Below are 56,504 nucleotides of genomic sequence, written 5' to 3'. Positions count from 1 at the left end.
ATTTGCCCCACCGCATGGCTGGCTCCTATAACGGGCCAGCCATGCGGTCTTTTTTCAAGGGCAGATGAAGGCGGCGCCGGACGGAGCCGCCCCCTGATCAGTCGTGGAAGGCGTCGGTGACGCGTCGTTGCCCAAGCAGGAAGGCATCGGCCACATGGATCAGCGGCGACAGGTCGAAATCTGACTGGCCGCTGCCCACAAGCTCGATGAAGCGCCGGTAGAGATTGCGATATTCCCTGTCGGGCTCGGCCATGCGCTGCACGCCGTCTATGGCGAGCCGGCTGCCGCCATGCGAAAGCACGAGCTCGCCGCGATCAGTTTCGACGCGAATGTCCCAGGTCTGCGGGCCGGTCTGGCGCCAGTCGAACTCCGCCTCGACGGGCGCGCCCGACATTGTGCGGAAGGCGAGCGAGGCGGCGATCGGCGCGTGGCGGTTTTCCGGAAAGTCCAGCGTCGAGGCAGTGAGATGCATCGGCTCCGGCAGGATGTGCGTCACGATCGACAGGGCGTTGATGCCGGGGTCGAAGACACCGAGGCCGCCCGGCTCCCAGATCCATTGCTGGCCGGGGTGCCAGTGGCGCACGTCCTCCTTCCAGTCGATGCGGACGGAACGGATGGTCTTGTCCGCCAGGAATGCCCGTGCTGCCTCGACGCCCGCCGCCTCGCGCGAATGCCATGTGGCGAAGATCGTCAGACCCTTTTCCCGCGCCATCCGGCCGAGCGCCTCGACTTCCGCCACCGACATGCCGGGCGGCTTTTCCAGCATCAGATGCTTGCCGGATTTGAGCGCGGCAAACGCCTGCTCGAAGCGCCCCTGCGGTGGCGTGCAGAGCGAGATGGCGTCGACCGCCGTATCGCTGGCGAGAAGCGCGTCGACGTCGTGGAAATAAGGCAGGTCCGGCAGTCCGGCATTGCGGCTCGCGATGGCTGCGAGTTGAATGCCTTCCGTTGCCGCAATGGCGGGCAGATGCTGGTCGCGCGCGATCTTCCCAAGGCCGACAAGGCCCAGTCTGATGGTCATGAATGTCTCTTCCCTGGCGGATGTCCCCTCAAGAAAGATACTATTTTTCGGGAAAGGACATCGTCAACAGCTCGTCGCGAAAACACGATGTTTTTCAATGCAGGCGAGCCGCCGCTGAGGTCCTGCTCGGTGCAAACCTTCCGATCTTCAGCGCGGTTAGCCGCTAGACGTCGTAATAGAGCACGAACTCGTAAGGGTGCGGTCGTATGCGGATGTCTTCGATATCGTGCGCGCGTTTGTAGCCGATATAGGTCTCAAGGACGTCGGTGGTGAACACGTCGTGCGAAAGCAGGAACTTGTCGTCCGCCTGCAGCGCGTCGAGCGCCGCATCGAGCGAGCCCGGCGTCGATGGGATACGGGCGCGTTCCACCGGCGGCAGATCGTAGAGGTTCTTGTCGATCGGCTCGCCTGGATCGAGGCGGCTGCGAATGCCGTCTATGCCGGCCATCAGCATCGCCGCAAAGGCCAGATACGGATTGCAGGAAGGATCCGGGCAACGGAACTCCACGCGCCTGGCCTTGGGGTCAGGCGTGTACATCGGGATCCGGCACGCGGCCGAACGGTTGCGCCGCGAATAGCCCAGATTGACCGGTGCCTCGAAGCCGGGCACGAGCCGCCGGTACGAATTGACGGTCGGGGCACAGATGGCGAGCAGGCCCGGCGCATGCTTGAGCAGCCCACCGATGTAATAGCGCATCAGGTCGCTGGAGCCGGCATAGCCGTCGCCGGCAAAGATCGGACGACCGTTCTGCCAGATGCTCTGGTGCACGTGCATGCCCGAGCCATTGTCACCAAACAGCGGCTTGGGCATGAAGGTCGCGGTCAGGCCACGGCTGCGCGCAACGTTCTTCACCACGTATTTGTAGATCATCACATTGTCGGCCATGCGCGTCAGGCTCGCAAACCGCATGTCGATCTCGCCCTGGCCACCGGTCGCGACCTCATGGTGATGCGCTTCGACCGGAATGCCGATTTCTTCCAGTAGCTTCACCATTTCGGTGCGGGCGTCCTGCAGCGTGTCGGCCGGCGGCACAGGGAAATACCCTTCTTTCGGGCGCAGCTTGTGCCCGAGGCCAAATCCCTCGCGGCCGCTCCAGTTCGCCTCGGTCGCGTCGATCTCATAGTAGGCGTAGTTGGTGCCCTGGTCGTAATGGACCTCGTTGAAGACGAAGAATTCGAGTTCGGGGCCGAAATAGGAAATGTCGCCGATTCCGGTTGCCGTCAGATGCGTCTCCGCCTTCTGGGCGATGTAGCGGGCGTCGCGGCTGTATGGCAGGGCATTCGTCGGATCCAGGATGTTGCAGATCATAACGAGCGTCGGCGCCTCGGTGAACGGGTCCAGGAACGCTGTGGTCGGATCCGGCACGACGAGCATGTCGCTTTCCTGGATTTCCTGGAAACCGCGGATGGAGGAGCCGTCGAAGCCGACGCCGTCGGCAAAGCTGTCTGGCGTGATCGTCTGCGGCGGCACGGAAAAATGCTGCCACAAGCCAGGCAGGTCCACGAACCGCAGATCGACCATTTCGATCTGCTTGTCCTTGATGATCTTCAGAACGTCACCCGGATTGGCGCAGTTGTAAGGCATGGCACTTCCTTTCCCTATCTGGAGCGGGCGCTGAACCGTCCATGGGGTGCTTCCTCGGTAAGTCGTGCGAACTGGGCCTGCCTCATGTGGACAAGCGTGGCGTGGTCGCCGCCCTCGAAATAGACTTCCGGCCGCTGAAGGATATTGTCCTCGACGATGACGTCCAGCCCGTAGCATTCGCCGATGGCGGGCACCGCGCCATGCGTGCAATCCGGAATCAGCTGATCGAGCTCATGCTCGGTTGCGAGGGTGAACCTCTCTCCGAATGCCGTCTTGAGGCCGGCTAGACGAAGGCGACTGGAGGCTGGCAGGACGGCGAGGAGATAGCCGTCGCGGCCGCGCAGCACGACGGCCTTGGCGAGTGAGCCGGCCGGAATGTGGCACGCGCGGGCGGTTGCGATCGAGGAACTGGTCGGCTTGTGCTCGACCAGATCATACTCGGCGCCCTTGCGTTCGAGATGCGCCTGCAGCGTCGGAGCAATGGTCATGGCCTCACCCTCCCAGGTGAGCACCGCGCATCGGGTCGCTCAGACCTCACAATGCATAGTTGTTATGATACATCGCGCGCGTTCGCCTTGCCACCGTTCAGTACCGGACACCCTGGGCGCGCGGATGGCGAGCTGATCAAGGACACCGGGCAAGGAGATAGGCGGGGAACCGGCGGCTCACAGCTGCCCGCAAAGCGAGAAGTTCGCACCGAGCGAATCGCGAGTGATGAGCGGCGAACGATTAGAGACGGACGATTCGGATTCGCTCCAGCCTCTTGGGTAGCCCTAAAGAAGTCCTCCGCCTTGCCGGGCAGGAATCTCGCACGGCCAAGGCTATCGGATTCCTTGCCGTAGGCGGGTTCGCGTTTTGCAACGGCGCTTCCGGCATAGGCCGAAGCCAGTGCCGCTAATCCGTCGGAATGTCATTGGGAAAGCTGGTACGCCCAAGGGGAATCGAACCCCTGTTACCGCCGTGAAAGGGCGGTGTCCTAACCGCTAGACGATGGGCGCGCGGTGCTGATGGGCGCCTTATAGACAAGCAAGCGCTGGTCTGCAACCCGTCTGATTTGTAAGTCGCTTTAGAACCCGGGCAGGAGTCTTGAGCGGCGCAAAGCTATTGAATTCCTTGGCGTAGGCGGGTTCGCCCCTTGCAAGGGAGATTCCGGAATGGTCGAAGCCAGTGCCGCTAAATCATTGAAATGTCGTGGAGAAAGATGGTACGCCCAAGGGGAATCGAACCCCTGTTACCGCCGTGAAAGGGCGGTGTCCTAACCGCTAGACGATGGGCGCGCGGTGTTGATGGGCGGCTTATAGCCAGACAAAAGGTGGTCGGCAACCCGTCTTTGAAATCTTTTCCAACTTTTTTCACAGGCTACCTGGGACGGCGGCAGCGCCAGTTCCAGTGGCGCTCGGACCCCACGTCCACATGCACGGAATCGGTGTGGCAATAGATGCCCGAGACGCCGCCGCGGCCGGGCATGGAGCGGACGTAATTGGCCGGTTCCCACTTGCTGACGCCTTCGATCTGGATGTCGACGGCGGCGCAATACATGTGCAGAGAGTTTTTAGCGGCCCTTTTCGCAGGCTATTTGCGACGGCGGCAGCGCCAGTTCCAGTCGCGCTCTGGACCCACGTCCACATGCACGGAATCGGTGTGGCAATAGGTACCGACGCCGCCGCGGCCGGGCATGGTGCGGACGTAGTTGGCCAGTTCCCACTTGCCGACGCCTTCGATCTGGATGTCGGCGGCGGCGCAATACATGTGCAGAGAGTTCTTTGCACCCCTGGCGCGGCGGTTGTGGGTCGGGCTGCGATATCCGGAGGTCACGACGATCTTGCCGCCATAATGCTGCTCGATCGACTTGAGCATGCGAACCAGAGACGGCTTCAGACAGGCGACATCGACGTTTTCGGTCTGGCGCAGCAGGCCGTTGGGGGCCAGGCGTGCCATGCCGGCGGCCGAAGCAACCTGAACCGGGCCACCGTCCTCTTCCTCGTGAAGGTCGACGTCGCTGTCGTCATCGATTCCCGATTTGCGCCGAATCTCGAAAAGAGCCGTCTGGCGCACGCCGGGCAGCCCAATGTCGCTGCCGGTCGATGCAAGCGAAGCAGGCTTTGCCGGTGATTCGGCCGAGGCAAGCTGGATGAGGGGCTTTGCCGGGGCCTCCGACTCCAGGGGCGTCGGTGCGGCCGTGGTTTCGATCAGCGGCTTTGCGGCCGGCTGGCTGGGAGCAGCGCTGGCAACGAGCGGCTTGGCAATCGCGGTGGTGGGCGCGCCTCGACCCGAGGCGGCCGACGGTGACGCGGAAGAAGCGCCGAATAGAGAGGCGAGGAAGCCCTTTTTCTTCGGCGCCTCCGGCTCGCTCTTCTGCGGCTCTCCGGCGGTGACATAGACCGGATTGTTCATCTCGGCGGTTGCGGCCACCTGTACCGGCTGTGCCGCAGGCTGCGCGTCCACGGCTTGTGTCTCCGGCTTGGTGGCAGGCATTGGAGCCTGCGCAAGCGTTGCCGGTTGCTCGGCTGCTTGTTGGGCAGCCGCGGCCATGCGTGCGGCTGCCGCTTCGGCCTCCACGGCCTGCTGCAGGGAGATCGTGCCGGTTCCGCTCAGCGCCGGTCTTGCCGTGGGCAGATAGGCGACGGCGACGGGCAAAGCCTGGTCGCTGTCGTCCATCACGGTTGCCGGGGCCGTGCCGGCGGCATCCGCAGTCTGGAGAGTTTCGGCAGTAGCAGGCGTCGCTACGCCCGCTTCAGTCGCCTGATGTGCGGCGGCGGTCGATGGTGCGTTGAAGCCGGGCGCGCTGAAATCGAGATTGGGGTCGTTTGTGGAGGTGCAGGAACCCAGGAGAAGCGAGCAGAGCACAGCCAAAACGGCACGGCCTTCCCGTTTCGCAAAGCGAGTGCCTGCTGGAGTCAAACCCGTCCCCTTCTGTCGTTCGGCGCCGCTACGCCTGGCTACGGCAGTAATTCTGAAAATCGAACGCGTGCTTCCGCAGCCGGTATCAGACCTGACGAATCTGCAACCCTTTATTAGTCAAAAGTCGAGCTAGGGTTGAATTAAGGCAAGAACATGTTTGCCGCGCCACCATTTCGCCCTGTTTTGCGGCAGGGTCAATTCACCACACATTACAATGTGTTACACGCGCACTTTGACAAAGGTGCCGGGCGCATCGCCCAGGACGGGCGTGTGCTCACCGGGCTTGCGGGCAGGCACGCGCCGGTCGTCCTTTGCAGCGATCCAGCTCTGCCAGTGCGGCCACCAGGAACCCGGATTTTCCTTGGCCTTGGCGATCCATTCGCCGAAATCTCCGACCGGCTTGCCGCTCGTCCAATACTGATACTTGTTTTGCGCCGGCGGGTTCACGACACCAGCGATGTGGCCCGATCCGGCCATCACATAATCGACCGGGCCGCCGAAATACTTGCAGCCGAGGAAGACCGAAAGGGCCGGCGCGATGTGGTCCTCACGGGCGGCGAGGTTGTAGACGGGGATAGTTATGTCCTGCAGCGAAATGGTGTGGCCGGCCAGTTCCATGCGTCCCTGCGAGAGATTGTTCTCCAGATAGCAGTTGCGCAGATAGTAGGAATGGTTGGCCGCGCTCATGCGCGTCGAGTCGGCGTTCCAGTAGAGCAGGTCGAAGGGCAGGGGATCCTTGCCGCGCATGTAGTTGTTCACGACATAGGGCCAGATGAGATCGCCCGAACGCAGCATGTTGAAGGCGGTGGCCATCTTATTGCCTTCCAGATAGCCCCTGCCGCGCATCGACTGCTCCAGCGCCGCGATCTGGTCTTCATCGACGAAAACCTTGAGGTCGCCGGCATAGGTGAAATCGACCTGCGTGGTGAAGAAGGTGACGGACTTGATCCGCTCGTCGCCCTCCTGGGCCAGCAGGGCCAGCGCCGCCGCCAGCAGCGTGCCGCCGACGCAATAGCCGATGGCGTTGATCTCGCTTTCGCCGGTCGCTGCCTGGACGGTGTCGAGGCCGTATTGCAGCCCCTCGCGGATATAGGCCTCCCAGTTCTTCAACCGGTGCCGCTCGTCGGGGTTGATCCACGAGATGACGAACACGGTGTGTCCCTGCTCGACCGCCCAGCGGATGAAGGATTTTTGGGGGTTGAGGTCGAGGATGTAGAACTTGTTGATCCACGGCGGGCAGATCAACAGCGGCCGCTTGAGCACGGTTTCGGTCGTCGGCTCGTACTGGATGATCTCGGCGACGTCGCTTCGCCCCACCACCTTGCCGGGGGTCATGGCCATGTTGCGGCCGACCTCGAATTGCGAATAGTCGGCCTGCCGCAGTTTCAGGTCGCCATGCCCGGCCTGGATATCCTCGGCCAGCATCTTCATGCCGCGCACGAGGTTTTCGCCGTTGGTGGCGACCGTCTCCCGGAACAGTTCGGGGTTGGTGAGGATGAAATTGGACGGCGAGATCGCGTTGGAGATCTGCTTGACGTAGAAACCGGCCTTGTGACGGGTGTGCTCGTCCAGCCCTTCGGCATGCTCGACCAGATCGTTCGCCCAGCGCGAGGTGACCAGATAGGCCTGCTTCAGGAAGTCGAAGAAGGCGTTGTTGCCCCACTCGGGATCCTGGAAGCGCTTGTCGCCCTTGTCTGGCGCCACGTCACTGGCCGCCGGCTGATCGCCCGCGCCGATGCGTTGGATCGCATTTGCCCAGACATTCATATATCCTGAGAAAAGTCGCGTTTGCGCCTCCAGCGCCCGGGAGGGGTCGGAGAGCCAATATTCGGTGAGCTTGGAGAACGTCTTGACCATGTCGGTCATCGGTTCCGACACGCTGTCGCGGAGGTCGCCCTTTTCGCGGGGCTCGGCCCAGGCGGAGGCCGCCTTGCCGGCCTGCTCGACCATTCGAGCCAGGTTGAGCGCGAAGCGTTCGGGGTCCTTGACGAGATACTGCTCGACGGAAGAGGTCTGTTCTGGACCTGTCTTGCCCGAATCGGCTGTCTTCGACATGGTTCGCGCTTGTCCTCCCAAGGCGTTTTGTAGCCATAATATAATGAGACGTCGGATTGGGGTCCAACATCAATGTTCACGTGTAGTAGAGCTGCAGAGGAATTAATATGACGGAGCTTGCTCGCGGACGCATTTTTTCCGCTTTCCGGCCGCTGTTGCTGGGTGTTGCCCTGCTGGCGATCCAGTGTCAGCTATCGGGCTGCACCAGCACGAGCCAATCCGCGCCATTGGTGACCGCGCAGCCATCCAGCATGTCTTCCGGCCAGGCGGTGAACACCGGGACATATCCCAACCTGAACATCGCGCCCCAGGTTGCTGCCCCTCAGCTCAGCGACGACGAGAAGAACGCCAAGCTCGCCGGGCTGAAGGCGGCTCAGAACGCGCAGGCCGCCAAGGGCGGAAGCGGTGAGACACCGAACGACGAAACCTTGCTGAAGAAGCTTGCCGCCACCCACGGCCAAAAGACCCTGTCCGAGATCGAGGGCAAATGACGCCCTCGACCGACCTTCTCAATGGGTATATATCGCGCCAAATAGATTGAGCGCCAATCGCTGGAACTGACATGGAAGAGTTTCACAAGGTCCGTCGGCTTCCGCCTTACGTCTTCGAACAGGTCAACCGGCTGAAGGCCAGCGCTCGCGCCAGGGGCGCCGACATCATCGACCTTGGCATGGGCAATCCCGATCTGCCGACGCCCACCGCGATTGTCGACAAGCTGTGCGAAGTGGTGCGCGATCCGCGCACGCATCGCTACTCGTCCTCGCGCGGCATTCCGGGCCTGCGTCGTGCACAGGCCAGTTACTATGCGCGCCGCTTCGGCGTGAAGCTCGACCCGGACACTCAGGTCGTCGCCACGCTCGGCTCGAAGGAAGGCTTCGCCAACATGGCGCAGGCCATCACCGCTCCCGGCGACGTGGTGCTGTGTCCGAACCCGACCTATCCGATCCATGCCTTCGGCTTCATCATGTCGGGCGGCGTCATCCGCTCGCTGCCGGCCGAGCCGGACGAGAATTTCATTCCCGCGCTGGAGCGCGGCATGCGCCACTCGATCCCCAAGCCCCTGGCGCTGATCCTCAACTATCCGTCCAACCCGACGGCGCTGGTTGCCTCGCTCGATTTCTACAAGGACGTGGTCGCGTTTGCGAAGAAGCACGAGATCATCATCCTGTCCGATCTCGCCTATGCGGAGATCTATTTCGATGGCGCACCGCCGCCTTCGGTGCTGGAAGTGCCGGGCGCGATGGATGTGACGGTGGAGTTCACCTCCATGTCCAAAACTTTTTCCATGCCGGGCTGGCGCATGGGCTTTGCCGTCGGCAACGAGCGCCTGATCGCTGCGCTGACCCGCGTGAAATCCTATCTCGACTACGGCGCCTTCACGCCGATCCAGGTAGCAGCGACTGCAGCGCTCAATGGCGACGGTTCGGACATTGCCGAGGTGCGCGATGTCTATCACAAGCGCCGCGACGTGATGGTCGACACTTTTTCACGCGCCGGCTGGAACGTACCGGCTCCGGCCGCGACCATGTTTGCCTGGGCGCCGATCCCCGAGCCATTCAGGAAGCTCGGCTCTCTGGAATTTTCGAAACTCCTGATCGAGAAGGCTGATGTTGCGGTCGCTCCGGGCATCGGCTTTGGCGAATATGGCGACGACTATGTGCGCATCGCGCTGGTCGAGAACGAGCATCGGATCCGGCAGGCGGCGCGCAACATAAAGCGCTTCCTGACCACCGAGGCCGGTGCTACGGACAATGTTGTGCCGCTTACGGTGCGACGCTGAACGAAAACTACGAAAACATATCAAATATCTGAGGGGATGCTGCGGGACATGGCCGAAGCTTTGCGTATTGGAATTGCCGGGCTCGGCACGGTCGGCGCCTCGGTGGCGCGTGTTCTGTCGGCGAAGGCCGCCGAACTCACTCGCCAGTGCGGGCGGCCAATCACCGTCTCGGCCGTCTCGGCGCGCGACCGCAATCGCGACCGCGGCGTCGATCTCGGCGCGGCCCAGTGGTTCGACGACCCGGTGGCGCTGGCGAAATCGGCCGACATCGACGTGTTCGTCGAACTTATCGGCGGCGATGACGGTCCGGCGCTGGCCTGCGTGAAGGCGGCGCTCGAGGCCGGCCATCATGTCGTGACCGCCAACAAGGCGCTGCTGGCCAAACATGGCGTGGCGCTGGCGGAGATCGCCGAGCGGAAGGGCGTGCTGCTCAACTATGAGGCGGCGGTTGCAGGCGGCATTCCGATCATCAAGACCATGCGCGAAGCCATGGCGGGCAACACCGTCTCGCGCGTGCTCGGCATCCTCAACGGCACCTGCAACTACATCCTGACCCGCATGGAGGCCGAGGGCCTGTCCTTCGACGCCTGCCTGAAGGATGCGCAGCGCCTAGGCTATGCCGAAGCCGATCCGACATTCGACATCGAGGGCCAGGACACGGCCCACAAGCTGGCGATCCTGACCAGCCTTGCCTTTGGCTGCAAGATTTCGGCCGACAGCATCTATCTGGAAGGCATCAGCAATATCAGCCAGGCCGACATCCGCGCCGCGGGCGAGCTCGGCTACCGCATCAAGCTGCTTGGCGTGGCCGTGCAGACTGAAACCGGCATCGAGCAGCGCGTGCATCCGACCATGGTGCCGACCTCCTCGGTGATCGCACAGGTCCATGGCGTCACCAATGCCGTGGCGGTCGAGACCGACATTCTGGGCGAGCTGCTGCTCTCCGGCCCCGGCGCCGGCGGCAACGCCACGGCCTCGGCCGTGGTGGGCGATATCGCCGACATCGCCAAGAGCCGCCCCGGCTTCCAGCATGGCCCGGTCTTCGGTCGCCCAGCCAAGGAGCTAAAACCCTATAAGAAGGCGCAGATGCGCAGCCATGCAGGCGGCTATTTCATCCGCCTCACGGTGCACGACCGCGTCGGCGTCTTCGCCGGCGTCGCCAAGCGCATGGCCGACAACGACATCTCGCTGGAATCGATCGTGCAGCACGGCTCGAGTGCGGAGGGCGACGGCAGCAAGACCGTCATCCTCGTCACGCATGAGACGACCGAGGCCGCGGTCCGCAAGGCTGTGGAAGGTGTCACCAAGGACGGCCATCTTATGGACAAGCCGCAGGTCATCCGCATCGAGCGGGCTGACTGATCCAGTCTGTCGGGTTGATTTTTTGCCGAATCCGAAGCGGCGCGAACCTGACCGGTTCGCGCCGCTTTTCGTTTGAGAACGCTGCTGAAAATCGCGCCGCCAACAAATTCTGACCCTGTCGATCTGCGCTTCCCACACCTTAATCGATTGAGGTTTCACCCGGTCGCAACAAGTGCGTGTGGCAGGTCTTGCTGTTGTCATTTCACTTTGACAGAAGGATCGCAGGAGCCGTCAGCGGGACGGCACAACGAGACTTAGGGGACTAATCAGCTATGGCGAAAAGAGACGCAGCCGGCCTCGACCGCATCCTCACCATGGAACTCGTGCGTGTGACCGAGCGCGCCGCCGTCGCCGCCGCAAGGCTGCGCGGGCGCGGTGACGAGAAGGCGGCCGACCAGGTGGCTGTCGACGCCATGCGCGCCGAACTGAACCGCCTCGCCATCAAGGGCACCGTGGTGATCGGCGAGGGCGAGCGCGACGAGGCGCCGATGCTCTATATCGGCGAGGAAGTCGGCGACGGTGAGGGCCCCGAGGTCGACATCGCGCTCGACCCGCTGGAAGGTACCACCATCTGCGCCAAGAACCTGCCCAACGCGCTGGCCGTCATCGCCATTGCCGAGAAGGGCAGCCTGCTGTTTGCGCCGGACGTCTACATGGACAAGATCGCGGTGGGGCCGGGCTATGCCGATGGCGTCATCAACATCGACGCCTCGCCGGAAGACAATATTCGCAGCCTCGCCAAGGCCAAGGGCGTGCCGGTGACGGAAATCACCGCCTGCATTCTCGACCGCCCGCGCCACGCCAAGCTGATCGATGCCGTGCGCGGCACGGGTGCTGCCATCCGCCTCATCGGCGACGGCGACGTTGCCGGCGTCATCCACACGACCAACCCGGAAGAGACCGGCATCGATATCTATATGGGCACCGGCGGTGCGCCGGAAGGCGTTCTGGCTGCTGCTGCGCTGCGCTGCACCGGCGGTCAGATCCAGGGTCGCCTCATTCTCGATACGCCCGAGAAGGTCGCGCGCGCGGCCAAGATGGGTATCTCCGACCCCAACAAGATCTACCGCACCGAGGAAATGGCGCGCGGGGACGTGCTGTTTGCCGCCACCGGCGTCACCGACGGCAACATGCTGGCCGGCGTGAAGTTCGACCGCAACTTCATCACCACCGACACGATCGTGCTGCGTTCGTCGTCGCGCACGGTGCGCTCGATCAAGGCCCGCCACCAGGATCTGGAGAAGTTCCAGTAGTTTCCGGCGGTCTATCCACGGCTTCGATGGCCCGGCCTGTTTGGCTTTGCCGCGCGATCCCTTATCCTGAAACCAAGGATGAGGGATTGACGGGCGCATGACGACCGAAAAGCGTTATTTTCTGGGCGTCAGGCGCTCGGCTACCGGGCTTGCCTGGGAGCATAGGCTCAACGACCGCCAGGAGATGGCGGCACTCGCCATCGCCCAGGGCCATGGCGTGCCGGACATCGTGGCGCGCGTGCTGGCCGGGCGTGGTGTCGGGGCGGATGACGCCGAACGTTTTCTGGACCCGACCATCCGCGACCTGCTGCCGAACCCGGCATCGCTGACCGACATGGAGAAGGCGGCCGAGCGCATAGCGGCGGCCGTCGTTAGGCGCGAACGCGTTGCCATCTTCGGCGACTACGACGTCGATGGTGCTGCCTCCTCTGCGCTGCTCAAGCGCTTCCTGACGCATTATGGCGTCCAGTCGGAAATCTACATTCCCGACCGCATTTTCGAGGGCTACGGGCCGAACCCGGATGCGATGCGCGAACTGGTGTCGCGCGGTGCGAGCCTGATCGTCACCGTCGATTGCGGCACCAACAGCGCGGCGGCCATCGAGGCGGCGCGCGATGCCGGTGCCGATGTCGTCGTGCTCGATCACCATCAGGTCGGCGGTGCGCTGCCTGAGGCGGCGGTCGCCATCGTCAATCCCAACCGCGAGGACGATCTTTCGGGGCAGGGGCATCTCTGCGCCGCCGGCGTCGTGTTCCTGGCGCTGGTGCAGACGGCCAAGGTGCTGCGCAACCAGCGCCCTGACCTGCCGCAGATCGATCTTCTGTCAATGCTCGATCTGGTAGCGCTTGCCACGGTCTGTGATGTGGTGCCGCTCGTTGGCGTCAACCGCGCCTTCGTGGTGAAGGGCATCGTCGCCATACGGCAGCAGCGCAATGCAGGGCTCGGCGCGCTGGCGCGGGTGTCGCGCATCGGCGAGCCGATCAACACTTTCCATCTCGCCTTTCTCTTGGGTCCGCGCATCAATGCCGGCGGCCGCATCGGTGACGCCGCGCTCGGCAGCAAGCTGCTTGCCACCGACGATCCCGTCGAGGCCGGCAAGATCGCCGAAACGCTCCATCGCCTGAACCAGGAGCGGCAGGCGATGGAGCAGGAGATGCTGGCCGAGGCACGAGCCGAGGCCGATGCGGAACTGATCGGCGGGCAGGGGCCGGCCGTCATCGTCACCGCCAGTTCGAAATGGCATCCGGGCATCGTCGGTCTTTTGGCCTCGCGGCTGAAGGAGCACGCGCGCCGTCCCGCCTTTGCCATCGCCTTCAATGCCAATGGCGTCGGCACCGGTTCTGGCCGCTCGATTTCAGGATTCGATCTCGGCAGGCTGGTGCGCGAGGCGCATGAGCGCGGGCTAATCGTCAAGGGCGGCGGCCACGCCATGGCGGCCGGCATCACCATCGAGCGCGAAAAGCTTGGCGAGTTGCGGGCCTTTTTCGAGGAGCGCGCCGCCGCAGACGTGTTCCGCCTGCAGGACGAGGAGGGTCTGCCCATCGATGCCGCAATCGCGGCGGATGGCGCTACAACCAACCTGCTCGATACGCTGGAGCGCGCCGGCCCCTTCGGCTCGGGCCATGTCGCGCCGGTATTCGTGCTGCCGCGCCACAAGCTCGTCGATGCGCGGCTGGTGGGTACGTCCCACATCCGCGCGGATTTGCGCTCGGACGGAGGCGGCCGCATCCAGGCGATTGCCTTCCGGGCGGCGGATACCGCGCTAGGGGATTTCCTGTTCAAGAGCCGCGGCGGCACGGTGCATATCGCCGGCTCGCTGTCGTCCAACTACTGGAACGGCAACAGGAGCGTGCAATTCCGCATCATCGATGCGGCGGCAGCCTGATCAGGCGAGAACCGTCTGCAGCCGTACAAGCTCGCTGAGCTGCGCCTGCGTCGCCTCGTAGCCTAGCCGGATCGCCTCGTCGGCGCGATGGAACTCCGACAGGCCGATATGGCCGAGCTTTGGCTGCAGCGAGAGATCCGGCGGGTCGCCCGCCAGCCGCGCCCGCGAGATGCGATCCTGAATGATGTTGAAGGCCTCGACCATCACGCCGGTGATGCCGAGCCGGCTCTCGCGCGAATAGGCGTCGAGCTGGCGGACACCGCCGGCCGGCGCGTCATCTTGCACGACAAGTTCGCCGGCGCTGTGCTTGATCACCGCCGCGCGGCCGAACAGGTCGTAGTGCAGGTTCACCGCCACGACCAGCCGCTGCTCATAGGCGCGGCAGACCGACACCGGCACGGGGTTGACTAGCGCGCCATCGACCAGAATGCGCTTGTTGGCAAGCACGGGCTCGAACACGCCGGGCAGGGCATAGGAGGCACGCATTGCGGTGATGAGCGAGCCGCTGGACAGCCAGATTTCGTGACCCGTGCGGATTTCGGCCGCCACACAGACGAATGGTTTCGGCAAGTCCTCGAAGCGAAGGCCGGAAAGGTGTTCCTGCATGCGCGCCGTCAGCTTCATGCCGCCGAGCAGGCCGTTGCCGCCGATGCGGAAGTCGAGCAGGCCAAAAATGCGCCGCTTGGTCAGGCTGCGCGCGAACTCTTCCAGTTCATCCAGCTTGCCGGCGAGATAGCAGCCGCCGACCAGGGCGCCGATGGAAGTGCCGGCAATCATGTCGATCTGGACGCCCGCTTCGTCCAGCGCGCGCAAAACGCCGATATGCGCCCAGCCACGCGCGGCGCCGCCGCCCAATGCCAGTGAGATTCCGGATTTCTTGGCGGGTTGTGCCTCATTCAGGCCGCCGGAAGAGGCGGGGCCGTTGGCTTCCCGCATATCAGGCCTGTTGCGCAATGACGCCCATTCGAGCATCGCAATCTCCCTTGTCCCGCGCCCGATAGTAGGCGCGGGTCGTATCGAAAGAATGAATCTTCCGTCGGCCTTACTTATTGGCGTCGGGATATGTTTTTTTCACGTCGAAAAGCGGTTCGCTGCCATCTCCGGTCAAAACGGCGGCGCCGTCTCTCCCCTCCACTTTCCGATAAAAACAAGAACGCCGGCCGGTATGACAGGTTGCATCATGTCCCGAGACATTTACGCGCAGCCAGACCGCGTCCTGGTCGCAGTCCGTGCGCATTTCAACGACATGCTGGAAGTTGCCGGAGGTTTCGCCCTTCTTCCAGAGCGAGTTGCGCGAGCGCGACCAGTAATGGGCGATGCCGGTCTCGATAGTCAGCGCCAGCGCCTCGGCGTTCATATGCGCGACCATGAGAAGCACGCCGTCCGTGGCGTCGGTCACCACGGCCGTGAGGAGGCCGTTGGCGTCGAAGCGCGGCGTGAAAGCCACGCCTTCTTCGAGCGAGTTCTTGTCGGAGGTAGATTTTTGAAACTCAAGCGCGGTCATCGCCGGCTCCTTGATCTTCGAAGCCGGCGGTCAGGCCGCACGGCTTACTTGCTGCCGTGGCGCACCATGGTCATGAAACGCAGCTGCTCTTCGGGGCTATCCTTGAACACGCCGGTGAAGGTCGAGGTCAGCGTGGTCGAGCCCTGCTTGCGGATGCCGCGCATGGCCATGCACATGTGCTCGGCCTCGATCATCACGGCAACGCCGCGCGGATTGAGCACGTCCTGAATGACGTTGGCGATCTGCGCGGTCATGGCTTCCTGCGTCTGCAGGCGATGGGCGAAGATGTCGACCACGCGGGCGATCTTCGACAGGCCCACGACCTTGCCGTCCGGCAGGTAGCCGACATGCGCCTTGCCGATGATCGGCACCATGTGGTGCTCGCAATGCGAATGGAACTCGATGTCCCGCACCAGCACGAGGTCGTCATAGCCGGCCACTTCCTCGAAGGTGCGGCCGAGCTCTTCGGCCGGGCACATGTCGTAGCCGTTGAACATTTCGAGGAATGCCTTGGCAACGCGCTTGGGCGTATCGACCAGGCCTTCGCGATCCGGATTGTCGCCGGTCCAGCGCAGCAGGGTGCGTACCGCAGCCTCCACTTCGGCCTGGTCCGGCCTGTCGGTCACCGGCTTTTCGAGATAATCGGATTTCGGCATCAATTTCTTGATCACGGCGTCCATGAAAGGTGTCTCCCGTAGTCCCACTCAGCGGAGGGACGAGTTGAACGGACCACAGCCTTTTGCGGGATGTCGGATAGTCCGGCCCGAAAGCGGCGTGACGGAAGTCCGACCGGGGAGGACTCTGCCTTGCCGTTGTCGGAACTCGACCATTATATAAGGGCTTGAGCCGCGAATGAAAGATACCGAAACGGCACAGGCTGTTTCCGAAACGGCGACGGGTTGGAAAATCATGATCGACGATGTCTACAATGCGAAAATTCTTGGATTCGCTGGGAATATCGCACGTATCGGCCGGCTTGGGCACCCCGATGCCACCGCGACCGCGCATTCGAAATTGTGCGGCTCGACCGTGACCGTCGACCTCAAGATGGAAGACGGAATCATCACCGATTTCGCCCATGACGTGAAGGCCTGCGCGCTTGGCCAGGCTTCGTCGTCCATCATGGCCGCCAATGTGGTGGGCGCCAGCGCCGACGAGCTGCGGCTCGTGCGCGAAGCGATGCTGAAGATGCTGAAGGAGAACGGCCCGCCGCCGCAGGGCCGATTCGGCGACCTGAAGTATCTGGAGCCGGTACGCGACTACAAGGCTCGCCACGCCTCGACCATGCTGACCTTCGATGCCGTGGTCGACTGCATCGGTCAGATCGAGAAGCAGCGGGCAGAGGCGGCTGCCTGATCGGCACCAGCTCCAGTTCCTGGATAAGCGCCGGCTCCTGACGAGCCGGCGCTTTCGTTTCAGGCGAGCAAATCGCGCACCATCGGCACGACCTTGGTGCCGTAGAGCTCGATCGAACGCATCATCTTCTCGTGCGGCAGCGGTCCGGACGAATACTTCATCTGGAAGCGCGTGTTGCCGAGCGCCTTGACCGTCGCGGCGATCTTGCGGGCTACCGTCTCAGGCGAGCCGACATAGAGCGAGCCCAGATCGGCCTCGGAATTGAACGCGGTCTGGGTGGTCGGCGGCCAGCCGCGCTCGGCGCCGATGCGGTCGTGCATCTTCTTGTAGTGCGGCCACAGTTCCTCGCGCGCCTGCTCGTCGGTGTTGGCGACATATCCAGGCGAATGCACGCCGATCGGCAGCTTGCTGCCGCCGAGCTGATCGATCGCCCGATGATAGAGATCGACATAGGGACGGAAACGTTTTGGGTCGCCCCCGATGATGGCGAGCATCAGCGGCAGGTCGTAGCGCGCCGCGCGCACCACCGATTCGGGGCTGCCGCCCACGCCGATCCAGGTCTTGAGCGTGCCGGATTCGGTCGGCGGGTAAACGCGCTGGTTCTCGAGCGGGGGACGTATCGACCCCTGCCAGCTCACGGGCCCGCCTTTCAGCAGCGCTGCGAACAGGTCGAGCTTTTCGGTGAACAGCGTCTCGTAGTCGTTGAGACGATAGCCGAAGAGCGGGAAAGATTCGGTGAAGGAGCCACGGCCGAGGATCACTTCGGCGCGCCCGTTCGATAGGGCGTCGACCGTGGAGAAGCGCTGGAACACGCGGATCGGGTCGTCCGAGCTCAGCACCGTAACGGCCGAGCCGAGCTTGATGCGCTCCGTGCGTGCCGCGATAGCCGCCAGCACCGTTTCGGGCGTCGATACTGCAAAATCGTCGCGGTGATGCTCGCCGACGCCGATGAAGTCGATGCAGAGCTGATCGGCCAGTACGGCCTCGTCCACGACGTTGCGAATGACCTGGGCTTGCGGCAGCAGCTGCCCGTCGCCTCCGGCGGTAACGTCTCCGAACGTATCGAGCCCGAATTCCAATTTGTCCGACATGATGTCCCTCCGGATTGGGTGCCGGATGATTGACCGGCAATTGGCGTTAGCGCAATCGCCCGGCCCCCTCGGCAATAGGATGGGGAGATCGCGGCGATCAGTTCGACGATGCAGATAAGGGGCGAGGCGGGCGCTTCCCATTCATCATGCCGAGCACGGACTGTTTACTCAGGGTTGACGGTCATGCGGGAATGTTCGGCAAATGCCTCGCGCGGCGTAATAGCTTGTCTGCCACATTGATCGGAACATTGCGAAATCACGTCGGGCGGGCCATCTACAGCACATGAACTTCTTGCAGGCACGATACGGACGATGAGCGGCAATATTGGCGGTCATGACCACGCCTGCGGCCATCGCAGCGACGAACATGGCGGCCAGAAGCGCCGTCCCGTGGCTCGCGGCCGCAACTGGCCCGGCCCTTGGCGCAAGACGCCGGGGCGGATCTTTGGCACGTCGCTGGTGCGTCTCTATCAGCTCACGCTGTCCGGCTTTGTCGGCAATTCCTGCCGCCATATGCCGACCTGCTCGGAATATGCCCACGAGGCCATTGCCCGGCACGGTCTGTGGGCCGGAGGCTGGATGGGGCTTTTCCGGGTGACGCGCTGCGGCCCCTGGGGCACGCACGGCATCGACCGGGTGCCGGAGGTTTTGGCGCCGCGTTACCGCTGGTACATGCCGTGGCGTTACTGGCATATCGGCAAAGCGTCGCAAGAAGGCCATTCCTGACGGCCGGTGCTTTACGACGCGAAAAACTCGCCCTAAAAGACCGCTCGCCCGCCGGATGCGAGAAATCCGGCATTCACCACCCGCGCTCGTTTGCGGGACTGGATATGGAGAAGAGCTTTGCTGAATTCTGTTTCCCTTACATTTCCCGATGGTTCCGTCCGCGAATATGAAGCGGCGATGACTGGCATGGGCCTGGCCGAGTCGATTTCCAAGTCGCTCGCCAAGAAGGCTGTTGCCTACAGCATCGATGGCCAGGTGCGTGATCTTTCCGACCCGCTAGGCAAGTCCGGCAAGGTCGAGATTATCGTTCGTGACGACCCGCGTGCGCTGGAGCTGATCCGCCACGACGCCGCCCACGTGCTCGCCGAGGCAGTGCAGGAACTGTGGCCGGGCACCCAGGTCACCATCGGTCCCGTTATCGACAACGGTTTCTATTACGACTTTGCGCGCAACGAGCCCTTCACGACGGAAGACCTTCCGGACATCGAGAAGAAGATGCGCGAGATCATCGCCCGCAACAAACCCTTCACCAAGGAGGTCTGGTCGCGCGAGAAGGCCAAGCAGGTGTTCCGCGACAAGGGCGAGGCCTACAAGGTCGAGCTGATCGACGCGATCCCCGAGGACCAGGACCTCAAGATCTACGCTCAGGGCGAGTGGTTCGACCTCTGCCGCGGCCCGCACATGGCCGCTACCGGCCAGGTCGGCAACGCCTTCAAGCTGATGAAGGTGGCCGGCGCCTACTGGCGCGGCGACGCCAACAATCCGATGCTGACGCGCATCTACGGCACGGCGTGGGCCGAGCAGTCGCAGCTCGACCAGTATCTTCACATGCTGGAAGAGGCTGAAAAGCGCGACCATCGTCGCCTCGGCCGCGAGATGGACCTGTTCCATTTCCAGGAAGAGGGGCCAGGCGTCGTGTTCTGGCACGCCAAGGGCTGGAAGATGTTCCAGACGCTGGTGAGCTATATGCGCCGCCGTCTCGACGAGCACGGCTACCAGGAAGTCAACGCGCCGCAGGTGCTCGACAAGTCGCTGTGGGAGACCTCGGGTCACTGGGGCTGGTACCGCGACAACATGTTCAAGGTGACGGTCGCCGGCGACGACACGGACGATGACCGCGTCTTTGCGCTCAAGCCCATGAACTGCCCGGGCCACGTGCAGATCTTCAAGCATGGCTTGAAGTCTTACCGCGATCTGCCGATCAAGCTTGCCGAATTCGGCAATGTGCACCGCTACGAGCCTTCGGGCGCGCTGCACGGGCTGATGCGCGTGCGCGGCTTCACGCAGGACGATGCGCACATCTTCTGCACCGACGAGCAGATGGCGGCTGAATGCCTGCGCATCAACGACCTGATCCTGTCGGTCTACAAGGACTTCGGCTTCGAGGAGATCACCATCAAGCTGTCGACCCGGCCCGACAAGCGCGTCGGCTCCGACGATCTGTGGGACCGCGCCGAAGCCGTGATGATGAAGGTGCTCGACCAGATCCAGCAGCGTTCGAACAATATCAAGACCGGCATCCTGCCGGGCGAGGGCGCGTTCTACGGGCCGAAGTTCGAGTATACGCTGAAGGACGCCATCGGCCGCGAATGGCAGTGCGGCACCACGCAGGTCGACTTCAACCTGCCGGAACGGTTCGGTGCTTTCTATATCGGCGCGGATTCGGAAAAGAAGCAGCCGGTGATGATCCACCGCGCCATCTGCGGCTCGATGGAGCGCTTCCTGGGCATCCTGACCGAGAACTTTGCGGGCCACTTCCCGCTTTGGTTCGCGCCGCTGCAGGTGGTGGTGGCGACGATCACTTCGGATGCCGACGACTACGCCCGCAAGGTCGTGGCCCGGCTGAAGGCTGCGGGCGTATCGGCAGAGGCCGACCTGCGCAACGAGAAGATCAACTACAAGGTCCGCGAGCATTCGCTGGCCAAGGTGCCGGTCATTCTCGTCTGCGGCAAGCGCGAGGCGGAAGAGCAGACGGTAAACGTCCGCCGGCTCGGCTCGCGCGATCAGCAGTCGATGACGCTCGACGAGGCTATCGCTGCACTTGGCGATGAGGCCATTGCCCCGGATCTGCGCCGGGCTCGCGAGCAGGCCGTGGCCTGATCGGGGGCCTGATCGTAATCGGGCACAGCCACTTTCACACGCCTGTCATGCAGTTGAGGCATCAGCTGCATGACAGGGGTCGTGCTCATGGTCATGCTGTTTCCCGAGCTTTCATACGCAAATTCTTCGCAGCCGCGCATCAAGCGCTGGTTCATTCGGTCGGTCGAGGGGTTTTCGGGCCGCGACCGCTATGCGCGCCTTTACGGCATCTGGCGCGACGAGATCGTGCCGACTTGCGACCGTGTATTCGGCCGTATGCTGGACCTCATCAATGTGAGGGTGCAGCACGACAGCGTCTGGCCGCCAGCTGATCTGCCAGCCGGCCCGCTGGTCATCATCGCCAACCACCCGTTCGGGATCGCCGACGGCATTGCGGTGCTGTCGCTGGCCGAACAACTCGGCCGCCCGTTCCGGGTGCTTATCAACGCCGAGCTGATGAAGATCCCGGAAATGGCGCCTTACTCGCTGCCGGTCGATTTCACCGAGACCAAGGAAGCGCTGAAGAACAACATCGCCGTGCGACACGAGGCGCTGCGCCTGCTGCGCGAGGGCACCACCATCGTGGTGTTTCCGGGCGGCGGTGTCGCCACCGCGCCAAAAGGGCTTGGCAGGGCAGTCGATCTTCCTTGGAAGATCTTTCCGGCACGGCTGGTGCAGGATGCGAGGGCTTCGGTGATCCCGATGCACTTCTCCGGTCAGAACGGCCGCCTTTTCCACATCGTCAGTGGGCCAATGGGGCTGCTCGAACATGAGGGGAAGGTCGCGCGCTTCGTCGGCCAGCTGTCGCTCACCTTGCGAACCTCGCTGCTGATACGAGAATTTGCCCGCATGTCCGGCAAGTCGATCCGGGTCCGCATCGGCGACGTGATCCGCTGGCAGGAGATCGAGCATCTGAGCGACCGCAAGGCGCTGCTCGCATTCCTCTATGGAAAAGTCTTCGGACTGGCTCGGCCAAAGCGCCGCGAGCCGCTGGCCGCCTGAGCGAGTTCAGTCGGCTCCGTCGTTCGGATCGGCGGCGCTGGCATCGTTGGCCATCACTTCGACGTCCTGGTTGCGGCCGCCGACGACGGTGAAATCGCGCTGGTAGATGCGCTCCTTGTTCTTGGCGACGACGGTGTAGTCGCCTTCGGCCAGAACCATGGAGGCAAAGGCGCCAACGCTTTCGCGCACTGGGTCGCCCGAAGTGGTCAGCACCGACCATGAGGTGTCTGCCAGCGCCTCGCCGCCTTCTTCTCGCACCAGCTTCAGCGTCACCTCGGCGGCATGGTGCTCGACCGTCGCCTCGGTCATCTTGCCGGCCTCGACGCGGATGTCGGAGCGGATGACCGCATTCACGTTCCCGTAGGTGGAGACCACGTGGTAGACGCCGGCATTGAGGCGAACCACCGTATTGGGACTGACATCGGGGATGATAAGCGGGCGGTCACCATCCGCGCCCGGCTGCGCCTCATAGATCGAAAAGCGCAACTTGTTCGGCGGAATGCGCACGCCGCCGGCCAGCGTCGCATCGAGTTTCAGGCCGCCGGCATCCAGGACGACATTCTCGTGCTTTGGTTGCGCGCCGACAGTGATGCGCTTGGTTGCGCCTGCGCGACCGAACGAGGCGTGAACCAGGTAGCTGCCGGGCTCGAGATGGAAAAGGCTGGTGCCGCCTTGCGCGGAAGCGACCAGCGGCAACTTGCCATCGGGGCCCGGATCGGGCCGGAAAACACGCCAGATGAGGCCGCGATTTATATCCGCGCTCTGGTCCGTCAGCTTGGCGGCCAGCGTCACTTCTCCTCCCTGCTGGGAGAGCGGTTTGCCGTTGTGAGGCGGCGCGTAACCGGTGATGTCGGGCAGCTTGAGATTGCGCAAGGGGTTGCCGTCTTCAGCAAAACTCACCAGCGGCGACAGTGTGAACACTGCGGCACTGGCGATGGTCGCTAAATGTTTGAAGAATCCGGCAAACATGTCTTGTTTGAAGCCGAATGCGGTGGCAATTTCAAGGCACTTTCTGGGCCCAAACCCAGCCGCTCGCAGCCCGAGCCGCCGATGTGTCATATCGGCCGCGCTTCAGCCAAAAACACCCGGGAGAATACGCGTCGTGACGTCATCGATCATTGAATTCATGCTGGCCAGAAGTTCGGCTCCCATCCCGGAGTTGCGCGAGCCGGCGCCGGGCGATGCCGAGATCCGAACCATGCTGACCATCGCCTCGCGCGTGCCCGACCATGGCCGGCTCGAGCCGTGGCGCTTCATCATCTATCGCGGCGACGCGCGCCATCGCATCGGCGAGCAGCTTGCGGAACTGGCCGAGCAGCGGGAAGGGCCCTTGACCGAAGGGCGTCGCAACCAGGAGCTGACGCGCTTTTCGCGTGCGCCGCTGGTGATCGGCGTGGTCTCCAGCCCCAAGGAGAACCCAAAGATCCCGCAGTGGGAAATGTTCCTGTCCGGCGGTGCCGCAGCCATGAACCTGATCGTTGCGGCCAACGCCCTCGGCTACAAGACCAACTGGATCACCAACTGGTATTCGGATGTCGAAGAGGGCCGTCGCATCCTCGGTCTTGCGCCGCATGAGCGCGTCGTCGGCTTCGTCCACATCGGCTCCTTCGACGGTGACGTGCCCGAGCGTCCGCGGCCGGATGTCGGCAAGCTTTACTCCGAATATTCCGGACCCTGGGAAGGCTGAGGCTGATGTTCTACGAGCCGTCCAAGGGGCATGGCCTGCCGCACGACCCGTCCAAGGCGATCGTCGCGCCGCGGCCGATCGGCTGGATCTCGTCGATTGGCGGCGATGGCGCGCTGAACCTTGCGCCCTATTCGTTCTTCAACGCCTTCTCCACCAAGCCTTTCCTTGTCTGGTTCTCCTCCGGCGGCGACAAGGACAGTTCGACTTTCGCTGCCGAAAGCGGCGAGTTCGTCGTCAACATCGTTGGTCGAGACCTGGCTGAGAAGATGAACAGGACGGCGGTGGATTCTCCCCGAGGCGTCAACGAATTCGACTATGCCGGCCTCGAAATGGCGCCGTCGCAGATGGTCAAGCCGCCGCGCGTGGCCGGCGTTCCGGCCGCACTCGAATGCAAGGTGACCGAGATTTTTCGCCCCAAAACGCTCGCTGGGGAAGATTCCGGCGCCGTTGTGGTCACGGGTGAGGTGGTGGGCGTGTTCATCGACGACGCTTTTCTCACCGGCGGCATGTTCGACATCGTCAAGGCCGGCAATGTTAGCCGCCTCGGTTATATGGACTATTCGGCCATCGAGCAGATTTTTTCCATGCGCCGCCCGCGCTGGGAGCAGGATTAGCCAGAAATGCCAGCCGCACGGGCTCGCGCCAGAAGGCGCTCGGCGCGGCGCAGATGTGGCCGGTCATACATCTGCCCGTCAATGCCCACCACGCCCGGATTGCCGGCGGCCCGGAAAGCCTCGACCACTGTATTCGCATGGGCGATGGCTTCGGGCGAGGGCGTAAAAACCTCGTTGATGACGGGCACCTGTGCCGGATGGATCGCCATCTTGCCGGTAAAGCCGTCTCGCTCGGCCTCCTCGCATTCGCGGCGGAAGCCGTCCATGTCGCGGAAGTTCGGATAGACCGTGTCGATCGCGGCGGTATCGGCAGCTGCTGCCGCGAGTATCGTCATGGCGCGCGCAAGCCTGAATACATCCGTATAGACGCCGCGCTCGTCGCGCGTTGCGCGGGCGCCGATTGCCGCCGAAAGATCCTCCGCGCCCCAGGTCAGGCCGGCAAGCCTTGGGCTTGCGCCGGCATAGCTTGCGCTGGCCAGGACGCCGGCCGCCGTTTCGGTAATGATCGGCAGAATGGCGATGCCGCCGTCGGGCAAACCGTTTTCCGCCTCGTGCACGCGCAGCTTGACTGCGAGTTGCTGCACATCCGCGCCGCTGTTCGATTTCGGCAGCATGATGCCTGCGGGACGCGCCGGCACAAGGGCGGCGAGATCGTCGTCCGTCAGGCCGGTGGATAGGTCGTTGACGCGGACATAGACGATCGGGCCTTTCTGCGCCTGCCGAGCGGCAAGGAACTCGGCCGCGATCTTGCGGGCATTGGCCTTGTTCTCCGCCGCGACCGAATCCTCGAGATCCATGATCACCACGTCCGCCTCGGACGAAAATCCCTTCTCGAGCTTCTTTTCGGAGTCGCCGGGAACGAACAGCAACGAGCGCATCAGATCGAAACCGTCTTCTTCTTCATCATCGCCTGTCGCGTGCACTTGGCCACGAGCACGCCGTTCTGATTGAAGGCGCGGTGCTGGAATTCGACGATGCCGCGATCGGACTTGGATTTGGACTCGCGCACCGAAAGCACCTCGGTCTCCACACGGATCGTGTCGCCGTGGAATACGGGGTGCGGGAATACCGTTTCCGTCATGCCGAGATTGGCGATCGTGGTGCCGAGCGTCGTGTCATGGACCGAAATGCCGATCATCAGGCCAAGCGTGAACAGCGAGTTGACCAGCGGTCTGCCCCATTCGGTCTTTGAGGCGAAATCGAAATCGATGTGCAGCGGCTGAGGATTGAGCGTCATGACGGAGAACAGCATGTTGTCGCTCTCGGTCACCGTCTTGGTCAGCGTGTGCCGGAAGACCTGGCCGACCGCGAATTCTTCCAGATACAGGCCCATGCCGAATTCCTCCCTTGGCTGAAGGTTTGATAGTTGCTGCCAACCACTGCCGCAAGCAGGTTAACAACTATGGTGAACGCTTCGTAAACCTTTTCTGCCTAGCCTGCTCTCTTGGGGTCGGTAACGAGTCCCAGGGCTAAGGGGGCTGCATGATTGTCGAACATTTCCTGAAATGGATCGATACGGCACGAGTGGCGGAACGCGCGGCTGCTGCCGCTGCACTTGCACATGCCTATGTGCAGAAAGAACTGCCGTTCGAGGACCGCTGCGCGGCCGAAGCTGCCCTGACCCTGCTGCTCGATGACCCCTCCGCCAAGGTGCGACTGGCGATGGCCGAGGTGCTTTCGATGAGCCGCCATGCGCCGTTGCAGGTAGTCAGCGCGCTGGCTTCCGATCAGCCGGAAGTGGCCGCTTTGGTGCTCGCCCGTTCGCCATTGCTCACCGATTCCGACCTGATCGACCGCGTCGCAGCCGGTTCGACTGTCACACAGAAGCTCATCGCCGACCGCCCGGCGGTTTCCATGGCGCTTGCCGCCGCAATTGCCGAGGTGGGAGAGCCGGAGGCTTGTGCCGCACTTCTTGCCAATACCGGCGCCGATATCGCTTCGCTCAGCTTCCGGCGCATGGCCGAGCGCCACGGCGATCTCGCGCTTGTCCGCGAGGCGCTGATTGCCGATCCGCGCCTGCCTTCCGATTGCCGTCACATGCTCCTGGTCAAGGTCGGCGAAGCCTTGAAGCGCTCGCCGCTGGTTGCGGCTCTGATCGGGCCGGCACGCGCTGAGCGCGTGATGCGCGATGCCTGCGTCAGGGCTTCCATGACGTTGATCGAGGGCACGCGTGCCAACGAGCATGCGGCGCTGATCGAGCATCTGCGGCTGCGCGGCGATCTGACGGCGAGCTTCCTCATCCGCACCGTGGCCCACGGTAAGGTCGACTTCTTCGGCGCGGCCATGGTGGCATTGAGCGGCCAGACGGAGGCGCGCGTGAGGTCGCTGCTGGCCGGCGGCAATGACATGGCGCTTTCGGCGCTCTTCCGCAACGCGGGACTTTCCGCGGCGACGCACAAGGTGCTGCTGGTTGCGCTAAAAGTCTGGCGCGAGGTTGCCAATGGCAAGCGTGTCGCCGGCGCCCAGGAAGTGAGCTGGCTGATGCTGAAGGAACTGGGCGAAGCGCAGGCCGCAAGTGACCTTGCTGGTCTCCTAAAATCGATCCACATCGACGCGCTGCGCGACAATGCGCGTCGCCATGCGCTGGCGATCGCGGCGGCTTAGAGCGACGGGCATTCTGACGAATGCTATTCCGCCGCTCTATTCGTTCCTTAGCCGCATTTGTGCGACGCCAGACGATTCCGTCTGGCTGCAAAATGCTCTAGCGGATCTTGCCGAAGAACACCGGATAGTCGTCCAGCGCGGCTGCAATGACCCGGAGCGAGGCGGCGGCCTGAAGCGTCTCCGCATCGTCATGGCGTTCGGCCATGGCGGTTGCGCTCTGCCGCGTGGCTTCGGCCAGTGCCGCCATCGATTTCCTGCCCGGCGACGGCAAAAGCACGTCGCGCGCAAACTCTTTTAGAAAGCCCGAGACGAATGCCTTGTCCTCGGCCGTCAGCTTGTCGCTGAGCTGCAGCTTGCGCAGGCGCAGGATTTCCACACTCACGGTTACCGACGCCACGCTGCCGGCCAGCAGTTCCTTGCCGGTTTGCCCCAGCCTCAGGGCGTAGGGCAGGAGCTGGTTGATGCGGTCATAGGCAAGGCTCTCGAAGGCGGAGCGGCGCGGAATCCGGTCATGCAGGCAAAGCCGCGCCAGATCCTCCTGCATGGCCCTCACGAGGCGCGCGGCAAATACGTGCGGCCGCGCCGGCAACACCACCGCAAAGACGCCCATGGCAAGCAGGATGCCGATCAGGAGCGAGATCGTGCTGTTGAAGAAGCCCTGCGGCGCATAGACCATCGTCTCGTGCGGATTGAGGAAGGCCAGGAAGTTGATGGCAAAGGCCGTCGCAACCCCGACGAGTTCCCGGTTGGCCATGCCGAGCGCGCCGACGATCAGAACCGGCACCACGAACAGTGTGAACCAGCCGAAGCCGGGCAGCGCGGGCAGGGCGATCTGGCCGACGACAAAGGAGAAGGGCACGGCGAGAAGCGTTCCCTTAAAAAACTCCCACGAGGTTTCGAGCGGGGCCGGTCGCGAGGCAAACAGGCTCGACACCACCGCAACGATGATGGCGACGCCTGCGACGTCCGCCCATCTTGTCGCCATCCAGAAGGAAATGACCAGCGTGGTCGCCAGGGCCGCACGCACCGCATTGCGCAGGGCTGCCTCATGGTCGCGATGCACCACGAGCGCCGGCTGGCGCCGGGGGCGGTTGTTCTTGGCAGCTGCGGCGGCAGGCTCACGTATGGCGTCTAGGCCGAGCAGGACCTCCTTCAACGTGTCGGCGAACTCGGCTGCTAGCGTCAACCTCGCCACCGTACCCACCCGGTCGTCGCCTTCCGCCGCCTTTTCGGGCGCGCGGCGCGCCTGCCGGGCGATTGCATCGAGCCGTGCGATCCAGGGCGAGGTATCCTCCAGCGCTTCGGCCCCGGCGGCGGAGAGGTCCGCCAGCACCGATTTCAGCTCGTTGCGCACCGGCATAAGCGCGACGTTCTGCGGCGCCGCATGGCCATGCAGCATGCGCGTGGTGGAAAGTGCGGAAAGGAAATGACCTATCGTGCGGCGCACCGGATGGCCGTGCGTGGCAAGGCTCGGCGCTTCCAGGCGTGCATAGGCGCGCATTTCCGCCAGCGCCTGGGTTTCGCCGATGAGCTTGCGGTGAAGCGCGTCCATCTTGGCCCTGTCGCCGCCGGTAAAGGCCGCGTGGGTGTAGGTGGCAAGATCGATGACGCTGCGGCTGAGCCGCTGGATGATCGCATCCCGCGCCAACTGCGGCAGGATTAGGCGGCTGGCAATGCCGGCGCAGACAATGCCCAGCATGATTTCCGAGCAGCGGGCGATCGCAAGTTCCGAGGCCAGCTGAGAATGGCCGAAGGCCGGCATGGCGATGATCGCGGCCGTGTAACCCGCCAGCGCCGCGCCATAGGCCTCGGGATTGCGCAGCAGCGACGCGGCGAAGGTGCAGAGCCCGATCCAGATCGCCAGCACGCCAACGAACAGCCAGGGACTGCCGTCGACGGCGAGGGAGATGGCGACTGCCGCGAGCGCGCCCACAAGTGTGCCGAGCAGCCGGAAAAATCCCTTGGCCAGCACCATGCCCGCCACAGGCTGGGAGACGATGAACACCGTCATCATCGCCCATTGCGGCTGCTGCAGCTGCAGCGCGTATGCGATGAAAAGCGCAAACAGCCCGGCGGCCGTGGTGCGGATGGCAAAAACCCAATCGGCGCGGGTGGGTCGGATCAAGCCTTTTAGGCTCGCCGGGAGTTTCCGCAGGCCAAGAGCGAGGTGGCGTTTTCTTGAAACGCCATCTCGTTCCAGCCATGACCTCTTCCGAAAAGTCTGAGACTTTTCGGGATCATGCTCCGGCCTGTTCATGGTCTTGCCTGTCTGGACGTCGTGCCGTTAGATGTCCAGTTCCTGCGCGTATTCGGCGCGCTCCTGGATAAAACGGAAGCGGGATTCCGGCTTGGTGCCCATCAGCGCCTCGACCGAAGACTTGGTCGTTTCCTCGTCCTCCACGATGTCGACGCGGAGAAGCGTGCGCTTCTTCGGGTCCATCGTGGTTTCCTTGAGCTGCGAGGCCATCATCTCGCCCAGGCCCTTGAAGCGCCCGATCTCGATCTTGCCGCGCCCAGTGAACTCGGTGCGCAGAAGTTCGTCCTTGTGGGCATCGTCGCGGGCATAGGCCACCTTGCCGCCCTGGCGGATCGAATAGAGCGGCGGCACGGCCATGTAGAGATGTCCGCCGCGGATGAGCTGCGGCATCTCCTGATAGAAGAAGGTGATGAGCAGCGAGGCGATATGCGCGCCATCCACGTCCGCATCGGTCATGATGACCACGCGGTCGTAGCGCAGGTCTTCCTCGCGATATTTCGAGCGTGTGCCGCAACCCAGCGCCTGGATGAGATCGCCGATGAGCTGGTTGGAAGCCAGCTTGTCGTTGCCGGCGCTGGCGACGTTGAGGATCTTGCCGCGCAGCGGCAGGATGGCCTGCATGGTGCGGTCGCGCGCCTGCTTGGCCGAGCCACCTGCCGAGTCGCCCTCGACGATGAAGAGTTCGGCGCCGGCGGCGGCGTTCTGCGTGCAGTCGGCCAGCTTGCCCGGCAGGCGCAGCTTGCGCACCGCGCTCTTGCGCGACACTTCTTTTTCCTGGCGGCGGCGCAGGCGCTCGTCGGCGCGCGCGATCACCCACTCCAGAAGCTTGGTGGCTTCCTGCGGGTTGTCGGCCAGCCAGTGGTCGAACGGATCGCGCACGGCGGTTTCGACCAGGCGCTGGGCCTCGATGGTGGCCAGCTTGTCCTTGGTCTGACCGACGAATTCCGGCTCGCGGATGAATACCGAGAGCATGCCGGCCGCCGAGATCATCACGTCTTCGCTGGTGATGGCCGCGCCGCGCTTGTTGCCGACGAGTTCGGCATAGGCCTTGAGGCCGCGCGTCAGCACGTTGCGGAAGCCTGTTTCGTGCGTGCCGCCGTCGCCGGTCGGGATGGTGTTACAGTAGGAATTGAGGAAACCGTCGCCGCCAAACCAGGTGACAGCCCATTCCATAGAGCCATGGCCGCTTTGGCGCTCGCTCTTGCCGGAGAAGATTTCGCGCGTGACCTGCATCTCGCCGTTGAGCGAGGCGCCGAGATAGTCCTTCAAGCCGCCGGGGAAGTGGAGGGTCGCCTTGGCCGGCGTCTCGTCCTTTTCCTTGATCAGCAGCGGGTCGCAGCTCCAGCGGATTTCCACGCCGCCGAACAGATAGGTTTTCGAGCGCGTCATGCGATAGAGCCGCGCCGGCTCGAAGGTTGCATTCCCGAAGATCTCGGCATCGGGATGGAAGCGCGTCCGGGTGCCGCGGCGATTGTGCACCTCGCCAAGGTGTTCCAACTCGCCGAGCGGCTTGCCGCGCGAGAAACGCTGCCGATAAAGCTGCCGGCCCCGCGCCACCTCGACCTCGAGATGGTCAGAAAGCGCGTTGACCACGGACACGCCGACGCCATGCAGGCCGCCCGAGGTCTCATAGACCTTGGAGTCGAACTTGCCGCCGGAATGCAGCGTTGTCAGGATCACCTCGAGCGCCGGCTTCTTGAATTTCGGATGCGGATCGACCGGGATGCCGCGGCCGTTGTCGGTCACGGTAAGGAATCCATCTGCACCGAGTTCGACGTCGATGAAGGTGGCGTGGCCGGCTACGGCCTCGTCCATCGAGTTGTCGATGACTTCGGCAAAGAGGTGGTGCAGCGCTTTCTCGTCGGTGCCGCCGATATACATGCCCGGGCGCCGGCGCACCGGCTCCAGTCCTTCCAGCACCTCGATGTCGGCCGCGCTATAGCTTTCGCTGCCGTCCTTGGGCTGCTGCTGCGGCGCGCGCTTGGCGGTCGCCGGCACCAGCGGGTCGGCCGGGCGCGAGGTGGGAGCCGAAGGCTGCTTGCCGAAATTGGCGAAAAGGTCGTTGCTGTCGTCCATAGGGCGTACGGATTTCCAGTGATTCGATTGACTGCGATACTGCCACGCTTTGAGCCGCGTGCGACAGGGTTCCCGTTCCGTTCATAGGGAAATCGCTGGCTTTCTATAGGCGTGAGCCCCATCCTTCTCAAGAGGTAGGGGCGGAATTCCTGTCGGAAAGCCTCTTTGGCCGTCACGCTGCCTTTTCGACGCCGTTGCGGAAATCGGCGACCGTGCCGAGCACGAAGAGCGCAAGTGCGGGAAGCCACAGGCCCTGCAGACCGACGATCGGATAGCTCAGCGCGCCGCAAATCGCTCCCGCCATCAGGCCGAGCCAGAGCAGGAGATATGGCGTCCAGGCCCATCGGTCTCCGCCGGCCAGTGCAGTGCCAAGCCGCTGCCCGAATTTCACCAGCGTGCCGGTCATGTAGGTCACGCCGACGCTGACCTCGCCATCGCGCACGAAGCATGTGTTCATGGCGCCCATCGCGATCGGCGTGAGCAGGATGGCGACGTGGTCCAGATCGAGCAAGGCGAGCATGGCCGCGGCCGCCAGAAGCGCCGCAATGCCAAAGGCAACATGGTTGCTATTCAACCAGTCGAAGCGGTGCCGAAATACGGTGCTCAGCACCACCCCGCCTACGAAAAGGATGATCAGCCCCAAGGGGATGAGCGCATCCGGCACACGATCGGCAAGCCCGACTGCGAGGCGGGTCGAATTGCCGGTCATGAACGAGACGAAGAAACCGCCGAGGTGAATGAAACCCAGCGCGTCCACGAAGCCCGCAATAAAGGCCATGGACGTGGCAACGACACGAAAACGATTGGAAAGCCTGATCATTTGGCAAAAGAAAAGCGGCGATTCGTACCCGCATCGCCGCCGTTCGGATGCGTTACTCGGCTGCCCCGAGATATTCGGTCAACGGCGGGCAGGAGCACACCAGATTGCGGTCGCCGCCGACATTGTCAATGCGGGACACGGGCGGCCAATACTTTGCTGCCGTGTCGGCCTTGCCGGCCGGGTAGGCGGCGTCAAGCCGCGAGTAGGGATGCTTCCAGTCGCTGGCCAGAGCTTCGGCCGCAGTGTGCGGCGCGTTGACCAGCGGGTTGTCCTCACGCGGCCAGACGCCAGCGGCCACCTTCTGCGCCTCGCCGGCAATCGAGATCATCGCTTCGCAGAAGCGGTCGACCTCGTGCTTTGGTTCGGACTCGGTCGGCTCCACCATCAGCGTTCCGGCCACCGGCCACGACATGGTCGGGGCGTGGAAGCCGTAGTCGATGAGGCGCTTGGCCACGTCCTCGACGCTGATGCCGGCGCTGTCCTTAAGCACGCGGGTGTCGAGGATGCACTCATGCGCCACGCGTCCGTTGCTGCCCTTGAACAGCACGGGGAAGTGCGGCTCGAGTTTTGCGGCGATGTAGTTGGCGCTGAGGATCGCCGTTTCGGTGGCGTGCTTCAGTCCCGACGCACCCATCATGCGGATGTACATCCAGGTGATGGGCAGGATCGACGCGCTGCCGAAGGGGGCGGCCGAAACCGCGTGCACCGAACCTTCGGCAACATGGCCCGGCAGGTAGGGCTTCAGATGAGCCTTGACGCCGATCGGGCCGACGCCGGGGCCGCCGCCGCCATGCGGGATGCAGAAGGTCTTGTGCAGGTTCATGTGGCAGACATCGGCGCCGATGTCGCCCGGACGGGCCAACCCGACCAGCGCGTTGAGGTTGGCGCCGTCGAGATAGACCTGACCGCCATTCTCATGGATGACCGCACAGATGTCGCGGATGCCTTCCTCGAACACGCCATGCGTCGAGGGATAGGTGATCATCAGCGCCGCGAGGTTCTGGGCATGCTCCGCCGCCTTGGCCTTCAGGTCCTCGACGTCGACATTGCCATCCTCGTTGCAGCGCACCACCACAACGGTCATGCCGGCCATGGCGGCGCTGGCAGGGTTGGTGCCATGTGCCGAAGACGGGATGAGGCAGATGTTGCGGTGATGGTCGCCGCGCGACTGGTGATAATGGCGGATGGCCAGAAGGCCGGCATATTCGCCCTGGCTGCCGGCATTGGGCTGCAGCGACACGGCGTCGAAGCCGGTGATCTCCGAAAGCCATGCGTCCAGATCGCCGATCATCTCGCGATAACCGGTCGAATGGCCAGCCGGTGCGAAGGGATGCAGGTTGGCGACCGACGGCCAGCTCACCGGCATCATCTCGGCGGCGGCATTGAGCTTCATGGTGCAGGAGCCGAGCGGGATCATGGCGCGGTCGAGCGCGAGATCCTTGTCGGCGAGCCGGCGCAGGAAGCGCATCATGTCCGTCTCGGAACGGTTTTCATGGAAGACCGGCTGCGTGAGGAAACCCTTGCCGCGCGGATTGGCGGGCAGGGCCACCTTGTCGGCGGCGGCAGGCGTTGCGCCGAACAGGGCTGCGATTGCCCCAAGGTCGGCTTCCGTCGAGGTTTCGTCAAAAGTCACGCCGACGCGGTTCTCGTCGAAGACGCGCAGCAGGCGACCGTCCTTCTCGGCGGCAGCAGCGATTTCCTTAGCCTTGCCCTTGGTGACGACGGTTACGGTGTCGAAGCGGCGAGCGCCCGCAACTTCCACGCCGGCAGCCTTGAGACCCAGAGCCAGACGCTCGGCCAGTACCTGGACCTGCGAGGCAATGAACTGCAGGCCCTGCGGGCCGTGCCAGATCGCATAGGAAGCCGCCATATTGGCCAGCAGCGCCTGCGCGGTGCAGATGTTGGAGGTCGCCTTGTCGCGGCGGATATGCTGCTCGCGCGTCTGCAGGGCGAGACGATAGCCGGGACGACCATCGGCGTCCGTAGACTGGCCGACGAGGCGGCCCGGCATAAGACGGGTGAGCTTGTCGGAAACCGCGCAGTAAGCAGCGTGCGGGCCGCCAAAGCCCATCGGCACGCCGAAGCGCTGCATCGGGCCGCAAGCAATGTCGGCGCCGAGCTTGGCCGGAGCCTCGGAGATGGTGAGCGCCAGCGGGTCGGCGACGAAGATGACGATCGCGCCGGCAGCCTTGGCCTTTTCGATCGTGGCGGCATGGTCGCCATAGACGCCCAGCGTATCCGGCCACGAAACGATCAGGGCGGCGGTGTTCTCACCGATCTCGGTAGCACCGACGGTGATGCCCAGCGGCTCGGCGCGGGTCTTCACCACGTCGAGCGTCTGCGGGTGCAACTCACCCGCCAGAACGACCTCTACGCGCTTTTCGCGGTGATGACGGAAGGCGATGCCGACGGCCTCGGCCACGGCGGTCGCCTCGTCCAGCAGCGAAGCGGAGGCGACCGGCAGGCCGGTCAGTTCCGTCACCAGCGTCTGGAAGTGGAACAGGAGCTCCAGGCGTCCCTGGCTAATTTCCGACTGGTAGGGCGTGTAAGCCGTGTACCAAGCCGGGTTCTCGAACAGGTTGCGCTGAATGACCGGTGGCACCCGGCACCCGTGATAGCCGGCGCCGATGAAGCTCTTCAGCACCGTGTTCTTCGCCATCTTGGCCGAAAGTTCGGCCAGCGCATCCGCCTCGCTGGCGGGCGCCGGCAGGTTCAATGCGCGGTCGAGCCGGATGGACTTCGGCACTGCCTGGGAGATCAGCGTCTCCAGCGAAGGCACGCCGAGAACGGCCAGCATCGCGCGCGCATCGGCCGTGCTCGGGCCGACATGGCGCGTCTCGAAGGGGTAGGGAGCGGTGGTCATTCAGTCACCTTTGACTCTTTGTTTCACCGCATGATCTTGTCCGAAAAGTCTGCAACTTTTCGGGATCATGCTCAGCCGATAAGAGCTTTGTAGCCTGCCTCGTCGAGCAGGCCCTTGAGCTGGCCTTCGTCGGCCAGTTTCATCTTCCACAGCCAGCCGTCTCCGGTGGCGGCGGAATTCACCAGCGCCGGATCGGAGGACAGCGCTTCATTGGCTTCGATGATCTCTCCGTCGACCGGCGCGTAGACGTCGGATGCCGCCTTGACGGATTCGACAACGACGGCGACGTCGCCCTTGGCCAGCTTGCGGCCCTTCTCGGGCAGTTCCACGAAGACCAGGTCGCCGAGCTGTTCCTGCGCATAGTCGGTTATGCCGACGGTCGCGACACCGCCCTCAACGCGGACCCATTCGTGGTCGTCGGTAAAATAGGTAGTTGCCATGAGAAATTCATCCTTTGCGATAGCGATGCTGCGTGAAGGGCATTGGGTGGATATCGACGGGAACCTTCGTGCCACGCACGTCGGCGAAGAGTTTGGTTTCGGCTTTGGCAAGCGGCGCCGAGACGTAGCCCATGGCCACCGGCGCACCGACCGACGGCCCAAAACCGCCGGAGGTGACGCGCCCGGCCGGGTTGCCGGCTTCATCGATAAGTTGGGCGCCGGCGCGCACCGGCTGGCGGCCCTGGGGCTTCAGGCCGACGCGCTTTTCGGCTGCGCCTTTCTCGATTGCCGCACGCAGCGCCTCGGCGCCCACAAACTGGCCGTTGGCACGTACGTCCTTGGTGATGGCCCACATCAGCCCGGCGTCCACCGGGTTGATCTCGTCGGTGATGTCCTGGCCGTGCAGGCAGAGCCCGGCTTCCAGTCGCAGGCTGTCGCGGGCCGCGAGGCCCACCCACATGACGCGGTCGTCGGAAAGCAGCGTCTCGAGCAGCTTGCGGGCATCCGCCTCCGGCAGGCCGATCTCAAAGCCGTCCTCGCCGGTGTAGCCGGAGCGGCTCATGAACCAGTCCTTGCGCGGCTCGAAACCATGCATGAACACCAGTTCGCCGGTTTCGATGCCGGCGCGCGCGAGCGCGGCCCAGGCGTCAGGGCCCTGGATGGCGAGGAAAACCCGGTCGAGCGGGTTGATGGTGCAGGTAAGACCCGTGGCAAGTTTGCGCAGATGCGCCTCATCCAGCGCAGCATTACCGGCATTGGCGACCACCATGAAGCGCTGGGCACCGAGCCGGGTGATGATCAGGTCGTCGATGATTCCGGCCTGTTCGTTGAGCAGGAAGGTGTATTTCGACTGGCGCTCTGCGAGTGCAGCCGCATCGAGCGGGCAGGCTTTGGACAGCAATGCTGCCGCATCCGGGCCGGAAACTTCGATGAGCTTCATGTGCGAGATGTCGAACAGGCCGACATGCTCGCGCGTGTGCTGGTGCTCGGCCATCACGCCGGCGGGGTAGGTAAGTGGCATCGACCAGCCGGCGAAGGCGCCAAAGCGCGCTCCCGCAGCACGATGCAAATCCTCGAGAGGAAGGTTCCTGGTGGTGGCGCCCGTCATGACATCTCCAGAGTCGCACGCAAGCGGCCGCTAACGGCGGCCATTCCGTGCCCCTCTGTCTGAAGCCTGAGAGACTCGCGCAACCGGAACTCTGTCGGCGACGCTTACACCTTCGGCGCGGGAACTAGTCCCGACTTTCCAGAGTGTCTTTCCTGCTGACGGTTCTTTTGCCTGAGAGATTTCGGGCGATTTCCCCTTCGGCGACAGCTTACGCTGTTCTCTCCCGCAAACAGGTAGGATCCGTTTCCAAACCCTAGACGACTCATAGCTAGCCCATGGCCGACACTTTGTCACGCCCCATGCGACGGGAACGCGAATTTGATGTCAGCCGGGCCGGAAATACCTTGAATTTCTTGACCTGTTCTACGGCTCAGTTTGTTGCCAGACGATCCATGTCGTTCTGCAGCCGGCGGATGAGATTGCCGGTTTCGGCATGCAGGTGCCGGAGCTTGTCGAGTTGCGAGCCGAGAGCCTTGATGTCCTCGTCCTCGTCCTCGTCTTCGGCTTCCACGGGGGCTGCGCCCACACCGTGAAGCACCCAGGATACGCTCACGCTCAGAAGTCCGCAGAGCGTGTTGAGGCGATGCGCGCCGGGCTGCGAACGGTCGCTCTCCCAGGCCTTGATGGTTGAGGTTTTGACGCCGAGCCGCAGGGCAAGCTGCTTGACGCTCATTGTGCTGGCGTCCCGCGCCCTGCAAAGGCGGCCGCCGATTGTGTCGAAGTCCGGGATTTCGTCATAGATATTCGTGGTGTCGGACACCCGATCTGCCTCCTGTGGTTTGCTCGGTTACCGCCGCACTAGGAATTGTGTGCGGTGCAGCAAGCATGGAGGAGGGGTGCCGCAATGGCAAGTTTGCGCCGATAAAATCGTGTAAACGCCTGTCTTTAGGGGAGCTTTCTGAAGCACGCGGAATCAGCGTGGATGCGCGAATCGGGCGTCTCTTCAGATACCGCCATACCAGTCATAGCCGCGGTCTTCCCAATAGCCGCCGCGGCCTTCTCCAATGTCGTCATAGCTTTCGACCAGCTCGATCTTGCTGAGGTATTTCGGCATCTTGTAGCCGAGCTGGCGCTCTACCCGCACGCGCAGCGGCGCGCCATTCTCGACCGGCAGCGGGCCACCGTTCAGGCCATAGGCAAGGATAGTCTGCGGGTGGCGCGCGTCGATCAGGTCGACCGAGCCGTAATATTTGACCGCGCCCTCCTCATCCTGATCGATATTGTCGAGGCAATGGAACACCGCATAGCGTGCCTCCAGCTTGACCTTGGCCTCGTCCAGCACCAGCGACAGCGGCACGCCTGTCCATTTGGCAATGCAGCTCCAGCCCTCGACGCAGTCGTGGCGGGTGATCTGGGTGCGCGAAGGCATGGCCATCAGTTGTTCGCGCGAGAGTGAAAGCGGCTTTTCGACCAGGCCGGTTACCTCCAGCCGCCAGTCGGCGAAGTCGTTTGCAAGCAGGCCTTTGTAGTTGTCGTCATCGGGCGAAGTGACGCCATTGGGGCGCTGCGGCTGGCGGATATCGGCCTCGGTGTATTCCTGCGCCAGCGAGTTGCGGCCGCCAAGCAGGCGCTGCACACGATAGGTCAGGTCGTTGGCGCGCTCCAGCACATGGCGCACCTTGTTGTCGGTGTCGGAGACCGAATTGAAGGCATCGCAGCCGGAAAGTGCTATTCCCGAGGCGCCGAGAGCGGCGCCGGTCAGGAAGCGGCGGCGGTTGATGCGAAATCCCGGCATTGTCACGTCTCCTTCTCGCCGGTCGGCGGATCGGTCCGGTACCAGCCGGTGATGATCGAGCGCAGTTCGTTGATCGGGCCGGCGGCCAGCACCATGACGATGTGCACGACGAAGAAGAGAACCAGCAGCGCCATGACCGTGAAATGGATGGTGCGCGCCGTCTGCCGACCACCCAGCACGTCGGTCAGGAATGGGATCACCGTGTCCATGCTCGGCGACATCGCAAGGCCGGTCAGGATCATCAGCGGCAAGAGGATGAACAGCACGATGCCGTACGAAAATTTCTGCAGCGTGTTGTAGCGGCCCGTATGGTGGAAGCGCAGCCGCGCATGATCGGCAATGTCCCGCGGCAGGTGCCTGATGTCTTCGCCGCGCGGCGCGAGGTCACGGCGTATGTGCCCGTTGACCAGGCTGGCGATCAGCCAGAGCAGCAGCGTGATGGACAGCACCCAGGCGAAGAAGAAATGGATCACCCGACCGGTCGCGAGGTCCTGATAGGAAGGGATCGTCGCCCAGCTGGGAAAGCCGCGCGCTTCGCGGTCGGTTGCGGGTCCGGAAAGGCCCAACACGCCGGTCGTGTCGAAGCGGTGCCCGAAAAGAGTCGTATAGCCCTTCGGACCGTTCGCCGTGTCCTCGGCTGAGAACCGCAGCACGCTGTTGTCGAAGCCGAAGCCCGACTGCTGGCCGATATAGAGTGCCGGATGCGCGTTGAAGATCTGCAGGCCGCTCAGCAGCAGGAAGAAAATGGCAATGGCCCAGATCCAATGGGTGAGGCGGGTCCAGGCCGACTGGCGATAGATCACATTGCCAATCTTTACCGGCGCAGGCTCCGCGCTGGGCTGCGCTTCCGTGAACGATGCGCTCTTCATCTGCCTGGACCTCCCGACGCGCGGGCTCCCGCCATGTTGTCGGAGGATAATACAACAGCCCAGGCAAATGAGCATTCACGGGTTTCGTCGCGACAATGACAATGTCGCGACGGAGGTGTTACCCGGCGAGCCTTTCGGCGTGCCAGCGAAGGTGGTCGTCCATGAAGGTCGAGATGAAGAAATACGAGTGATCGTAGCCTTCGCGCATGTTCAGATTGAGTGGGATTCCGGCCGCCTTGCAGGCCTCGTCCAGCAGCCAGGGACGCAGACCGTCTTCGAGGAAGCCATCGGCCGATCCCTGGTCGACCAGGAACTCGGGAAAACGCTTGCCGTCTTCGATCAGGGCGACGGCGTCATAGGCGCGCCATACGGCCTCGTCGGCACCGAGATATTTTTCGAAGGCGGGCTTGGACCAGCCGGCGACCATCGGCCGGGTGATCGGCGCGAAGGCCGAGCAGCTCTTGAAACGCTCCGGGTTCTTCAAGGCGATGGTCAGCGCGCCATGGCCGCCCATGGAGTGGCCGAAGATCGCCTGGCGCGTCATATCCGCGGGGAATTCCTTCGCGATAAGGGCCGGCAGCTCCTCGGTGATATAGGAATACATGCGGTAATTGGTCGAGAACGGCGCCTGCGGGGCGTCGAGATAGAAGCCGGCGCCGCAGCCGAACTGCCAGTTGTCCTTCTCGTCCGGAACGGTTTCGCCGCGCGGGCTGGTGTCCGGGCAAACGATGATGAGGCCGAGTTCGGCGGCGAGACGACGGTACTCGCCCTTGTCCATCACGTTCTGATGCGTGCAGGTGAGGCCCGACAGATACCAGACGACCGGGCAGGGGCCGTCCTTGGCCTGCGGCGGCACGAACACGGCGAAGGTCATGTCGCAGGCGCAGGCCTCTGAGGCATGGGAATAGACGCCCTGGACGCCGCCATGGGACTTCGCGGTGGAAATGGTTTTCATCAAAAAATGCCTTTCAGATTAGCTCGCCAGCGCAACGACGAGGTTGACGGCTGCCGCGACGATCACCGTGTTGTAGAAAAACGAGATGATCGAATGAACTATCGCAGTCGTGCGCATGATCGTCGTCGTGACCCCGGTATCGGAGGTCTGGGCGGTCATGCCGATGACGACGGAGAAGTATAGAAAATCCCAGCCGCAGGGTCGCTCGGTGCCTGGGAACTGCAGCCCGCCGGCTGGCTTCCTGCTCCGCACGTCACTCGATTCGGCGTTGTCGCCCCTCCAGTAGAGGTTGGCGTAGTGCAGCGCTGCCATGCAGTGGATGGTGAACCAGCCAAGCGGCAGCGAAAGCATCGAAAAGGCAAGCCAGTACGGATGCGGAATCTGTTTCGCATTCATCAGCACGAAGAGCGATCCGATCGCGACGCACACCACCGCGAATGTCACCAGGAAGATGATCCAGACCGGCTCGTCCGCCTGCTGAGCGCGCCGGCTCAGGAAGTCGGGCGTCAGATGCGGCATCTGTCGCAGCACCAGGGCGATGTAGGAGATGAAATAGACATTCGCGCCGATCGAATAGGACAGCGGATGTTTCAGCACCAGAGCAATGACAAAGGCGATCACCCCGGCGGCGGCGCTGAGCAGGAAGATCACATGGCGGCCGAATGGCTTCATTTCATGTCCCCTTCTCCATGGGCGGCCTCCAAGGCGCGCCGTGCCATCTGGTCGAGCGCGCCCAGGAAGCGCGAACGATCCTGCGGGGTAAAAGAGGCGTTGTAGCCCTTGCTCTCGCCGGTCTCGCGCAGGTGCTGCTTCAGGTCCCGCATGGCTACGGCCATGCCGATCGTTTCGGGCGTAAAGGGTTTTCCGGTGACGCCCAGCACATGCGTGCCGAGCGCCACGGTGCGTGCGGCCAATGGAATGTCGGCCGTCACGACAATGTCGTTGGGGCGCGCATGCTCGACGATCCAGTCGTCGGCGGCATCCGCGCCCTTGGAAACGACCACGTGGCGCACCATCGGATCGCGCGAGGGGCGCAAGCCCCCGTTGGACACGAAGGTGACCACAAGCCCCAGCCGGTCCGCGACCTTCTCGGCTTCCGCCTTCACCGGGCAGGCGTCGGCATCGACATAGATGATCGGGTCCGGCATGGCGCTGTTTCTGCTTAGTAGACCACGACGGAGCGGATCGACTTGCCTTGGTTCATCAGGTCGAAGCCCTTGTTGATGTCTTCCAGCGGCATGGTGTGGGTGATCATCGGATCGATCTGGATCTTGCCCTCCATGTACCAGTCGACGATCTTCGGCACGTCGGTGCGGCCGCGCGCGCCGCCGAAGGCCGTGCCCTTCCAGGTACGGCCGGTAACGAGCTGGAACGGACGGGTCGAGATCTCCTGGCCGGCGCCGGCAACGCCGATGATGATCGATTCACCCCAGCCGCGATGCGACGATTCGAGCGCCTGTCGCATGACCTTGGTGTTGCCCGTGCAGTCGAAGGTGTAGTCGGCGCCGCCGATCTGGTCGGCACCGCGCTTGGTCATGTTGACCAGGTAAGGCACGATGTCGCCGTCAACTTCCTTCGGGTTGACGAAGTGCGTCATGCCGAAGCGCTCGCCCCATTCCTTCTTCTCATTGTTGAGATCGACGCCGATGATCATGTCGGCGCCGGCAAGGCGCAGGCCCTGGATGACGTTGAGGCCGATGCCGCCGAGGCCGAAGACGATCGCGGTCGCGCCGATCTCCACCTTGGCCGTGTTGATCACGGCGCCGATGCCGGTGGTGACGCCGCAGCCGATGTAGCAGATCTTGTCGAAGGGCGCGTCGGGGTTGACCTTGGCCAGCGCGATCTCCGGCAGCACGGTGAAGTTCGAGAAGGTCGAGCAGCCCATGTAGTGGAAGATCTTGTCCTTGCCGATCGAGAAGCGGCTGCTGCCGTCGGGCATCAGGCCCTGGCCCTGGGTCGAGCGGATGGCGGTACACAGGTTGGTCTTGCGGCTGAGGCAGGACGGGCAGGTGCGGCACTCGGGCGTGTAGAGCGGGATGACATGGTCGCCCTTCTTGAGCGAGGTGACGCCCTTGCCGACATCGACCACGACGCCGGCGCCCTCATGGCCGAGAATCGCCGGGAAGATGCCTTCCGGATCGGCGCCCGACAGGGTGAACTCGTCGGTGTGGCAAATGCCGGTCGCCTTGATCTCGACGAGGACTTCGCCCTCGCGCGGGCCTTCCAGGTCGACTTCCATGATCTCCAGCGGCTTTCCGGCGGCCACGGCCACTGCGGCACGAGTCTTCATCAGGCAATTCCTCCTGGGGTAATCGATCTCAAAATTTCAGTTGCAGGCGCTTTGCCGCGCCCTAGCCTGATTAGGCGAAATGTCCCTGCTTTGCCATAGCAGGGCCAACTTCTACCCTATAGGTTTCTGGATGCTGGCAAATCTCGCACTTGCGACGGTTTTTGACGTCATCACGTTTCTGGTCCATGCCGCCGGTCTCATCGCGCTCACCCATATGGTTTCGTTCCTTCTGGCCCACCCTGTGCTGAACGGGAAGCAGGGCGAGACGGTCGTCGCTATGGCCTTGCTCGCCTTGGGATTGTTCCTCTTGGTGGCCGTGGAGATCGCGATATGGGCAGCGGGAATGCGCATGGTCGGCGCGTTCCAGGATTTCGATACGGCCTTCTATTTTTCGGCATCCACCTTCGCGACCATCGGCTTCAACGATGCGGCCCCAGCCAAGACATGGCGTCTGCTGTCTTCTCTCGAGGGGGTGACCGGCCTTCTGATCGTGGGTTGGACCGCGGCCTATCTGGTCAATTCGGGCGTGCGCTTCGGCCCCTTCGAGCGCGACAAGCACTTTTGAGGTCCGGGGCCCGCGAAGCCGCCCCTTGAGGCACGGCCGGATAGTCCATAAAACAGTCCGGCCATCAGAGGAAAAGTACCTCCATGTTCAAGAAGATACTGATCGCCAATCGCGGCGAGATCGCCTGCCGCGTCATCAAGTCGGCCCGGCGAATGGGCATCGCCACGGTCGCCGTCTATTCGGATGCGGACCGCGATGCCGTGCACGTAGAAATGGCCGATGAGGCGGTGCATATCGGCCCGGCGCCGGCGGCGCAGAGCTATCTGGTGGCGGAAAATATCATCGAGGCCTGCAAGGCGACCGGCGCCGAGGCGGTGCATCCCGGCTACGGCTTTCTTTCCGAGCGCGCTTCCTTCTGCGAGGCGCTGGAGAAGGAGGGTATCGTCTTCATCGGCCCAAAACCCAAGGCCATTCGCGCCATGGGCGACAAGATCGAATCGAAGAAGTTTGCCAATGACGCGAGGGTCAGCACCGTCCCGGGCTATCTCGGCGTGATCGAAAATGCCGACCATGCCGAGCGGATCGCCGGCGAGATCGGCTATCCGGTGATGATCAAGGCCTCGGCCGGCGGCGGCGGCAAGGGCATGCGCATCGCCTGGGACAAGGGCGAGGTGCGCGACGGTTTTGAACGCGCCCGGTCCGAAGCAAAGAGCTCATTCGGCGACGATCGCGTCTTCATCGAAAAATTCATTGTCGACCCGCGCCATATCGAGATCCAGGTGCTGGCCGACGCGCATGGCAATGCCATCTACCTCGGCGAGCGTGAATGCTCGATCCAGCGCCGCAACCAGAAGGTCGTCGAGGAGGCGCCGTCGCCCTTCCTGGACGAGAAAACCCGCAAGGCCATGGGCGAGCAGGCTGTGGCGCTGGCCAGGGCGGTCGACTACCAGAGCGCCGGCACGGTGGAGTTCATCGTCGACCGCGACCGCAACTTTTATTTCCTCGAAATGAACACGCGCCTGCAGGTGGAGCATCCGGTGACCGAGCTCGTCACCGGCGTCGATCTGGTCGAGCAGATGATCCGCATCGCCGCCGGCGAGCACTTGGCAATCCGGCAGGACGACGTGAAACTCAATGGCTGGGCGGTGGAAAGCCGACTCTATGCCGAGGATCCGTACCGCAACTTCCTGCCGTCGATAGGCAGGCTCACCCGCTACCTTCCGCCGGAAGAGGGCGAGTTCGGCGACGTTGTCGTCCGTAACGACACGGGCGTGACGGAAGGCTCGGAAATCTCGATGTTTTACGACCCGATGATCGCCAAGCTCTGCACCTGGGCGCCGACGCGGCTTGAAGCCATCGACGCCATGTCGGAAGCGCTGGACGAGTTCGTGGTCGACGGCATCGAGCACAATATCCCATTCCTGTCAGCCTTGATGCAGCATCCGCGCTGGCGCGAGGGGCGGCTTTCCACCGGCTTCATTGCCGAGGAATATCCCGACGGCTTTGCGCCGATGAAGCCGAATGAAGAGGAAAAGGCAGTGCTGGCTTGCGTCGCCACCGTGACCGAGCTGCTGCGTCGCGATCGACTCGACCGGCTGACCGGCCGGTTGGCGCCGCATTCGGGCCTGCTGAAGCCCGAATGGGTGGTGCGCCTGGACGACGAATATATCCCGGTATCCATCGGCGAGGGTATGGTTTCGATCCCGATGGAAATCGATCTCTCGGTCGCCGGCAGCGCCCCGCAGACCGTTACCTCCGATTGGCGCCCCGGCGAGCCGGTGTGGCGCGGAACGGTTGGCGGCCGCGTGGTTGCCGCCCAGATTCGACCCATTCTCAACGGCGTCCGCATCGCCTGGCGGGGCCTGTCGGTGACGACGCGCACCATGCTGCCGCGCACGGCCGCTCTCGATCAGCTGATGCCGGTAAAGGTCGCGCCGGATACGTCGAACCTGCTGCTTTGCCCGATGCCTGGGTTGGTCGTCTCCATCGCCGTAACCGAAGGGCAGGAGGTCAAGGCAGGCGAGACCCTGGCCGTGGTCGAGGCGATGAAGATGGAGAATGTTCTCCGCGCAGACCGCGACCTGACGGTAGAAAAAATCGTCGCCAAGCCGGGCGATAGCCTGGCGGTTGATGCGGTGATCATGGAATTCGCATGAGCGAGTGCCGCGCCTGACTTCGGCCCGGCGCGGAAAATCTCAATTCGAACGAGCAGCGCTCACCTCGACATTGTCGATGAGGCGCGTGTCGCCCAGCCACGCCGCGACCAGCAGCCGGGCAGGGCGGTCGAGACGGTTCAGCGGCGAGAGATCGGCCGCTGCGCGCAATTCCAGATACTCGACCTCGCCGAAGCCTGCGGCCAGGATGGCACCTTTCGCTTCCTCCAGTGCCGGCGCAACCGGTTCCCCCGTGGAGAGGCGCTCGGCGGTTGCGAACAGGATTTGGGGCAGCTTTGATGCAACCGCACGCTCGGCTTGCGACAGCCGCACATTTCGCGACGACATCGCCAGCCCGTCGGCCTCGCGCACCGTCGGGCAGCCGACGACCTCGATTGGGATGTCGAGATCGCGCGCCATGCGCTTGACCACGTGGAGCTGCTGGTAGTCCTTCTCGCCGAACAGGGCCACATCAGCGCGGGTCTGCAGGAACAGCTTGGCGACGACCGTCGCCACGCCGTCGAAATGGCCCGGCCGGAACGCGCCGCACAGGCCTTCGCTGACGCCGCTCACCGAAACCGAGGTGGCAAAACCTTCGGGATAAATCTCTTCGGCGTTGGGGGCGTAGAGCACATGCGCACCGACTGGGACGAGTTTTGCCGCGTCCTCGTTTTCCGTGCGCGGATAGGCGGCAAGATCGGCGGCGCTATTGAACTGTTTTGGATTGACGAAGAGCGTGACGATCACCCGGTCGGCTCTCGCAAGTGCGGCGCGTACGAGGCTGAGATGCCCTTCGTGAAGAGCGCCCATGGTCGGCACGACCGCAACTTTCGCGCCTTCGCGCCGCCACCCGGCGACGGTCGCGCGAAGCTCGGCCAAGGTGCGGACGATAGGAACGCTCATTGGGTGTCTCCCTTGAGGGCTGCCTTGGGCGTGTCACCGAACACATGTTCCGCGGCCGGGAAAACCCGTGCCCGCACCTCCGCCGCATAGGCCTCGATCGCCGATGCCGCCTCGTTGCCCAGTTCGGCATAGCGCTTGACGAATTTCGGCCGGAAGTCGGTGAACATGCCCAGCATGTCGTCGGTCACGAGCACCTGCCCGTCGCATGCGGCTGAGGCGCCGATGCCGATGGTGGGAACGGCGACCTCTTTGGTGATCCGGCCAGCGAGCGACTCCGGCACTTTTTCCAGCACGACCGAGAAAGCGCCGGCCTCTGCGACGGCCTTGGCGTCGCGCAATACCCTGTCGCCGGCTTCGCCGCGCCCCTGCACGGTGTAGCCGCCGAAGGTGTTGACGGCCTGCGGGGTGAGGCCGACATGGGCCATGACGGGAATGCCGCGACCGGTCAGGAAGCGGATCGTCTCGGCCATCGTCTCGCCGCCCTCGAGCTTCACCGCCGCGCAGCCCGTCTCAGCCATCACACGGGCGGCATTGCGAAAAGCCTGGTCTGGGCCTTCCTCATAGCTGCCGAAGGGCATGTCCACGACCATGAGCGCGCGTTCCAGCCCGCGCCGCACCGCCTTGCCGTGCATGATCATCATCTCGAGAGTAACGCCAAGCGTCGACGGCAGGCCATGCAACACCATGCCCACGCTGTCGCCGACCAGTGCGATGTCGCAATGGGCGTCGACAAGCCTAGCCATCGGGGTGGTGTAGGCGGTCAGGCAGACCAGCGGCGTTCCGCCCTTGGCGGCAACCACTTGCGGCGGCGTCACCGCGCGCACTTGTCCAGATACGCTCATGACTCCTCCTTCTCGGCGTAAGCGAGGCGCTCACTGGCACATATTTGTGCAATTGCGAAGGCGGAATTGTGCAATTGCGAACGCCAGGCATTGCCCGAAACGATAATGGCTCAGATTATCCCAGGCCTTCGGCGGAGTTGAACCACCTTCCTGTGATCGCTACCTGTTGGGACTCGACCCGGCCATTTTCATTGGCGACAATGGCCAGACCCGACTCTCGAAATGAAGTGCCGATGACCAGCGAACGACCGCCGCGCGACCCGATTCTGCGGAGTGCCCTTGCATCGAAGCCCGGTGTCGCGACTTCGATACCCGAAGCGCCGACGCGACCTTTCGTCCATCTGCGCGTGCATTCGGCCTATTCGCTGTTGGAAGGCGCGCTGCCGGTCGGCAAGATCGTCGGACATGCCGTCAAGGACGAGGCGCCGGCCATCGCCGTCACCGACACCAACAACCTGTTCGGGGCGCTGGAATTTGCCCAAAAGGCCACCAAGGATGGCGTGCAGCCGGTGGTCGGCTGCCTGCTTGCTGTCGATTTCGGTGACAGCAACGATGACGGCCCCCGCAAGCAGGGCGTCGAGCTGCATTCGCTGGTGCTGATCGCCGCGACCGAGATCGGCTACGCCAATCTGGTCCGCATCGTCAGCCGCGCCTATCTGGAAACGCCTTCGGGCGAGCCCGTGCATGCCAAGCTCGACTGGATCGGCAATCTGTCCGAAGGCATCATCTGCCTCAGCGGCGGGCCGCGCGGACCGATCGGGGCTGCGATCAAGGCAGGCCATGCCGAACTTGCGGAAAGCCGGCTGCTAGTCTTGCAGGGAATGTTTGGCGACCGCCTCTATGTCGAGCTGGAACGCCTGGTCGGCTACGACAAGGCCGTCGAGGCCGCCACGATCGAGCTGGCCTACCGTCAGCGGCTGCCACTGGTCGCCACCAACGAGTCGTTTTTCCCCAAACGCGACGACTACGAGGCGCATGACGCACTGATCGCCATCGCCGAGGGCTCGGTCGTGGCCGAGGACAACCGCCGGCGCCTGACACCGGACAATTATCTCAAGTCGCAGAAGGAGATGTCGCAGCTTTTTGCCGATCTGCCCGAGGCGATCGACAACACGATCGAGATCGCTCAGCGCTGCTCCTACTATACGCAGACACGGAAACCGATCCTGCCGCGCTTCGCCGGCGCCGATGTGGCCGATGCCGAAGCCGCTGAAAAGGCGGAGTCCGAGGAGCTTGCGCGCCAGGCCCGCGAGGGTCTGACCAATCGCATCGCCACGCGCGGCCTCTATCCCGGTTTCACCGAGGAGCAGTATCGCGAGCGGCTGGAGTTCGAGATCGGCATCATCCAGCGCATGAAGTTCCCCGGCTACTTCCTGATCGTGTCGGACTTCATCAAATGGGCCAAGGCGCAGGGCATCCCGGTCGGGCCGGGCCGTGGCTCGGGTGCGGGTTCGCTGGTCGCCTACGCGCTCACCATCACAGACGTGGACCCGCTGCGTTTCTCGCTGCTGTTCGAGCGCTTCCTCAACCCCGACCGCGTGTCGATGCCGGACTTCGATATCGACTTCTGCCAGGACCGGCGCGAAGAGGTGATCCGCTACGTTCAGGGCAAGTATGGCCGCGACCAGGTCGGCCAGATCATCACCTTCGGTACGCTTCAGGCGCGTGCAGTCCTACGGGACGTTGGCCGCGTACTACAAATGCCCTATGGCCAGGTCGACCGGCTGTGCAAGATGGTGCCGGCCAACCCCGCCAATCCGGTCACGCTTGCCCAGGCGATCGAGGGCGAGCCGCGCTTTGCCGAGGAGGCCGAGAAGGAACCGATCGTCCAGACCCTTCTCGACACCGCGCAGAAGCTCGAGGGTCTCTTCCGGCACGCCTCGACGCACGCCGCCGGTATCGTGATCGGCGACCGCCCGCTGTCGGAACTGGTGCCGATGTACCGCGATCCGCGCTCGGACATGCCGGTCACCCAGTTCAACATGAAATATGTCGAGCAGGCGGGGCTGGTAAAGTTCGACTTCCTCGGCCTGAAGACGCTCTCGGTCCTGGAAACCGCTGTCAAGCTCATCAGCCGGCGCGGCGTCGACATCGATCTCGCGCAGATCCCGCTCGACGATCCCAAGACCTACGCCATGCTGTCGCGCGGCGAGACGGTCGGCATCTTCCAGGTTGAAAGTGCTGGCATGCGCAAGGCGCTGATCGGCATGAAGCCGGACTGCGTCGAGGACATCATCGCGCTGGTGGCGCTTTACCGCCCGGGCCCGATGGAGAACATCCCGATCTACAACGCCCGCAAGCATGGCGAGGAGGAGATCGCCTCCATCCATCCCATGATCGACCATCTGGTGAAGGAGACCCAAGGGGTTATCGTCTACCAGGAGCAGGTCATGCAGATCGCGCAGGAACTGGCCGGCTACTCGCTCGGCGAAGCCGATCTTCTGCGCCGCGCCATGGGTAAGAAGATCCGCGCCGAGATGGACAAGCAGCGCGAGCGCTTCGTCTCGGGTGCTGTGGAAAAGGGCGTCAGCAAACAGCAGTCGGATTTCATCTTCGACCTGCTCGCAAAGTTCGCCGACTACGGCTTCAACAAGTCGCACGCTGCCGCCTACGCCATCGTCTCCTACCAGACGGCCTATCTGAAGGCGCATTACCCGGTCGAATTCCTCGCCGCGTCGATGACCTACGATATGTCCAACACCGACAAGCTGTCGGACTTCCGGCAGGACGCGATGCGGCTGGGCATCGAGGTGTTGCCGCCGTCGGTCAGGACCTCGTATCGTCCGTTCGAGGTGGGCGAAAACCGCATCTACTACGCGCTTGCGGCAATCAAGGGCGTGGGCGAGGCGGCAGTCGATCACATCGTCGCCAAGCGTGCCGAAAAGCCGTTCGAGGACCTCGAGGATTTTTGCGAACGCATCGACCCCAAGGTTGTCGGCAAGCGCGTCTTCGAAAGCCTGATCAATGCCGGTGCACTGGATTGCTTCGGCCACGACCGTGCCTCGCTGATGGCCGGCGTGGAGCGTATGATGGGCCTTGCCTCGCGCTCGCAAGCCGATGCCGCGGCCGGCATCACAGACATGTTTGGCTCTGCCTCCGCCAGCAAGCAGAAGCAGTTGCATCTGCCCGCCGCCGAGCCGTGGCTGCCGGCCGACCGGCTGCACCGCGAATTTCAGGTCGTCGGCTTCTATCTCTCGGCCCACCCGCTCGACGAGTACAAGACGGTGCTGGAGAAGATGCGGGTCCAGACCTGGACCGATTTTTCCGCCGCCGTGAAGCGCGGCGCCAGCGCGGGACGTCTTGCCGGCACAGTGACGTCCAAGCAGGAGCGAAAGACGCGCACCGGCAACAAGATGGGCGTGGTGATGTTCTCGGACACCTCGGGCCAATACGAGGCGGTGCTGTTCTCCGAAGCGCTCGCGCAATATCGCGATCTGCTCGAACCGGGTAAATCGGTGGTCGTCACTGTCGCGGCGGAGAACAGGCCCGAGGGCGTCAATCTGCGCATCCAGACGGTGAATTCGCTTGAGGACGAGGCAAGCCGTGTGCAGAAGGCATTGCGCGTCTATCTGCGCGACGCTTCGCCGCTCAACATGGTGGCCAACCAGCTCAACACCAAGGGCGAGGGCCAGGTGAGTTTTGTACTCATCAAGGACAATGCCCAGGGCGAGATCGAGGTCGAATTGCCCACCCGCTACCGCATCTCGCCGCAGATCGCCTCGGCAATGCGCGCAGTGCCGGGCGTGGTCGAGGTGGAGCTGGTTTAGCGCTTCCCCGACGCTGTACGCATCAAGGCGATGACGCGCGAGATGGGCGTCATCGCCGTTCGGCTCATCGGCCTTGGCGGAAAATCGCAACCGCGGCAGCCACCAGCGCCGCATTGTCGGCCGCCGTCGTTCCGTCCGGGAGATACTCGCCATCTTCCAGACCGACGCGCGCCGACCATCGTCTTTGATGTGCGAGCTCCACGAACTGCCAGACCGTGGCATCGACGCCGTGGAGAAGAATGGGGCGCCTTACGTCCGCGCGGTCCAGCACCAAGGCGATTCCATCGGCGAGCTGGCGCGCGATGCCAAGATCCTGCTCCTCGATCTCGATCAGGACGCGAAGAACACGCCTGTGGTCCTTGAGACCCACGAAACGTTCCGCATCGGCGACCGAAGCAAGCCCGGCCTCGATGCCAACGTCCCGCTGGCGAAGCAGGTCCATGATGGCCGGAGCGTCGGGCTCCGACAGATTGACCGAGGCGTAGTCGGGCAGCTCATTCCAACCCATGATGCAATCGCGGGTTCGTTGCTCATCCTTCTCGATCCACGCGCCGGTCGAAACCCCGATGAGCGTGCCGGGGCAGGCCTGGCGAACGGCGAGCGTGGTGGCGTCCACCGCCAGCAAGCTTTCGCGGCCGCCCGGTGCTCGCGCGTGGAAGTGCAATTCGGCGGCGCCGGCGTCGACACAGGCGGCGCCATGGCGCGCTATCGCCTCCGCAGTAGACGGCAGTTGGGGATGAAAGTCTTTCGATCGCGCGCCGTTAAGGCATGCCTGAACGATCATGGCCGCCACTCCGCAAGGTGTGCGATCAGTTTAGCATGACCGGTCGATAAAGCTCGTCGTTGCCTATTCCCCATTCACCAGGGTGAGGATCAACTGGTGGATATTGCCACCGTCGCTCATCTCCGCCTTGTCGAAGTCGCTGCTGCGCTGGCGCTGTGCCAGTGAAAGTTCCGACAGTTTCAGCGTCAGCTCGGTCCTGATCTTGCTGCACCTGGGATCGTCCGCCACGGTCAGACCAACACTCACAGCCTCGATCGCCTTGACCAGGTCCTTGATGAGATCGCCATGCACCAGCTCGTGCTTGCGCACGCCGGCGGCAAAGACCTCCCACTTTTCGCGGACGGCAGTCGGCAGCTTTTCGGCGGGTTTGGGCAGCGTATAGGTGATTGTCAGATTTGGCCGGGCAGAGGCGAGGATGCAGGAACCATCCGGCTGCGGTTCATATTTCCTCGACCAGGTCAGCGTGAAATTGGTGTGCGCGATGGCGCGAACCAGCCCGGCCTTGGGGCCGCGCTCGCCGATCGATCGATAGAGCTCAATGCCGGATTTGCCCGAGATGGCATAGCTCTGCACCTTTTCGGTCGCCTGCCAATCGGCACGGGCGAACAGGGGAAATGACGCGAAGCAGGCCACGGCGAGCCAGAACCGAACAGCTACTTTCACGCGAATCCTCTGCACTCCGATACTTTGTCGGGCGCAAACTAGAGCATGATCCCGAAAAGTTGCAGGCTTTTCGGACAAGATCAGGCCTCAGCGCTCCACATCCTCCGGTGGATGCGCGTTGCGGCCCTTGCCGAAGGTATAGCCGGTCTCCACGGCTTTTTTGCCGAACTTGTCGCGCAACGCATCGATGGCGCCTTCGGCCAGTGCGCGCTTGCGCGCCTGCACATCGACCAGGTCCGGCGGGTCGGCGCGGTCGGCGTCGCTGAGATCGCTGACGCCGATGCCGAGGAGCCGGTACCTTGTGCCGTCGGTTTCCTTTTCGAGCAGTTGCAGGCCGGTCTGGAAGATGCGGTCGGCCAGCCGCGTCGGATCGGCGAGCTGACGGTTGCGGGTGCGAATCTTGAAGTCGGAGGTCTTGAGCTTCAGCACCACCGTGCGTCCGGCAATGCCGGCCTTCTTGAGCCGCGCCGAAACTTTTTCCGACAGCGCCCGCAGCACCGGCACTAGATCGGCCGCCGAGGCGAGGTCGGTGTCGAAGGTGGTCTCTGCCGACACGCTCTTGGCGTCGTGGTCGGGCACCACGCGGCGCTCGTCCTGCCCGCGCGACAGCCGGTAGAGCCGGTCGCCCATCGTGCCGTAGCGGCGCATCAGCTCGCCACGCTCCATCCGCTGAAGCTGGCTGATCATGCGGATGCCGTCCTGCTCCAGCGTGGCCGCAAATGCCTTGCCGACGCCCCAGATCATCGTCACCGGCTGCTCGGCGAGGAAGCCCAGGGCCTCGGCCTGGCCGATGATCGAAAAGCCGCGCGGCTTGCGGAAGTCGGAGGCGACCTTGGCGAGGAACTTGCAGTAGGAGAGGCCAGCGGAAACGGTGATGCCGATCTCCTTTTCCACGGCCTGGGTGAAGCGGGCCAGTACCAGCGCCGGCGGGCGGCCATGCAGCCGCTCGGTGCCGGACAGATCCAAAAATGCCTCGTCGATCGATAGCGGCTCAACCAGCGGGGTCAGCGCCTGCATCATGGCGCGTACCTCGCGCCCGACGCGCACATATTTTTCCATGTCGGGCTTTATCACGACCGCCTCTGGACAGGCTTCCAGCGCCTTGAACATGGGCATCGCCGATCGCACGCCATGGATGCGGGCGATGTAGCAGGCGGTCGAGACGACGCCGCGTTTTCCCCCGCCGATGATGACCGGCTTGTCCTTGAGCTCCGGGTTGTCGCGCTTTTCCACGGCGGCATAGAAGGCGTCGCAGTCGATATGCGCGATGCGCAGCGAATAGAGCTCCGGATGGCGCGCCAGGCGCGGGCTGCCACAGGCACTGCAACGCAGGCCGGAACCGCGCTGAAGGGTCAGGCAGTCGCGGCAAAAACCGTGGCTCGGATCGTTGACAGGCGTGGGCATCGCTGCGAACATAAGTGGAACATCGCAATTTTATGGCAGCCGGTCGTCGCCCACAAGCGGCAGGAGGGAGAGAGCATGTCTGTGCTGACAATTATGCCGGTTACCGGCGATCTATGGCCGAAATTCGAGGATTTGTTTGGCAAGCAGGGCGCCTGCTATGGCTGCTGGTGCACGCATTATCGCCTGCCGCCGGCAATGCGGCGCGAGAACGACCGCGTCCGCAACAAGGAATTCATCAAGGCGCGCATCGAATCAGGGCCTCCTCCCGGCTTGCTCGCGGTTGAAGACGGCGTCGCCATGGGCTGGATGCAGATCGGCCCGCGCGCCGACGTGCCAGAGTGGAACAATGCGGGCAGGGTTTCGACGCCCGTCGAGCCGAATGATGCGGCCGACTCCGCGGTATGGGCGATTTCCTGCTTCTTCATTCGCAATTCGGCCCGGGGCAAGGGGCTGACCCATCGCCTGGTCGAGTCGGGAATCAGCTTCGCTCGGGAGAATGGCGCACGGCTGCTGGAAGCCTGCCCGATGACCGAATCGAAGGATTCGCGCTCGGTTGGGCTCTATGTCGGCTCGACGCGCGTGTTCGAGAAGGCCGGTTTCGAGCGGGTGGCGGAACGCAAGCCGGGACGTCCGCTGATGCGCCTGACGATCTGAAGCAGGTCAGAAGCCGAGCGCCATGGCGATCTTGGGCATCGCCTCCTGCCAGTTCTCCACCTCGACGATGCCTTCCGGCAGCGGCGGCATCAGTTCGCGCAGGCCCTTGTGGGCCATGATGTGGAAGAGATGCGCATCGGCCACGCAAGCGCGGGCCGAAACCAGATTGTGCGCGATGTCGTCAACGAAGGCCACGGGGCGCGGATGCTCGCCGCGCAGCTGCTGGATCGCCGGGCCCTTGGCCCGTTCCGTGGTTAGGAGCGGGTAGGGGAAGCCGAGCCGGTCGAGCAGGGAGCGTCGCGTTGTCCGGTGGCGGTGCGGCATTGCTGTCAGCATCACGATCTCGGCGCGCTCGGCCAGCGTCGCAATGGCCTCCGTCGCGCCCTCCGGGCATCTCTGCCAATCGGCCTGGACGACGAAAAACTCCTCGATCAGGGCCGAAACGCGCTCGTCGGCGATTGCCGCCTGCGTCTCCAGGTCGAAGACGTTGCCGTGCAGCCGGAACGAATCGGCCCTCAGTTCTAGTCCTTGCGTGCCGATGAAGCCGGTGAAGGGCTGGATGAATTCCAGCACGACCTCGTCCACGTCCAGCACGAGAAGCGGACGGTCGTCGCGGGCCAGTTCGGCGATCTGGCGTGCTGTTTCCTGATCTTCGCTCATATCGATGTCTGGTGGCTGTCGTCGCCCAATGGCAGATGCCTCAGTGCCTTGCCTACTTCGCCCGGCGCGATGTTGGCGGCTTGCGAGAAACTGAGCAGCGTCGGTTCATGCGCCAGCACGAATTGCAGAACGCCGGCCAGGAAGCCCGGCTCGCGGGCTGCATGGCGTATGGCCGAGGCCTCTATGCCGGTGATCGACAGGAAGCGTGGAAGCAGATCCGGGTCGGAGGCGATAAAGCCGAGCGCCTGGATGGCGATGGCTTCGGCGCCTTCATGTATCGCGGATTGCTTGCTCATCGCCACATTTCCCTGTCCGGGTGAAACCAGTTTTGAAGTAGCGATTGCAGACCGCACGGGCAAGTGCGGCGGACAGTCGTCGCAAAAATGGTGTAGGAAAAGGAATGACCGGCAAACCTCTCGGAGGTTTCCGTTTCGTCAATGATCTTGCGCTAGTCTTGCTGCGGGTTTGGTGCCATCGGCAGGCAGCGCAGGAGTTTTTGGATAACGCGCGATCGGCATTCGGGACGGGAATTCAATGGCTAAGAAGGTAATGATCGTCGAGGACAACGAGCTCAACATGAAGCTCTTCCGCGACCTGATCGAGGCAAGTGGTTACGAGACCGTGCGCACGCGCAACGGGCTCGAGGCGCTGGATCTGGCGCGTGCCCACCGGCCCGACCTGATCCTGATGGATATCCAGCTTCCCGAGGTTTCCGGCCTTGAAGTGACCAAGTGGCTGAAGGAGGACGACGATCTCCACGTCATCCCCGTCATTGCGGTGACGGCCTTCGCCATGAAGGGCGACGAGGAGCGTATCCGCCAGGGCGGCTGCGAGGCTTACATCTCCAAGCCCATTTCGGTGCCACGCTTCATCGAGACGATCAAATCCTATCTGGGAGACGCATGATGCTCATGCGTCACCATTTGTCCGGGCAGTAACGACCATGACCGCGCGCATCCTCGTCGTCGACGACATCCCTGCCAATGTGAAGCTGCTGGAAGTGCGGCTGCTCGCCGAATATTTCGAGGTGCTGACCGCCACCAACGGTCCCGACGCCATCGAAACCTGCGAGAACGGCAAGGTCGATGTCGTGCTGCTCGACGTGATGATGCCCAATATGGACGGCTTCGAGGTCTGCCGCCGGCTGAAGAACGACCCGGCCACCGCGCATATTCCGGTCGTCATGATTACCGCGCTCGATCAGGTCTCCGACCGTATTCGCGGCCTTGAGGCCGGCGCCGACGATTTTCTGACCAAGCCGGTAAACGACCTGCAGCTCATGACCCGGGTCAAAAGCCTGGTGCGGCTGAAGATGCTCACCGACGAGATTCGCCTGCGGGCTTCGACCACGCGCAATATCGGCATCGAGGAGCTGCTCAGCCGCGGCCTGCCGAACGATGGGGAAGCGCCGCGCGTGCTGCTGGTCGACGAGCGGCCGGCATCCTACGAGCGCATCCAGAAGATGCTGCGCAGCAACATGAATGTCGAGCTGGCGACCGATCCGCACAGCGGCTTCTTCCAGGCTGCCGAAACCTCTTACGATTGCGTGGTGATTTCGACGGCGTTGACCGACTTCGACCCGCTGCGGCTTTGCTCGCAGTTGCGCTCGCTCGACCGGACGCGATTCCTGCCGATCGTCCTTCTGGCTGAGTTGGGCGAGGAAGAGCGCATCATTCGCGGCCTCGAGCTCGGCATCAACGACTATCTCGTGCGTCCCATCGACCAGCAGGAGCTGACGGCGCGGCTGCGCACTCAGGTGCGGCGCAAGCGCTACAACGACCATCTGCGCGCCAGCGTGGCCCAGACGATCGAGATGGCCGTAACGGACGGTCTCACCGGCCTGCACAACAGGCGCTATCTCGACAGCCACCTACAGACGCTGTTCGACCGCGCCGTAGCGCGCCGCCGCTCGCTTTCGGTGATGATCACCGATCTCGACCGCTTCAAGTCGATTAACGACACCTACGGCCATGATGGCGGCGACGATGTGCTGCGCGAATTCGCCCGCCGGCTGCGCCAGAATGTGCGCGGCATCGATCTCGCCTGCCGCTACGGCGGTGAAGAATTCGTCGTGGTGATGCCCGACACCGAAGGCCACATCGCCGAGAAGGTTGCCGAGCGCATCCGGGCCGAAATCGCCAGCACGCCGTTTGCTGTCGGCAAGGGCGGCCAGACCCTCGACGTCACCGTCAGCGTGGGCGTGTCGTCGCTCAAACGCGGCTCCGACACGGTTGCCGACATGATGAAGCGC

Annotated in this window: 51 protein-coding genes, 2 tRNA genes, 1 pseudogene and 1 riboswitch (1 of these 55 only partly in view); of the genes and pseudogenes, 19 read left to right on the top strand and 35 right to left on the bottom strand. The window is 63.5% G+C overall.

Translation table 11 applies throughout. The features are described from left to right. Nucleotides 1-97 precede the first annotated feature (97 nt). The 8 genes and pseudogenes from M2281_RS00555 to M2281_RS00520 all read right to left on the bottom strand — a co-directional run bounded on the left by M2281_RS00555 (nt 98) and on the right by M2281_RS00520 (nt 7,562). A complete protein-coding gene (locus M2281_RS00555) occupies nt 98-1,021 on the bottom strand; it encodes a Gfo/Idh/MocA family protein (protein WP_280819155.1) in 924 nt (307 codons plus the stop codon). Between the two features lie 163 nt (nt 1,022-1,184). Further along, complete coding sequence (gene glnA / locus M2281_RS00550) at nt 1,185-2,606, bottom strand: type I glutamate--ammonia ligase (protein WP_280819154.1); 1,422 nt, start codon at nt 2,604-2,606, stop codon at nt 1,185-1,187. Between the two features lie 14 nt (nt 2,607-2,620). After that, nucleotides 2,621-3,094, bottom strand: coding sequence for an aminoacyl-tRNA deacylase (locus tag M2281_RS00545; protein ID WP_280819153.1), 474 nt, complete (start codon nt 3,092-3,094; stop codon nt 2,621-2,623). 435 nt (nt 3,095-3,529) lie between these two features. Continuing rightward, nucleotides 3,530-3,604, bottom strand: a tRNA-Glu gene (locus M2281_RS00540). Nucleotides 3,605-3,808: 204 nt separating this feature from the next. Beyond that, nucleotides 3,809-3,883, bottom strand: a tRNA-Glu gene (locus M2281_RS00535). 82 nt (nt 3,884-3,965) lie between these two features. Beyond that, nucleotides 3,966-4,163, bottom strand: a pseudogene (locus M2281_RS00530) (YcbK family protein); the annotation flags it as partial. Between the two features lie 15 nt (nt 4,164-4,178). Continuing rightward, complete coding sequence (locus M2281_RS00525) at nt 4,179-5,459, bottom strand: D-Ala-D-Ala carboxypeptidase family metallohydrolase (RefSeq protein ID WP_280819151.1); 1,281 nt, start codon at nt 5,457-5,459, stop codon at nt 4,179-4,181. Between the two features lie 267 nt (nt 5,460-5,726). Then, nucleotides 5,727-7,562, bottom strand: coding sequence for a PHA/PHB synthase family protein (locus tag M2281_RS00520; protein ID WP_280819150.1), 1,836 nt, complete (start codon nt 7,560-7,562; stop codon nt 5,727-5,729). Between the two features lie 107 nt (nt 7,563-7,669). Here M2281_RS00520 and M2281_RS00515 point away from each other — a divergent pair, with 107 nt between their 5' ends. From M2281_RS00515 to recJ, 5 genes are all read left to right on the top strand, one after another. Then, nucleotides 7,670-8,053, top strand: coding sequence for a hypothetical protein (locus M2281_RS00515; RefSeq protein WP_280819148.1), 384 nt, complete (start codon nt 7,670-7,672; stop codon nt 8,051-8,053). A gap of 71 nt (nt 8,054-8,124) precedes the next feature. After that, on the top strand, nt 8,125-9,342 hold the full coding sequence (locus M2281_RS00510) for an LL-diaminopimelate aminotransferase (RefSeq protein WP_280819147.1): 1,218 nt from the start codon (nt 8,125-8,127) through the stop codon (nt 9,340-9,342). A 48-nt stretch (nt 9,343-9,390) separates the two neighbouring features. Beyond that, entirely contained in the window at nt 9,391-10,704 is a 1,314-nt protein-coding gene (locus M2281_RS00505; RefSeq protein ID WP_280819146.1) for a homoserine dehydrogenase, read from the top strand. 272 nt (nt 10,705-10,976) lie between these two features. Beyond that, nucleotides 10,977-11,957, top strand: coding sequence for a class II fructose-bisphosphatase (gene glpX / locus M2281_RS00500; RefSeq protein WP_280819145.1), 981 nt, complete (start codon nt 10,977-10,979; stop codon nt 11,955-11,957). 97 nt (nt 11,958-12,054) lie between these two features. Further along, nucleotides 12,055-13,842 carry a single-stranded-DNA-specific exonuclease RecJ gene (gene recJ, locus M2281_RS00495; RefSeq protein ID WP_280819144.1) on the top strand — a complete coding sequence of 596 codons (1,788 nt, stop codon included), beginning with the start codon at nt 12,055-12,057 and terminating at the stop codon, nt 13,840-13,842. Here the strand turns inward: recJ and M2281_RS00490 are convergent, their stop codons facing one another. The 3 genes from M2281_RS00490 to folE form a co-directional block, all read right to left on the bottom strand. After that, complete coding sequence (locus tag M2281_RS00490) at nt 13,843-14,814, bottom strand: patatin-like phospholipase family protein (protein WP_280819143.1); 972 nt, start codon at nt 14,812-14,814, stop codon at nt 13,843-13,845. Nucleotides 14,815-14,884: 70 nt separating this feature from the next. Further along, nucleotides 14,885-15,346 carry a phosphoribosyl-AMP cyclohydrolase gene (gene hisI / locus M2281_RS00485; RefSeq protein ID WP_280819142.1) on the bottom strand — a complete coding sequence of 154 codons (462 nt, stop codon included), beginning with the start codon at nt 15,344-15,346 and terminating at the stop codon, nt 14,885-14,887. Between the two features lie 44 nt (nt 15,347-15,390). Further along, a complete protein-coding gene (folE, locus tag M2281_RS00480; protein WP_280819141.1) occupies nt 15,391-16,026 on the bottom strand; it encodes a GTP cyclohydrolase I FolE in 636 nt (211 codons plus the stop codon). 229 nt (nt 16,027-16,255) lie between these two features. Between folE and M2281_RS00475 the strand changes: the two genes are divergently transcribed. Beyond that, on the top strand, nt 16,256-16,702 hold the full coding sequence (locus M2281_RS00475) for an iron-sulfur cluster assembly scaffold protein (RefSeq protein WP_280821064.1): 447 nt from the start codon (nt 16,256-16,258) through the stop codon (nt 16,700-16,702). A gap of 59 nt (nt 16,703-16,761) precedes the next feature. Here the strand turns inward: M2281_RS00475 and M2281_RS00470 are convergent, their stop codons facing one another. Further along, nucleotides 16,762-17,793, bottom strand: a complete 1,032-nt coding sequence (locus M2281_RS00470) for an LLM class flavin-dependent oxidoreductase (protein WP_280819140.1) — start codon at nt 17,791-17,793, stop codon at nt 16,762-16,764. A gap of 312 nt (nt 17,794-18,105) precedes the next feature. On the opposite strand from M2281_RS00470, the gene yidD reads away from it, so the two are divergent. From yidD to M2281_RS00455, 3 genes are all read left to right on the top strand, one after another. Further along, complete coding sequence (yidD, locus tag M2281_RS00465; protein ID WP_280819139.1) at nt 18,106-18,519, top strand: membrane protein insertion efficiency factor YidD; 414 nt, start codon at nt 18,106-18,108, stop codon at nt 18,517-18,519. 117 nt (nt 18,520-18,636) lie between these two features. Further along, on the top strand, nt 18,637-20,619 hold the full coding sequence (gene thrS, locus M2281_RS00460) for a threonine--tRNA ligase (protein WP_280819138.1): 1,983 nt from the start codon (nt 18,637-18,639) through the stop codon (nt 20,617-20,619). A gap of 93 nt (nt 20,620-20,712) precedes the next feature. Beyond that, on the top strand, nt 20,713-21,600 hold the full coding sequence (locus tag M2281_RS00455) for a 1-acyl-sn-glycerol-3-phosphate acyltransferase (protein ID WP_280821063.1): 888 nt from the start codon (nt 20,713-20,715) through the stop codon (nt 21,598-21,600). Nucleotides 21,601-21,606: 6 nt separating this feature from the next. On the opposite strand, the gene M2281_RS00450 is transcribed toward M2281_RS00455, so the two are convergent. Beyond that, a complete protein-coding gene (locus M2281_RS00450; RefSeq protein WP_280819137.1) occupies nt 21,607-22,569 on the bottom strand; it encodes a hypothetical protein in 963 nt (320 codons plus the stop codon). Here M2281_RS00450 and M2281_RS00445 point away from each other — a divergent pair. Genes M2281_RS00445 through M2281_RS00435 form a run of 3 tightly spaced genes read left to right on the top strand, consistent with a single transcriptional unit; the run spans nt 22,546 to nt 23,901 of the window. Beyond that, nucleotides 22,546-22,722, top strand: coding sequence for a hypothetical protein (locus M2281_RS00445; RefSeq protein ID WP_280819136.1), 177 nt, complete (start codon nt 22,546-22,548; stop codon nt 22,720-22,722). The genes M2281_RS00450 and M2281_RS00445 overlap by 24 nt on opposite strands. Beyond that, the gene (locus tag M2281_RS00440) at nt 22,703-23,287 is read left to right on the top strand and encodes a nitroreductase family protein (protein WP_280819135.1); all 585 of its coding nucleotides are present in this window, start codon (nt 22,703-22,705) and stop codon (nt 23,285-23,287) included. The genes M2281_RS00445 and M2281_RS00440 overlap by 20 nt, the downstream gene beginning before the upstream one ends. A gap of 5 nt (nt 23,288-23,292) precedes the next feature. Beyond that, nucleotides 23,293-23,901: a flavin reductase family protein gene (locus M2281_RS00435; RefSeq protein WP_280819134.1), complete on the top strand. Its 609-nt coding sequence runs from the start codon at nt 23,293-23,295 to the stop codon at nt 23,899-23,901. Here M2281_RS00435 and M2281_RS00430 read toward each other — a convergent pair. Both M2281_RS00430 and M2281_RS00425 read right to left on the bottom strand, forming a co-directional pair. Then, the gene (locus tag M2281_RS00430) at nt 23,898-24,779 is read right to left on the bottom strand and encodes an HpcH/HpaI aldolase/citrate lyase family protein (RefSeq protein WP_280819133.1); all 882 of its coding nucleotides are present in this window, start codon (nt 24,777-24,779) and stop codon (nt 23,898-23,900) included. The two genes, M2281_RS00435 and M2281_RS00430, sit on opposite strands and share 4 nt — an antisense overlap. Next, the gene (locus M2281_RS00425) at nt 24,779-25,234 is read right to left on the bottom strand and encodes a MaoC family dehydratase (protein WP_280819132.1); all 456 of its coding nucleotides are present in this window, start codon (nt 25,232-25,234) and stop codon (nt 24,779-24,781) included. The genes M2281_RS00430 and M2281_RS00425 overlap by 1 nt, the downstream gene beginning before the upstream one ends. Before the next feature lie 149 nt (nt 25,235-25,383). On the opposite strand from M2281_RS00425, the gene M2281_RS00420 reads away from it, so the two are divergent. After that, entirely contained in the window at nt 25,384-26,505 is a 1,122-nt protein-coding gene (locus M2281_RS00420; protein WP_280819131.1) for a DUF2336 domain-containing protein, read from the top strand. A 97-nt stretch (nt 26,506-26,602) separates the two neighbouring features. On the opposite strand, the gene M2281_RS00415 is transcribed toward M2281_RS00420, so the two are convergent. From M2281_RS00415 to M2281_RS00355, 13 genes are all read right to left on the bottom strand, one after another. Further along, nucleotides 26,603-28,630 (bottom strand): FUSC family protein, encoded by a 2,028-nt coding sequence (locus tag M2281_RS00415; protein WP_280819130.1) that lies wholly within the window; start codon nt 28,628-28,630, stop codon nt 26,603-26,605. A gap of 159 nt (nt 28,631-28,789) precedes the next feature. After that, the gene (gene parE, locus M2281_RS00410) at nt 28,790-30,838 is read right to left on the bottom strand and encodes a DNA topoisomerase IV subunit B (protein ID WP_280819129.1); all 2,049 of its coding nucleotides are present in this window, start codon (nt 30,836-30,838) and stop codon (nt 28,790-28,792) included. Between the two features lie 172 nt (nt 30,839-31,010). After that, nucleotides 31,011-31,616 carry a YoaK family protein gene (locus M2281_RS00405; RefSeq protein ID WP_280819128.1) on the bottom strand — a complete coding sequence of 202 codons (606 nt, stop codon included), beginning with the start codon at nt 31,614-31,616 and terminating at the stop codon, nt 31,011-31,013. Nucleotides 31,617-31,710: 94 nt separating this feature from the next. After that, nucleotides 31,711-34,521 (bottom strand): aminomethyl-transferring glycine dehydrogenase, encoded by a 2,811-nt coding sequence (gene gcvP / locus M2281_RS00400; RefSeq protein ID WP_280819127.1) that lies wholly within the window; start codon nt 34,519-34,521, stop codon nt 31,711-31,713. Between the two features lie 71 nt (nt 34,522-34,592). After that, complete coding sequence (gcvH, locus tag M2281_RS00395; protein ID WP_280819126.1) at nt 34,593-34,961, bottom strand: glycine cleavage system protein GcvH; 369 nt, start codon at nt 34,959-34,961, stop codon at nt 34,593-34,595. Nucleotides 34,962-34,968: 7 nt separating this feature from the next. Continuing rightward, nucleotides 34,969-36,069 (bottom strand): glycine cleavage system aminomethyltransferase GcvT, encoded by a 1,101-nt coding sequence (gene gcvT / locus M2281_RS00390; RefSeq protein ID WP_280819125.1) that lies wholly within the window; start codon nt 36,067-36,069, stop codon nt 34,969-34,971. 149 nt (nt 36,070-36,218) lie between these two features. After that, a riboswitch (glycine riboswitch) is annotated at nt 36,219-36,305 on the bottom strand. Nucleotides 36,306-36,439: 134 nt separating this feature from the next. Continuing rightward, nucleotides 36,440-36,829, bottom strand: a complete 390-nt coding sequence (locus M2281_RS00385; protein ID WP_280819124.1) for a helix-turn-helix domain-containing protein — start codon at nt 36,827-36,829, stop codon at nt 36,440-36,442. A 183-nt stretch (nt 36,830-37,012) separates the two neighbouring features. Next, the gene (locus tag M2281_RS00380; protein WP_280819123.1) at nt 37,013-37,804 is read right to left on the bottom strand and encodes a molybdopterin-binding protein; all 792 of its coding nucleotides are present in this window, start codon (nt 37,802-37,804) and stop codon (nt 37,013-37,015) included. Between the two features lie 2 nt (nt 37,805-37,806). After that, complete coding sequence (locus tag M2281_RS00375; protein WP_280821062.1) at nt 37,807-38,616, bottom strand: cytochrome b/b6 domain-containing protein; 810 nt, start codon at nt 38,614-38,616, stop codon at nt 37,807-37,809. 175 nt (nt 38,617-38,791) lie between these two features. Then, entirely contained in the window at nt 38,792-39,628 is an 837-nt protein-coding gene (gene fghA, locus M2281_RS00370) for an S-formylglutathione hydrolase (RefSeq protein WP_280819122.1), read from the bottom strand. Between the two features lie 18 nt (nt 39,629-39,646). Next, a complete protein-coding gene (locus tag M2281_RS00365; RefSeq protein ID WP_280819121.1) occupies nt 39,647-40,300 on the bottom strand; it encodes a DUF1345 domain-containing protein in 654 nt (217 codons plus the stop codon). Beyond that, nucleotides 40,297-40,776: a YaiI/YqxD family protein gene (locus M2281_RS00360; protein WP_280819120.1), complete on the bottom strand. Its 480-nt coding sequence runs from the start codon at nt 40,774-40,776 to the stop codon at nt 40,297-40,299. The genes M2281_RS00365 and M2281_RS00360 overlap by 4 nt, the downstream gene beginning before the upstream one ends. Before the next feature lie 14 nt (nt 40,777-40,790). Continuing rightward, nucleotides 40,791-41,918, bottom strand: a complete 1,128-nt coding sequence (locus M2281_RS00355) for an S-(hydroxymethyl)glutathione dehydrogenase/class III alcohol dehydrogenase (protein WP_280819119.1) — start codon at nt 41,916-41,918, stop codon at nt 40,791-40,793. Between the two features lie 130 nt (nt 41,919-42,048). Here M2281_RS00355 and M2281_RS00350 point away from each other — a divergent pair, with 130 nt between their 5' ends. Both M2281_RS00350 and M2281_RS00345 read left to right on the top strand, forming a co-directional pair. Beyond that, a complete protein-coding gene (locus M2281_RS00350) occupies nt 42,049-42,483 on the top strand; it encodes an ion channel (RefSeq protein ID WP_280819118.1) in 435 nt (144 codons plus the stop codon). Nucleotides 42,484-42,566: 83 nt separating this feature from the next. Further along, nucleotides 42,567-44,579 (top strand): acetyl/propionyl/methylcrotonyl-CoA carboxylase subunit alpha, encoded by a 2,013-nt coding sequence (locus M2281_RS00345; protein WP_280819117.1) that lies wholly within the window; start codon nt 42,567-42,569, stop codon nt 44,577-44,579. A gap of 39 nt (nt 44,580-44,618) precedes the next feature. On the opposite strand, the gene panC is transcribed toward M2281_RS00345, so the two are convergent. Next, entirely contained in the window at nt 44,619-45,479 is an 861-nt protein-coding gene (gene panC, locus M2281_RS00340) for a pantoate--beta-alanine ligase (RefSeq protein WP_280819116.1), read from the bottom strand. After that, on the bottom strand, nt 45,476-46,321 hold the full coding sequence (panB, locus tag M2281_RS00335) for a 3-methyl-2-oxobutanoate hydroxymethyltransferase (protein WP_280819115.1): 846 nt from the start codon (nt 46,319-46,321) through the stop codon (nt 45,476-45,478). Before panB ends, panC begins: the two co-directional genes overlap by 4 nt. A 233-nt stretch (nt 46,322-46,554) precedes the next feature. Between panB and dnaE the strand changes: the two genes are divergently transcribed. Next, nucleotides 46,555-50,088, top strand: coding sequence for a DNA polymerase III subunit alpha (gene dnaE / locus M2281_RS00330; RefSeq protein ID WP_280819114.1), 3,534 nt, complete (start codon nt 46,555-46,557; stop codon nt 50,086-50,088). Between the two features lie 64 nt (nt 50,089-50,152). Here dnaE and M2281_RS00325 read toward each other — a convergent pair whose 3' ends face one another. The 3 genes from M2281_RS00325 to M2281_RS00315 all read right to left on the bottom strand — a co-directional run bounded on the left by M2281_RS00325 (nt 50,153) and on the right by M2281_RS00315 (nt 52,951). Next, entirely contained in the window at nt 50,153-50,872 is a 720-nt protein-coding gene (locus tag M2281_RS00325) for a 3-keto-5-aminohexanoate cleavage protein (RefSeq protein WP_280819113.1), read from the bottom strand. Nucleotides 50,873-50,935: 63 nt separating this feature from the next. Beyond that, nucleotides 50,936-51,535 carry a DUF922 domain-containing Zn-dependent protease gene (locus M2281_RS00320; RefSeq protein ID WP_280819112.1) on the bottom strand — a complete coding sequence of 200 codons (600 nt, stop codon included), beginning with the start codon at nt 51,533-51,535 and terminating at the stop codon, nt 50,936-50,938. 87 nt (nt 51,536-51,622) lie between these two features. Then, the gene (locus M2281_RS00315; RefSeq protein ID WP_280819111.1) at nt 51,623-52,951 is read right to left on the bottom strand and encodes a DNA polymerase IV; all 1,329 of its coding nucleotides are present in this window, start codon (nt 52,949-52,951) and stop codon (nt 51,623-51,625) included. Nucleotides 52,952-53,014: 63 nt separating this feature from the next. Between M2281_RS00315 and M2281_RS00310 the strand changes: the two genes are divergently transcribed. Further along, nucleotides 53,015-53,593: a GNAT family N-acetyltransferase gene (locus M2281_RS00310; RefSeq protein WP_280819110.1), complete on the top strand. Its 579-nt coding sequence runs from the start codon at nt 53,015-53,017 to the stop codon at nt 53,591-53,593. 6 nt (nt 53,594-53,599) lie between these two features. Here the strand turns inward: M2281_RS00310 and M2281_RS00305 are convergent, their stop codons facing one another. Beyond that, a complete protein-coding gene (locus M2281_RS00305; protein ID WP_280819109.1) occupies nt 53,600-54,253 on the bottom strand; it encodes a hypothetical protein in 654 nt (217 codons plus the stop codon). Further along, nucleotides 54,250-54,549, bottom strand: a complete 300-nt coding sequence (locus M2281_RS00300; RefSeq protein WP_280819108.1) for a DUF3572 domain-containing protein — start codon at nt 54,547-54,549, stop codon at nt 54,250-54,252. The genes M2281_RS00305 and M2281_RS00300 overlap by 4 nt, the downstream gene beginning before the upstream one ends. 253 nt (nt 54,550-54,802) lie before the next feature. Here M2281_RS00300 and M2281_RS00295 point away from each other — a divergent pair, with 253 nt between their 5' ends. After that, entirely contained in the window at nt 54,803-55,159 is a 357-nt protein-coding gene (locus M2281_RS00295) for a response regulator (RefSeq protein ID WP_280821061.1), read from the top strand. A gap of 37 nt (nt 55,160-55,196) precedes the next feature. Then, on the top strand, nt 55,197-56,504 hold the 5' portion of the coding sequence (locus M2281_RS00290; protein ID WP_280819107.1) for a PleD family two-component system response regulator. Its footprint extends 66 nt past the window's final position; the window shows 1,308 of its 1,374 coding nt (coding positions 1-1,308); it begins with the start codon at nt 55,197-55,199; its stop codon lies beyond the right edge, outside the window.

This window comes from Pseudaminobacter soli (ex Li et al. 2025), assembly GCF_029892515.1.
Taxonomy (GTDB): domain Bacteria; phylum Pseudomonadota; class Alphaproteobacteria; order Rhizobiales; family Rhizobiaceae; genus Pseudaminobacter; species Pseudaminobacter soli_A.
Note: the sequence above shows the minus strand (reverse complement) of the source record. Positions and strands in the feature narration are given on the sequence as shown.

What these genes read in the sequence shown, in the direction of transcription:
- M2281_RS00555 (WP_280819155.1), bottom strand. Translation starts at nt 1,021, where the DNA reads ATGACCATCAGACTGGGCCTTGTCGGCCTTGGGAAGATCGCGCGCGAC.
- glnA (WP_280819154.1), bottom strand. Translation starts at nt 2,606, where the DNA reads ATGCCTTACAACTGCGCCAATCCGGGTGACGTTCTGAAGATCATCAAG.
- M2281_RS00545 (WP_280819153.1), bottom strand. Translation starts at nt 3,094, where the DNA reads ATGACCATTGCTCCGACGCTGCAGGCGCATCTCGAACGCAAGGGCGCC.
- M2281_RS00520 (WP_280819150.1), bottom strand. Translation starts at nt 7,562, where the DNA reads ATGTCGAAGACAGCCGATTCGGGCAAGACAGGTCCAGAACAGACCTCT.
- M2281_RS00515 (WP_280819148.1), top strand. Translation starts at nt 7,670, where the DNA reads ATGACGGAGCTTGCTCGCGGACGCATTTTTTCCGCTTTCCGGCCGCTG.
- M2281_RS00510 (WP_280819147.1), top strand. Translation starts at nt 8,125, where the DNA reads ATGGAAGAGTTTCACAAGGTCCGTCGGCTTCCGCCTTACGTCTTCGAA.
- M2281_RS00505 (WP_280819146.1), top strand. Translation starts at nt 9,391, where the DNA reads ATGGCCGAAGCTTTGCGTATTGGAATTGCCGGGCTCGGCACGGTCGGC.
- glpX (WP_280819145.1), top strand. Translation starts at nt 10,977, where the DNA reads ATGGCGAAAAGAGACGCAGCCGGCCTCGACCGCATCCTCACCATGGAA.
- recJ (WP_280819144.1), top strand. Translation starts at nt 12,055, where the DNA reads ATGACGACCGAAAAGCGTTATTTTCTGGGCGTCAGGCGCTCGGCTACC.
- M2281_RS00490 (WP_280819143.1), bottom strand. Translation starts at nt 14,814, where the DNA reads ATGCTCGAATGGGCGTCATTGCGCAACAGGCCTGATATGCGGGAAGCC.
- hisI (WP_280819142.1), bottom strand. Translation starts at nt 15,346, where the DNA reads ATGACCGCGCTTGAGTTTCAAAAATCTACCTCCGACAAGAACTCGCTC.
- folE (WP_280819141.1), bottom strand. Translation starts at nt 16,026, where the DNA reads ATGGACGCCGTGATCAAGAAATTGATGCCGAAATCCGATTATCTCGAA.
- M2281_RS00475 (WP_280821064.1), top strand. Translation starts at nt 16,256, where the DNA reads ATGATCGACGATGTCTACAATGCGAAAATTCTTGGATTCGCTGGGAAT.
- M2281_RS00470 (WP_280819140.1), bottom strand. Translation starts at nt 17,793, where the DNA reads ATGTCGGACAAATTGGAATTCGGGCTCGATACGTTCGGAGACGTTACC.
- yidD (WP_280819139.1), top strand. Translation starts at nt 18,106, where the DNA reads ATGAGCGGCAATATTGGCGGTCATGACCACGCCTGCGGCCATCGCAGC.
- M2281_RS00455 (WP_280821063.1), top strand. Translation starts at nt 20,713, where the DNA reads ATGCTGTTTCCCGAGCTTTCATACGCAAATTCTTCGCAGCCGCGCATC.
- M2281_RS00445 (WP_280819136.1), top strand. Translation starts at nt 22,546, where the DNA reads ATGTTTGAAGAATCCGGCAAACATGTCTTGTTTGAAGCCGAATGCGGT.
- M2281_RS00450 (WP_280819137.1), bottom strand. Translation starts at nt 22,569, where the DNA reads ATGTTTGCCGGATTCTTCAAACATTTAGCGACCATCGCCAGTGCCGCA.
- M2281_RS00435 (WP_280819134.1), top strand. Translation starts at nt 23,293, where the DNA reads ATGTTCTACGAGCCGTCCAAGGGGCATGGCCTGCCGCACGACCCGTCC.
- M2281_RS00430 (WP_280819133.1), bottom strand. Translation starts at nt 24,779, where the DNA reads ATGCGCTCGTTGCTGTTCGTTCCCGGCGACTCCGAAAAGAAGCTCGAG.
- M2281_RS00425 (WP_280819132.1), bottom strand. Translation starts at nt 25,234, where the DNA reads ATGGGCCTGTATCTGGAAGAATTCGCGGTCGGCCAGGTCTTCCGGCAC.
- M2281_RS00420 (WP_280819131.1), top strand. Translation starts at nt 25,384, where the DNA reads ATGATTGTCGAACATTTCCTGAAATGGATCGATACGGCACGAGTGGCG.
- parE (WP_280819129.1), bottom strand. Translation starts at nt 30,838, where the DNA reads ATGGACGACAGCAACGACCTTTTCGCCAATTTCGGCAAGCAGCCTTCG.
- M2281_RS00405 (WP_280819128.1), bottom strand. Translation starts at nt 31,616, where the DNA reads ATGGCCTTTATTGCGGGCTTCGTGGACGCGCTGGGTTTCATTCACCTC.
- gcvP (WP_280819127.1), bottom strand. Translation starts at nt 34,521, where the DNA reads ATGACCACCGCTCCCTACCCCTTCGAGACGCGCCATGTCGGCCCGAGC.
- gcvH (WP_280819126.1), bottom strand. Translation starts at nt 34,961, where the DNA reads ATGGCAACTACCTATTTTACCGACGACCACGAATGGGTCCGCGTTGAG.
- gcvT (WP_280819125.1), bottom strand. Translation starts at nt 36,069, where the DNA reads ATGACGGGCGCCACCACCAGGAACCTTCCTCTCGAGGATTTGCATCGT.
- M2281_RS00380 (WP_280819123.1), bottom strand. Translation starts at nt 37,804, where the DNA reads ATGCCGGGATTTCGCATCAACCGCCGCCGCTTCCTGACCGGCGCCGCT.
- fghA (WP_280819122.1), bottom strand. Translation starts at nt 39,628, where the DNA reads ATGAAAACCATTTCCACCGCGAAGTCCCATGGCGGCGTCCAGGGCGTC.
- M2281_RS00365 (WP_280819121.1), bottom strand. Translation starts at nt 40,300, where the DNA reads ATGAAGCCATTCGGCCGCCATGTGATCTTCCTGCTCAGCGCCGCCGCC.
- M2281_RS00360 (WP_280819120.1), bottom strand. Translation starts at nt 40,776, where the DNA reads ATGCCGGACCCGATCATCTATGTCGATGCCGACGCCTGCCCGGTGAAG.
- M2281_RS00355 (WP_280819119.1), bottom strand. Translation starts at nt 41,918, where the DNA reads ATGAAGACTCGTGCCGCAGTGGCCGTGGCCGCCGGAAAGCCGCTGGAG.
- M2281_RS00350 (WP_280819118.1), top strand. Translation starts at nt 42,049, where the DNA reads ATGCTGGCAAATCTCGCACTTGCGACGGTTTTTGACGTCATCACGTTT.
- M2281_RS00345 (WP_280819117.1), top strand. Translation starts at nt 42,567, where the DNA reads ATGTTCAAGAAGATACTGATCGCCAATCGCGGCGAGATCGCCTGCCGC.
- panC (WP_280819116.1), bottom strand. Translation starts at nt 45,479, where the DNA reads ATGAGCGTTCCTATCGTCCGCACCTTGGCCGAGCTTCGCGCGACCGTC.
- panB (WP_280819115.1), bottom strand. Translation starts at nt 46,321, where the DNA reads ATGAGCGTATCTGGACAAGTGCGCGCGGTGACGCCGCCGCAAGTGGTT.
- dnaE (WP_280819114.1), top strand. Translation starts at nt 46,555, where the DNA reads ATGACCAGCGAACGACCGCCGCGCGACCCGATTCTGCGGAGTGCCCTT.
- M2281_RS00325 (WP_280819113.1), bottom strand. Translation starts at nt 50,872, where the DNA reads ATGATCGTTCAGGCATGCCTTAACGGCGCGCGATCGAAAGACTTTCAT.
- M2281_RS00315 (WP_280819111.1), bottom strand. Translation starts at nt 52,951, where the DNA reads ATGTTCGCAGCGATGCCCACGCCTGTCAACGATCCGAGCCACGGTTTT.
- M2281_RS00310 (WP_280819110.1), top strand. Translation starts at nt 53,015, where the DNA reads ATGTCTGTGCTGACAATTATGCCGGTTACCGGCGATCTATGGCCGAAA.
- M2281_RS00305 (WP_280819109.1), bottom strand. Translation starts at nt 54,253, where the DNA reads ATGAGCGAAGATCAGGAAACAGCACGCCAGATCGCCGAACTGGCCCGC.
- M2281_RS00300 (WP_280819108.1), bottom strand. Translation starts at nt 54,549, where the DNA reads ATGAGCAAGCAATCCGCGATACATGAAGGCGCCGAAGCCATCGCCATC.
- M2281_RS00295 (WP_280821061.1), top strand. Translation starts at nt 54,803, where the DNA reads ATGATCGTCGAGGACAACGAGCTCAACATGAAGCTCTTCCGCGACCTG.